The organism is Sphingomonas sp. IC081, from assembly GCF_006874585.1.
Lineage (GTDB): Bacteria > Pseudomonadota > Alphaproteobacteria > Sphingomonadales > Sphingomonadaceae > Novosphingobium.
Map to the genome: position 1 here is coordinate 3,418,613 of NZ_CP029761.1, position 52,322 is coordinate 3,470,934.

The 52,322-nt window shown below is 66.7% G+C and carries 64 protein-coding genes (2 of these 64 running past the window's edge); 39 read left to right on the forward strand and 25 right to left on the reverse strand.

Annotated elements, in window-relative coordinates:
• Positions 1–380 carry the 5' portion of a pyridoxamine 5'-phosphate oxidase gene (gene pdxH / locus DM450_RS16070; RefSeq protein WP_142636465.1) on the reverse strand. The gene continues 238 nt to the left of window position 1, outside the view, so 380 of the gene's 618 nt are visible here — the first part of the coding sequence; it begins with the start codon at positions 378–380; its stop codon lies off the left edge, out of view.
• Positions 381–615: 235 nt separating this feature from the next.
• On the opposite strand from pdxH, the gene DM450_RS16075 reads away from it, so the two are divergent.
• The 4 genes from DM450_RS16075 to DM450_RS16090 all read left to right on the forward strand — a co-directional run bounded on the left by DM450_RS16075 (position 616) and on the right by DM450_RS16090 (position 5,558).
• Positions 616–1,587: a DnaJ C-terminal domain-containing protein gene (locus DM450_RS16075; protein ID WP_142636467.1), complete on the forward strand. Its 972-nt coding sequence runs from the start codon at positions 616–618 to the stop codon at positions 1,585–1,587.
• Positions 1,588–1,724: 137 nt separating this feature from the next.
• A complete protein-coding gene (gene ileS, locus DM450_RS16080; protein ID WP_142636469.1) occupies positions 1,725–4,604 on the forward strand; it encodes an isoleucine--tRNA ligase in 2,880 nt (959 codons plus the stop codon).
• On the forward strand, positions 4,601–5,137 hold the full coding sequence (gene lspA / locus DM450_RS16085; protein WP_142636471.1) for a signal peptidase II: 537 nt from the start codon (positions 4,601–4,603) through the stop codon (positions 5,135–5,137). Before ileS ends, lspA begins: the two co-directional genes overlap by 4 nt.
• 4 nt (positions 5,138–5,141) lie before the next feature.
• Positions 5,142–5,558: a DUF3035 domain-containing protein gene (locus DM450_RS16090; protein WP_142636473.1), complete on the forward strand. Its 417-nt coding sequence runs from the start codon at positions 5,142–5,144 to the stop codon at positions 5,556–5,558.
• A 105-nt stretch (positions 5,559–5,663) separates the two neighbouring features.
• On the opposite strand, the gene DM450_RS16095 is transcribed toward DM450_RS16090, so the two are convergent.
• On the reverse strand, positions 5,664–6,998 hold the full coding sequence (locus DM450_RS16095) for a hemolysin family protein (protein ID WP_142636474.1): 1,335 nt from the start codon (positions 6,996–6,998) through the stop codon (positions 5,664–5,666).
• 230 nt (positions 6,999–7,228) lie between these two features.
• On the opposite strand from DM450_RS16095, the gene DM450_RS16100 reads away from it, so the two are divergent.
• Both DM450_RS16100 and nadC read left to right on the forward strand, forming a co-directional pair.
• Entirely contained in the window at positions 7,229–7,903 is a 675-nt protein-coding gene (locus DM450_RS16100; RefSeq protein ID WP_142636476.1) for an OmpA family protein, read from the forward strand.
• A 156-nt stretch (positions 7,904–8,059) separates the two neighbouring features.
• Positions 8,060–8,920, forward strand: a complete 861-nt coding sequence (gene nadC / locus DM450_RS16105) for a carboxylating nicotinate-nucleotide diphosphorylase (protein WP_142636478.1) — start codon at positions 8,060–8,062, stop codon at positions 8,918–8,920.
• Between the two features lie 7 nt (positions 8,921–8,927).
• Here the strand turns inward: nadC and DM450_RS16110 are convergent, their stop codons facing one another.
• A complete protein-coding gene (locus DM450_RS16110; RefSeq protein ID WP_142636480.1) occupies positions 8,928–9,383 on the reverse strand; it encodes a nucleoside deaminase in 456 nt (151 codons plus the stop codon).
• 116 nt (positions 9,384–9,499) lie between these two features.
• On the opposite strand from DM450_RS16110, the gene rpmB reads away from it, so the two are divergent.
• Positions 9,500–9,784, forward strand: a complete 285-nt coding sequence (rpmB, locus tag DM450_RS16115) for a 50S ribosomal protein L28 (protein WP_142636482.1) — start codon at positions 9,500–9,502, stop codon at positions 9,782–9,784.
• Between the two features lie 134 nt (positions 9,785–9,918).
• On the opposite strand, the gene DM450_RS16120 is transcribed toward rpmB, so the two are convergent.
• Genes DM450_RS16120 through xseA form a run of 4 tightly spaced genes read right to left on the reverse strand, consistent with a single transcriptional unit; the run spans position 9,919 to position 13,606 of the window.
• Entirely contained in the window at positions 9,919–10,932 is a 1,014-nt protein-coding gene (locus DM450_RS16120; protein WP_260609927.1) for an esterase-like activity of phytase family protein, read from the reverse strand.
• A gap of 45 nt (positions 10,933–10,977) precedes the next feature.
• Complete coding sequence (locus DM450_RS16125; protein WP_142636484.1) at positions 10,978–11,850, reverse strand: peptidoglycan DD-metalloendopeptidase family protein; 873 nt, start codon at positions 11,848–11,850, stop codon at positions 10,978–10,980.
• On the reverse strand, positions 11,847–12,050 hold the full coding sequence (locus DM450_RS16130; protein WP_142636486.1) for a DUF2093 domain-containing protein: 204 nt from the start codon (positions 12,048–12,050) through the stop codon (positions 11,847–11,849). Before DM450_RS16130 ends, DM450_RS16125 begins: the two co-directional genes overlap by 4 nt.
• A gap of 26 nt (positions 12,051–12,076) precedes the next feature.
• Positions 12,077–13,606, reverse strand: coding sequence for an exodeoxyribonuclease VII large subunit (xseA, locus tag DM450_RS16135; RefSeq protein WP_142636488.1), 1,530 nt, complete (start codon positions 13,604–13,606; stop codon positions 12,077–12,079).
• 5 nt (positions 13,607–13,611) lie between these two features.
• Between xseA and purD the strand changes: the two genes are divergently transcribed.
• Together purD and DM450_RS16145 are read left to right on the forward strand one after the other, a co-directional pair.
• Positions 13,612–14,898 carry a phosphoribosylamine--glycine ligase gene (gene purD / locus DM450_RS16140; RefSeq protein ID WP_142636490.1) on the forward strand — a complete coding sequence of 429 codons (1,287 nt, stop codon included), beginning with the start codon at positions 13,612–13,614 and terminating at the stop codon, positions 14,896–14,898.
• Positions 14,899–14,902: 4 nt separating this feature from the next.
• The gene (locus DM450_RS16145) at positions 14,903–15,454 is read left to right on the forward strand and encodes a hypothetical protein (RefSeq protein WP_142636492.1); all 552 of its coding nucleotides are present in this window, start codon (positions 14,903–14,905) and stop codon (positions 15,452–15,454) included.
• Positions 15,455–15,478: 24 nt separating this feature from the next.
• Here the strand turns inward: DM450_RS16145 and DM450_RS16150 are convergent, their stop codons facing one another.
• The 3 genes from DM450_RS16150 to DM450_RS16160 form a co-directional block, all read right to left on the reverse strand.
• Positions 15,479–15,907: a hypothetical protein gene (locus DM450_RS16150; RefSeq protein WP_185928636.1), complete on the reverse strand. Its 429-nt coding sequence runs from the start codon at positions 15,905–15,907 to the stop codon at positions 15,479–15,481.
• A complete protein-coding gene (locus tag DM450_RS16155; RefSeq protein WP_142636494.1) occupies positions 15,904–16,428 on the reverse strand; it encodes a hypothetical protein in 525 nt (174 codons plus the stop codon). The genes DM450_RS16150 and DM450_RS16155 overlap by 4 nt, the downstream gene beginning before the upstream one ends.
• A gap of 73 nt (positions 16,429–16,501) precedes the next feature.
• Entirely contained in the window at positions 16,502–17,509 is a 1,008-nt protein-coding gene (locus tag DM450_RS16160) for an adenosine kinase (protein WP_142636496.1), read from the reverse strand.
• A gap of 128 nt (positions 17,510–17,637) precedes the next feature.
• Between DM450_RS16160 and DM450_RS16165 the strand changes: the two genes are divergently transcribed.
• The 3 genes from DM450_RS16165 to DM450_RS16175 all read left to right on the forward strand — a co-directional run bounded on the left by DM450_RS16165 (position 17,638) and on the right by DM450_RS16175 (position 20,422).
• On the forward strand, positions 17,638–18,126 hold the full coding sequence (locus DM450_RS16165; RefSeq protein WP_312846150.1) for a hypothetical protein: 489 nt from the start codon (positions 17,638–17,640) through the stop codon (positions 18,124–18,126).
• Between the two features lie 213 nt (positions 18,127–18,339).
• Complete coding sequence (locus tag DM450_RS16170; RefSeq protein ID WP_142636497.1) at positions 18,340–19,680, forward strand: sensor histidine kinase; 1,341 nt, start codon at positions 18,340–18,342, stop codon at positions 19,678–19,680.
• Complete coding sequence (locus DM450_RS16175) at positions 19,673–20,422, forward strand: LytTR family DNA-binding domain-containing protein (RefSeq protein ID WP_255535876.1); 750 nt, start codon at positions 19,673–19,675, stop codon at positions 20,420–20,422. The genes DM450_RS16170 and DM450_RS16175 overlap by 8 nt, the downstream gene beginning before the upstream one ends.
• Before the next feature lie 206 nt (positions 20,423–20,628).
• Here DM450_RS16175 and DM450_RS16180 read toward each other — a convergent pair whose 3' ends face one another.
• A complete protein-coding gene (locus DM450_RS16180; RefSeq protein WP_142636501.1) occupies positions 20,629–20,958 on the reverse strand; it encodes a UrcA family protein in 330 nt (109 codons plus the stop codon).
• A 284-nt stretch (positions 20,959–21,242) separates the two neighbouring features.
• Here DM450_RS16180 and DM450_RS16185 point away from each other — a divergent pair, with 284 nt between their 5' ends.
• From DM450_RS16185 to DM450_RS16195, 3 genes are read left to right on the forward strand one after another with little or no spacing between them, the layout of a single operon-like run.
• Entirely contained in the window at positions 21,243–21,509 is a 267-nt protein-coding gene (locus DM450_RS16185; protein ID WP_142636503.1) for a hypothetical protein, read from the forward strand.
• 46 nt (positions 21,510–21,555) lie between these two features.
• Positions 21,556–22,440 (forward strand): diacylglycerol kinase family protein, encoded by an 885-nt coding sequence (locus DM450_RS16190; RefSeq protein ID WP_142636505.1) that lies wholly within the window; start codon positions 21,556–21,558, stop codon positions 22,438–22,440.
• Positions 22,430–23,314, forward strand: a complete 885-nt coding sequence (locus DM450_RS16195) for a metallophosphoesterase family protein (RefSeq protein WP_142636507.1) — start codon at positions 22,430–22,432, stop codon at positions 23,312–23,314. The genes DM450_RS16190 and DM450_RS16195 overlap by 11 nt, the downstream gene beginning before the upstream one ends.
• 153 nt (positions 23,315–23,467) lie before the next feature.
• Here the strand turns inward: DM450_RS16195 and DM450_RS16200 are convergent, their stop codons facing one another.
• Genes DM450_RS16200 through DM450_RS16210 form a run of 3 tightly spaced genes read right to left on the reverse strand, consistent with a single transcriptional unit; the run spans position 23,468 to position 25,151 of the window.
• Positions 23,468–24,184, reverse strand: coding sequence for a GIN domain-containing protein (locus tag DM450_RS16200; protein ID WP_142636509.1), 717 nt, complete (start codon positions 24,182–24,184; stop codon positions 23,468–23,470).
• A gap of 30 nt (positions 24,185–24,214) precedes the next feature.
• Positions 24,215–24,781, reverse strand: a complete 567-nt coding sequence (locus tag DM450_RS16205) for a DUF1700 domain-containing protein (protein ID WP_142636511.1) — start codon at positions 24,779–24,781, stop codon at positions 24,215–24,217.
• Positions 24,771–25,151, reverse strand: a complete 381-nt coding sequence (locus DM450_RS16210) for a PadR family transcriptional regulator (RefSeq protein WP_142636513.1) — start codon at positions 25,149–25,151, stop codon at positions 24,771–24,773. The genes DM450_RS16205 and DM450_RS16210 overlap by 11 nt, the downstream gene beginning before the upstream one ends.
• A 226-nt stretch (positions 25,152–25,377) precedes the next feature.
• On the opposite strand from DM450_RS16210, the gene DM450_RS26275 reads away from it, so the two are divergent.
• A complete protein-coding gene (locus tag DM450_RS26275) occupies positions 25,378–26,088 on the forward strand; it encodes a thermonuclease family protein (RefSeq protein ID WP_142636515.1) in 711 nt (236 codons plus the stop codon).
• A 100-nt stretch (positions 26,089–26,188) separates the two neighbouring features.
• Here DM450_RS26275 and rpsI read toward each other — a convergent pair whose 3' ends face one another.
• The 4 genes from rpsI to DM450_RS16235 form a co-directional block, all read right to left on the reverse strand.
• Positions 26,189–26,707 carry a 30S ribosomal protein S9 gene (rpsI, locus tag DM450_RS16220; RefSeq protein WP_142636517.1) on the reverse strand — a complete coding sequence of 173 codons (519 nt, stop codon included), beginning with the start codon at positions 26,705–26,707 and terminating at the stop codon, positions 26,189–26,191.
• Positions 26,707–27,186: a 50S ribosomal protein L13 gene (gene rplM, locus DM450_RS16225; protein ID WP_142636519.1), complete on the reverse strand. Its 480-nt coding sequence runs from the start codon at positions 27,184–27,186 to the stop codon at positions 26,707–26,709. Before rplM ends, rpsI begins: the two co-directional genes overlap by 1 nt.
• Positions 27,187–27,333: 147 nt before the next feature.
• Positions 27,334–27,702 (reverse strand): divalent-cation tolerance protein CutA, encoded by a 369-nt coding sequence (gene cutA, locus DM450_RS16230; RefSeq protein ID WP_142636521.1) that lies wholly within the window; start codon positions 27,700–27,702, stop codon positions 27,334–27,336.
• On the reverse strand, positions 27,699–28,787 hold the full coding sequence (locus tag DM450_RS16235) for a COX15/CtaA family protein (RefSeq protein WP_142636522.1): 1,089 nt from the start codon (positions 28,785–28,787) through the stop codon (positions 27,699–27,701). Before DM450_RS16235 ends, cutA begins: the two co-directional genes overlap by 4 nt.
• Before the next feature lie 168 nt (positions 28,788–28,955).
• Between DM450_RS16235 and DM450_RS16240 the strand changes: the two genes are divergently transcribed.
• The 4 genes from DM450_RS16240 (at position 28,956) to DM450_RS16255 (ending at position 31,239) form a co-directional block, all read left to right on the forward strand.
• Positions 28,956–29,342 (forward strand): MerC domain-containing protein, encoded by a 387-nt coding sequence (locus DM450_RS16240; protein ID WP_142636524.1) that lies wholly within the window; start codon positions 28,956–28,958, stop codon positions 29,340–29,342.
• A gap of 147 nt (positions 29,343–29,489) precedes the next feature.
• Positions 29,490–29,702: a sulfur carrier protein ThiS gene (thiS, locus tag DM450_RS16245; RefSeq protein WP_142636526.1), complete on the forward strand. Its 213-nt coding sequence runs from the start codon at positions 29,490–29,492 to the stop codon at positions 29,700–29,702.
• Positions 29,703–29,773: 71 nt separating this feature from the next.
• Positions 29,774–30,568, forward strand: a complete 795-nt coding sequence (locus DM450_RS16250; RefSeq protein ID WP_409529343.1) for a thiazole synthase — start codon at positions 29,774–29,776, stop codon at positions 30,566–30,568.
• Between the two features lie 143 nt (positions 30,569–30,711).
• Positions 30,712–31,239 carry a hypothetical protein gene (locus tag DM450_RS16255; protein WP_142636530.1) on the forward strand — a complete coding sequence of 176 codons (528 nt, stop codon included), beginning with the start codon at positions 30,712–30,714 and terminating at the stop codon, positions 31,237–31,239.
• A gap of 379 nt (positions 31,240–31,618) precedes the next feature.
• Here DM450_RS16255 and DM450_RS16260 read toward each other — a convergent pair whose 3' ends face one another.
• A complete protein-coding gene (locus DM450_RS16260; RefSeq protein WP_142636532.1) occupies positions 31,619–31,834 on the reverse strand; it encodes a hypothetical protein in 216 nt (71 codons plus the stop codon).
• A 287-nt stretch (positions 31,835–32,121) separates the two neighbouring features.
• Here DM450_RS16260 and DM450_RS16265 point away from each other — a divergent pair, with 287 nt between their 5' ends.
• Positions 32,122–33,219, forward strand: a complete 1,098-nt coding sequence (locus tag DM450_RS16265) for a calcium:proton antiporter (protein WP_142636534.1) — start codon at positions 32,122–32,124, stop codon at positions 33,217–33,219.
• A 163-nt stretch (positions 33,220–33,382) separates the two neighbouring features.
• Here DM450_RS16265 and DM450_RS16270 read toward each other — a convergent pair whose 3' ends face one another.
• Positions 33,383–35,188 carry an AMP-dependent synthetase/ligase gene (locus tag DM450_RS16270; protein WP_142636536.1) on the reverse strand — a complete coding sequence of 602 codons (1,806 nt, stop codon included), beginning with the start codon at positions 35,186–35,188 and terminating at the stop codon, positions 33,383–33,385.
• 154 nt (positions 35,189–35,342) lie between these two features.
• The gene (locus DM450_RS16275) at positions 35,343–36,437 is read right to left on the reverse strand and encodes a quinone-dependent dihydroorotate dehydrogenase (RefSeq protein ID WP_142636538.1); all 1,095 of its coding nucleotides are present in this window, start codon (positions 36,435–36,437) and stop codon (positions 35,343–35,345) included.
• A gap of 384 nt (positions 36,438–36,821) precedes the next feature.
• On the opposite strand from DM450_RS16275, the gene DM450_RS16280 reads away from it, so the two are divergent.
• From DM450_RS16280 to DM450_RS16325, 10 genes are all read left to right on the forward strand, one after another.
• Entirely contained in the window at positions 36,822–37,283 is a 462-nt protein-coding gene (locus DM450_RS16280) for an RrF2 family transcriptional regulator (RefSeq protein ID WP_142636540.1), read from the forward strand.
• A complete protein-coding gene (sufB, locus tag DM450_RS16285; RefSeq protein WP_142636542.1) occupies positions 37,284–38,792 on the forward strand; it encodes a Fe-S cluster assembly protein SufB in 1,509 nt (502 codons plus the stop codon).
• Positions 38,793–38,900: 108 nt separating this feature from the next.
• Positions 38,901–39,395, forward strand: coding sequence for an endonuclease domain-containing protein (locus DM450_RS16290; RefSeq protein WP_142636544.1), 495 nt, complete (start codon positions 38,901–38,903; stop codon positions 39,393–39,395).
• Positions 39,396–39,397: 2 nt separating this feature from the next.
• Positions 39,398–40,141, forward strand: a complete 744-nt coding sequence (sufC, locus tag DM450_RS16295; protein WP_142638026.1) for a Fe-S cluster assembly ATPase SufC — start codon at positions 39,398–39,400, stop codon at positions 40,139–40,141.
• A complete protein-coding gene (locus tag DM450_RS16300; RefSeq protein WP_142636546.1) occupies positions 40,138–40,341 on the forward strand; it encodes a hypothetical protein in 204 nt (67 codons plus the stop codon). The genes sufC and DM450_RS16300 overlap by 4 nt, the downstream gene beginning before the upstream one ends.
• A complete protein-coding gene (locus DM450_RS16305; RefSeq protein ID WP_142636549.1) occupies positions 40,334–41,083 on the forward strand; it encodes a SufD family Fe-S cluster assembly protein in 750 nt (249 codons plus the stop codon). The genes DM450_RS16300 and DM450_RS16305 overlap by 8 nt, the downstream gene beginning before the upstream one ends.
• Positions 41,080–42,279 carry an aminotransferase class V-fold PLP-dependent enzyme gene (locus DM450_RS16310; protein ID WP_142636551.1) on the forward strand — a complete coding sequence of 400 codons (1,200 nt, stop codon included), beginning with the start codon at positions 41,080–41,082 and terminating at the stop codon, positions 42,277–42,279. The genes DM450_RS16305 and DM450_RS16310 overlap by 4 nt, the downstream gene beginning before the upstream one ends.
• Positions 42,276–42,746, forward strand: coding sequence for an SUF system Fe-S cluster assembly protein (locus DM450_RS16315; protein ID WP_142636553.1), 471 nt, complete (start codon positions 42,276–42,278; stop codon positions 42,744–42,746). The genes DM450_RS16310 and DM450_RS16315 overlap by 4 nt, the downstream gene beginning before the upstream one ends.
• On the forward strand, positions 42,746–43,255 hold the full coding sequence (locus DM450_RS16320) for a GNAT family N-acetyltransferase (RefSeq protein ID WP_207079608.1): 510 nt from the start codon (positions 42,746–42,748) through the stop codon (positions 43,253–43,255). The genes DM450_RS16315 and DM450_RS16320 overlap by 1 nt, the downstream gene beginning before the upstream one ends.
• On the forward strand, positions 43,252–43,620 hold the full coding sequence (locus DM450_RS16325) for an iron-sulfur cluster assembly accessory protein (RefSeq protein WP_142636555.1): 369 nt from the start codon (positions 43,252–43,254) through the stop codon (positions 43,618–43,620). The genes DM450_RS16320 and DM450_RS16325 overlap by 4 nt, the downstream gene beginning before the upstream one ends.
• A gap of 90 nt (positions 43,621–43,710) precedes the next feature.
• On the opposite strand, the gene DM450_RS16330 is transcribed toward DM450_RS16325, so the two are convergent.
• Positions 43,711–45,234 (reverse strand): fumarate hydratase, encoded by a 1,524-nt coding sequence (locus tag DM450_RS16330; RefSeq protein WP_142636557.1) that lies wholly within the window; start codon positions 45,232–45,234, stop codon positions 43,711–43,713.
• A gap of 345 nt (positions 45,235–45,579) precedes the next feature.
• Here DM450_RS16330 and DM450_RS16335 point away from each other — a divergent pair, with 345 nt between their 5' ends.
• From DM450_RS16335 to DM450_RS16355, 5 genes are all read left to right on the forward strand, one after another.
• Positions 45,580–46,173 (forward strand): protein-L-isoaspartate O-methyltransferase family protein, encoded by a 594-nt coding sequence (locus DM450_RS16335; protein ID WP_142636559.1) that lies wholly within the window; start codon positions 45,580–45,582, stop codon positions 46,171–46,173.
• Between the two features lie 2 nt (positions 46,174–46,175).
• Positions 46,176–47,630 carry a TolC family outer membrane protein gene (locus DM450_RS16340; RefSeq protein WP_142636561.1) on the forward strand — a complete coding sequence of 485 codons (1,455 nt, stop codon included), beginning with the start codon at positions 46,176–46,178 and terminating at the stop codon, positions 47,628–47,630.
• Positions 47,631–47,725: 95 nt separating this feature from the next.
• Entirely contained in the window at positions 47,726–48,193 is a 468-nt protein-coding gene (locus DM450_RS16345; protein ID WP_142636563.1) for a DUF2497 domain-containing protein, read from the forward strand.
• Positions 48,194–48,261: 68 nt separating this feature from the next.
• Positions 48,262–48,693 carry an acyl-CoA thioesterase gene (locus tag DM450_RS16350; protein WP_142636565.1) on the forward strand — a complete coding sequence of 144 codons (432 nt, stop codon included), beginning with the start codon at positions 48,262–48,264 and terminating at the stop codon, positions 48,691–48,693.
• Positions 48,675–49,064 carry a (2Fe-2S) ferredoxin domain-containing protein gene (locus tag DM450_RS16355; protein WP_409529344.1) on the forward strand — a complete coding sequence of 130 codons (390 nt, stop codon included), beginning with the start codon at positions 48,675–48,677 and terminating at the stop codon, positions 49,062–49,064. Before DM450_RS16350 ends, DM450_RS16355 begins: the two co-directional genes overlap by 19 nt.
• Positions 49,065–49,079: 15 nt before the next feature.
• On the opposite strand, the gene DM450_RS16360 is transcribed toward DM450_RS16355, so the two are convergent.
• A complete protein-coding gene (locus DM450_RS16360) occupies positions 49,080–49,376 on the reverse strand; it encodes a hypothetical protein (protein WP_142638032.1) in 297 nt (98 codons plus the stop codon).
• A gap of 175 nt (positions 49,377–49,551) precedes the next feature.
• Between DM450_RS16360 and DM450_RS16365 the strand changes: the two genes are divergently transcribed.
• The 3 genes from DM450_RS16365 to xth all read left to right on the forward strand — a co-directional run bounded on the left by DM450_RS16365 (position 49,552) and on the right by xth (position 51,178).
• On the forward strand, positions 49,552–49,977 hold the full coding sequence (locus tag DM450_RS16365) for a CBS domain-containing protein (RefSeq protein WP_142636567.1): 426 nt from the start codon (positions 49,552–49,554) through the stop codon (positions 49,975–49,977).
• A 98-nt stretch (positions 49,978–50,075) separates the two neighbouring features.
• The gene (locus DM450_RS16370) at positions 50,076–50,405 is read left to right on the forward strand and encodes a HesB/IscA family protein (RefSeq protein WP_142636569.1); all 330 of its coding nucleotides are present in this window, start codon (positions 50,076–50,078) and stop codon (positions 50,403–50,405) included.
• Complete coding sequence (gene xth, locus DM450_RS16375; RefSeq protein ID WP_142636571.1) at positions 50,402–51,178, forward strand: exodeoxyribonuclease III; 777 nt, start codon at positions 50,402–50,404, stop codon at positions 51,176–51,178. The genes DM450_RS16370 and xth overlap by 4 nt, the downstream gene beginning before the upstream one ends.
• Positions 51,179–51,409: 231 nt before the next feature.
• On the opposite strand, the gene DM450_RS16380 is transcribed toward xth, so the two are convergent.
• Both DM450_RS16380 and DM450_RS16385 read right to left on the reverse strand, forming a co-directional pair.
• The gene (locus DM450_RS16380; RefSeq protein ID WP_370584556.1) at positions 51,410–52,006 is read right to left on the reverse strand and encodes a cell wall hydrolase; all 597 of its coding nucleotides are present in this window, start codon (positions 52,004–52,006) and stop codon (positions 51,410–51,412) included.
• 241 nt (positions 52,007–52,247) lie between these two features.
• A protein-coding gene (locus tag DM450_RS16385; protein ID WP_142636575.1) for a DUF1491 family protein crosses the window boundary here: on the reverse strand, positions 52,248–52,322 show its final stretch. It continues 258 nt past the right edge of the window; 75 of the gene's 333 nt are visible here — the last part of the coding sequence; its start codon lies off the right edge, out of view; its stop codon occupies positions 52,248–52,250.

Sequence of the window (52,322 nt, forward strand, 5' to 3'; positions counted from 1 at the left end):
GCGACCGCGCCGAGCTGCGAATCGCGGGCACGCGAGTGGAAATAGGCATCCGCCTCGGCATCGCTCACCGGCGAGAGCACCCCCTCGATGCGGATCTGGCGGCGCAGGCTCTTCCAGTGGAACAGCAGCGCGACATGGGGGTTCTGCGCGATCTCGCGGCCCTTGCGGCTATGGCCATTGGTGTAGAACACGAAGCCGTCCGGGCCGTGGCCCTTGAGCAGCACCATGCGCACCGAGGGCAGTCCGTCCGCCGTCGCCGTTGCCAGCGCCATCGCGTTCGAATCGTTGGGTTCGCTCGCCCGTGCCTCGTCGTACCAGGTCTGGAACAGCGCAAAGGGATCGCCGTGGGGAATGACCTCGTGCGCCTGCTGGGAGTCCATCTGCAATTCCTGAATTGGTGCGGGCCGCTCCACACGGGAACGGCAGGCACGGTCTACACGTTTCGGCCGGAGAAATCCCGCGAGCCGCAACACTCCTGCCCGCCCTCGCCCGGACCTGCCTTGATCCTCGGCAAATCCCGTGCGGGGGGAAGCACATGCGCCTCGCCATAGCTGCGGTGAAAGAACTAGGAAAGCATCGCTTGCCGAGCGGCGCGCACGATCCTAGCTAGGGCCCATGGCAGCAGACCCTTATTCCACCCTTGGCGTATCGCGCACGGCCAGCGAGAAGGACATCAAGTCGGCTTATCGCAAGCTGGCCAAGGAACTCCATCCCGATACCAACAAGGACAACCCGAAGGCGGCCGAGCGCTTCTCCGAAGTGACCGCCGCCTACGACCTGCTTTCCGACAAGGACAAGCGGGCCAAGTTCGATCGCGGCGAGATCGATGCCGATGGCAACCCGATGGGCTTTGGCGGATTCGGCGGCGGCGGCGGTCAGGGCGGTTTTGGCGGCGCGGGCTTCGGCGGCGGCGGGCAGCGCGGCTTTTCGGGCGGCTTCGGCGGCAATGACGGGATCGACCTCGAAGACCTGTTCGGCGGCATCTTCGGCGGCGCGGGACAGCGCGGCGGCGGCGGCGGGTTCGGCGGTATGGGCGGCGGCGGTGCGGGCCGCGGCCGCGCCGCGCCGCGCGGCGCCAACGTGACCTACCGGCTCTCGGTTCCCCTGCTCGACGCGGCGGAACTCAAGCCGCAGCGCATCACCCTGTCGGACGGCAAGACCATCGACCTCAAGCTGCCGCTCGGGCTCGAGGACGGCACCCAGATGCGGCTTGCCGGCAAGGGCGAGCACGGCCCCGGCGGCGCCGGCGATGCCATCATCACCCTGCAAATCCAGCCGCACAGCCATTTCCATCAGGACGGCGACGACTTGCGGCTCGACCTGCCGGTCACGCTCGACGAGGCGCTTCACGGCGCCAAGGTGAAGACCCCGACGCCTTCGGGCGCGGTGATGCTCTCGGTCCCGGCGGGCGCCAGCTCGGGCAAGGTCATGCGCCTCAAGGGGCGCGGCATGACCCGCAAGGACGGCTCTCGCGGGGACCTGCTGATCAGCCTCCAGATCACCCTGCCCGAAGGCGATGCAGACCTGCTGAAGCGCCTCGAGGGCTGGAAGGATGCGCGCGACGTGCGCGCCAAGCTGGGGGTCTGAGGGGCCCGTCTGGAATCCGGCGAAAGCCGGATCTGACACGAAAATGCCCTTCAGGCATTTTCCAGGGATGCGCGGTTTGCAAACCGCGCATCCGCACCCTTCCAACGGGCCCGCAATTGCTCTAGTGCGCAGCGGTTATGACCGAACAGCGTGACTATCGCAGCACCGTCTTCCTGCCGAAGACCGATTTCCCCATGAAGGCCGGGCTCCCCCAGAAGGAGCCGGGTATTCTTGCGCGCTGGCAGGAACAGGACATTTACGCACAGACCCGCGAAGCCCGCGCCGGCCGCGAGAAGTTCGTGCTGCATGACGGCCCGCCCTATGCCAACGGCGACATGCACATCGGCCATGCGCTGAACCACATCCTCAAGGACATGGTCGTGCGCACCCAGACCCTGCTGGGCAAGAACGCACCCTACGTCCCCGGCTGGGACTGCCACGGCCTGCCCATCGAGTGGAAGGTCGAGGAAGAGTACCGCAAGAAGAAGAAGAACAAGGACGAGGTTCCCGCCGAGGAATTCCGCGCCGAATGCCGTGCCTATGCCCAGAACTGGGTGAACGTGCAGCGCGAGCAGCTGAAGCGCCTCGGCGTCAACGGTGACTGGGACAAGCCCTACCTCACCATGGACTTCCAGGCCGAAGCCACCATCGTCACCGAACTCTTGAAGTTCGCCGAGCACGACATGCTCTACCGCGGCGCCAAGCCGGTGATGTGGAGCCCGGTCGAGAAGACGGCGCTGGCCGAAGCCGAAGTCGAGTACGAGGACATCGTCTCGACCCAGATCGACGTGGCTTTCGAAATCACCGAATCGCCGAATGTGCCGGAACTGGTCGGCGCCTATGCGGTGATCTGGACAACCACCCCGTGGACGATCCCGACCAACCAGGCGCTCGCCTACGGGCCTGAGGTAAGCTACGAGATCGTCGAATTTGACGGCCGTCGTTTTGTTGTTGCCTCCGATCTCCAAGCCGCATCCATGCGCCGTTGGGGTTATGATCCTGAAAGCGGTAATGGCCGTTCGCTGGGTCAATATCTCGGCAAGGATCTCTTCGCAGGAACTCTCGCCCGTCACCCGATGCACGCGCTGGGCGGCTTCTTCGCCGAGCCGCGTCCGCTGCTCGCGGGCGATTTCGTCACCACCGAGAGCGGCACCGGCCTCGTCCACATGGCGCCCGACCATGGCGAGGACGACTTCCTGCTCTGCAAGGCCAACGGCATCGGCCCCAAGTTCGTGGTCGAGGCCGACGGCAAGTACCGCGAGGACTGGGGCTGGCTGGGCGGTCAAGGCTCGGTCATCAATCCCAAGTTCAATGCCCCCGACGGCCCGATCTGTGCGGACCTCAAGGAAGCAGGCGCACTGCTGGCGGCTTCGGCCGACTACAAGCACTCCTACCCGCACTCGTGGCGCTCCAAGGCCAAGGTGATCTTCCGCTGCACCCCGCAGTGGTTCGTGCCCATGGACAAGGTGCTCGGCCACCTGCCCTCGACCACCCGCGCCGAACGCCGCTGGGAAGGCGAGGGCGGCGCCATCGATCCGCAGGACGAAACCGCCGAAGCCTCGCCGACGCTGCGCCAGGCCGCGCTGGACGCCATCGCCGAGACGCGCTTCGTCCCCGAAAAGGGCCGCAACCGCATCGGCGCCATGGTCGAAGGCCGCCCGGACTGGGTGCTCTCACGCCAGCGCGCCTGGGGCGTGCCGATCACCCTGTTCGTGAACCGCAAGAGCGGCGAATACCTCGTCGATGCCGAAGTGAACGCGCGCATCATCGCCGCCATCCGCGAGATCGGCGTCGATGCCTGGTCGGACGCGCGCGCGCAGGAATACCTCGGCGACACCTATAGCGCCGATGACTACGAGCGCGTGGTCGACATTCTCGACGTCTGGTTCGATTCCGGCTCGACCCACGCCTTCGTGCTCGAATCCGGCCGCTGGCCCGAACTGGTGCCCGCCGAGGATCACGTCGGCCCGACTGCCGACCTCTACCTCGAAGGCAGCGACCAGCATCGCGGCTGGTTCCAGTCCTCGCTGCTCGAAAGCTGTGCCACGCGCGGCCATGCGCCCTACAAGGCGGTGCTGACCCACGGCTTCACGATGGACGCCAAGGGCTTCAAGATGTCGAAGTCGCTCGGCAACACCATCAGCCCGATCAAGGTGATGGAAACCAACGGCGCCGACATCATCCGTCTCTGGGCGCTCTCGGTCGACTATACCGAGGATCACCGCATCGGTGACGAGATCCTGAAGGGCGTGGCCGACCAGTACCGCAAGCTGCGCAACACCATGCGTTACCTGCTGGGCGCGCTCGACGGCTTCTCGGACGACGAGAAGCTGCCGGTCGAAGAGATGCCCGAGCTGGAGCGCTACGTGCTCTCGCTGCTGGCGGGCGTCGATGCCACGCTGCGCCAGGCGGTCGCGGACTTCGACTTCAATACCTACGTGCGCACCCTGCTGGACTTCTGCAACGAAGACCTCTCGGCCTTCTTCTTCGACATCCGCAAGGACTGCCTCTACTGCGACGCGCCGTCGGACCCGAAGCGCCGCGCCTATCGCACCGTGCTGGACACGCTGTTCCACGCGCTGGTGCGTTATGCCGCGCCGGTCACCGTCTTCACCGCCGAGGAAGTCTGGCAGAGCCGCTTCCCGGGCAGCGACAGCGTGCACCTGCTCGAATGGCCGGAAGTTCCCGCCGTGGAAGCGGACGCCGCCCGCTGGGCAGACCTGCGCGCCCTGCGCGTGAAGGTGACGGAAGCCATCGAACCGCTGCGCCGCGAGAAGATCGTCGGCTCCAGCCTTGCCGCGACCGTGACTGTTCCCGCGAATGCTCCGGAAGGCGACCTCGCCGAACTGTTCATCACCGCGAAAGTCGAGCGCGGGCAGGGCGATGAGGTGACTGTCTCGCCCTCCACCGACCACAAGTGCGGCCGCTGCTGGCGCCACCTTCCCGAGGTTTCGGAAGACGGCGCCCTGTGCGGGCGCTGCGACGACGTGGTCGGCGCGCTGGAGACGCCCGCATGAACCTGTGGCGCAACCGCCTGATCGGGCTGCTGGTCGCGGCTGCGGTCTTTGTGGTCGACCAGGCGGTGAAGCTGTGGATGATCGGCAACCTCAAGACCCTGCCCACGGTGGAACGGGTGATCGAGATCCTGCCGATCTTCAACTTCCGCTGGACCGAGAACTACGGCGTCTCGCTCGGCCTGTTCACCGCCGGCTCGCCCGAGGGCCGCTGGGCGCTTGTCGCCATGACCGGCCTGATCGCCATCTTTGTGCTGGTCTGGCTGCTGCGCGAACGCAAGATGGCGGAAATCGCCGCACTTTCGCTGGTTCTGGGCGGCGCGCTGGGCAATATCCGCGACCGTTTCAGCTACGGTTATGTCGTCGACTATGCCGACCTGCACTTCGGCGAGTTCCGTCCTTTCCTCGTTTTCAACATCGCGGATGCCGCCATCACCATCGGCGTCCTGATTATCCTTGCCCGTTCACTGCTTTCGCGCGACAAGCCGGACACGAACGGCGGTCACGACACGGCTGATGCCGCCCCGGAGATTTGAGTTGATGCCCATGAAGAAGACCGGAGCCCTGATCCTCGTCGCCGCCGGTGCGGCGCTCGTGTCCGGCTGCGGAACCACCAGCATGTTCAATCACGCCGGTCCCGACGAATTCGCCGTCCAGCGCCAGACGCCGCTGGTCGTGCCGCCCGATTTCGCGCTGACCCCGCCCAAGGAAGGCCAGCCGCGCCCGAGCGACGACACCATCCAGCAGCAGACGCTCGATGCCCTGTTCGGCGGTCCGCAGGCCCGCAGCGATGTCGAGAAGACGACGCTGAACCTTGCCGGCCCCGCCGATCCCGCGATCCGCTCGACCGTGGGCGATCCGGGCACCTACACCGTCGCCAAGGGCCAGGTGACCCGCGCGATCCTCGCCGCCCCCGAAGGCGACGGCCAGAGCGCGCAGACCGCCATCGGCGGCTGAGGTTCTCGAACCCCGATACGAAAAGAGCCGGAAAGCGAACCCCGCTTTCCGGCTCTTTTCGTATCGGGGTGCGCGGCTTCCAACCCTGCGGATCCCCCGCTCGGATCAGCCTTCGCCGGCCACTCCGTCCTCTCCCGCCTCGTCGTCGATCCGCTCCACCAACAGCTTGTCGATCTTGAGGCCGTCCATGTCGACCACCTCGAAGCGCCAGCCCTGCTCGGTGAAGTGCTCGCCCTCCTTGGGCACTTTCTTGAGCACCGCCAGCACGAAACCCGCCGCCGTCGCAAATTCGCGGTCGTCGGGCAGGGTGACGCCGAGCCGGTCGGCCAGCCCGTCGGCCGGCATCAGGCCCGAGACCAGCAGCGAACCATCCTCGCGCGCGACCAGCAGCGGGCCATCGCCTTCGTCCTGGTGGCTCACGAAGCTGCCCGCCAGGGCCTCCAGCATGTCGGAAGTGGTGACGATGCCTTCGAGGTGGCCGTACTCGTCGTGGACCACCGCCATCGGAACTTCGGACTGCTGCAGCTTGCGCAGCGCATCCATCGCATCGAGCTGGTCCGGGATCACCTCGACCTTCTTCATCAAGGCCGCGATCTCGACCGGGCGCCCTGCCACCAGCGCGGCAAGCACTTCGCGCAGCTTGAGGATGCCGAGAACCGTATCGGGCGCGCTTTCCCGCGCGACCGGCAGCAGCGAGTGCGGCGAGGATTCGATCTTGGCGCGCAGAGTCTCGATGTCGGCATCGATGTCGATCCAGTCGACCTGGTTGCGCGGGGTCATCACCTCGCGCACCGGGCGGTCGGCCAGACGCATCACGCCGGTCATGATCGCGCGGTCTTCCTCCTCGATCACCCCGGAACGGGTGGCCTCGGCAAAGATCATCTGGAGTTCTTCCGCGGTGATCTGCTCGTCACCGCCGCGGCGCACGCCGATCAGGCGCAGGATCAGGCCCGAGGAGCGATCCAGCAACCAGACGAACGGCGCCATCGCCTTGGACAGCCAGATCATCGGCTGCGCCATGACCAGCGCCACCGCTTCCGCCGAACGCAGCGCCAGTTGCTTGGGCACCAGTTCGCCGACAACGAGGCTGGCGTACGTCGTCACGATGATGACCAGCGTGAAGGCGCTCTCGTGCGAGAAGCGCGCGGGCACGCCCCAGGCTTCGAGCCGCTCGGACACCGGCTGCTCCATGCTGGCACCCGAATAGGCGCCGGCGATGATGCCGATCAGGGTAATGCCGATCTGCACGGTGCTGAGGAACTTGCCGGGGTCCGCCGCCAGGTCGAGCGCGGTCTTCGCGGCCCGGCTACCCTTGTCGGCGGATATCTTCAGACGCGCCGCGCGCGCCGAGACAATGGCCAGTTCGGACATGGAGAACAGGCCATTGATCAGGATCAGGCCGGCGATGATGAGGAGGTCAGTCCAGGGAAAGGGCGTCACAATGAAACCGCGCTAGCAGAAATAGCGGCCGGTGCGAAGAGCATGTTGCAAATGCAGCATTCCGTCACACACCGGAAACACCAACGGGCAATGCAGCCAAGATGCTGATTACAACGGCTTGCACGGGAACTCGCGGGCATCCCACTCGTTCCTGCGGGATTATCCATATGCTATTCATGTGCACGACTGCACATAGTCGCCGGAAGAACTCGCTGAGGAAGGGCAAGAATATGATGAAATCCCGCCTGCTGACGTCGGCTGTCGCCGCGATCTCGCTCGTGGCCGTCTCGGGCTGCGTCACCGATCCCAATACCGGCGAAAAGAAGGCCTCGCGCACCGCGATCGGCGCGGGCGCGGGCGCGGGCCTGGGCTATCTGCTGGGCAGCGTGATCGGCGGCCGCAGCGCCCGCATCGTCGGCGCCGGCATCGGCGGCGTGGCCGGTGCGGTGGTCGGCAACCAGATGGACAAGCAGATCAAGGAACTGAAGGAACAGACCGCCGGTTCAGGCATCGACGTGACCCAGGAAGGCGACGGCATCCTCGTCAACCTGCCGGACGTGACCTTCGGCTTCAACTCCACCGAGATCACCCCCTCGTTCCAGCAGGCGCTGAACAAGGTGGCGGATTCGATGAAGCAGTATCCGAACAGCCTGATCGACGTCTACGGCCATACCGATTCGGTGGGCTCGGACGCCTACAACCTCGACCTCTCGAAGCGCCGCGCCGATTCGGTGGCCCGCTACCTGATCATGCAGGGCGTCTCCTCGGCCCGCATCCAGACGCAGGGCATGGGCAAGAACTACCCGGTCGCCGACAACGGCACCGAGGAAGGCCGCGCCAAGAACCGCCGCGTCGAGATCAAGATCACCCCGGTCACCACCGACCAGGCCCAGGCCGCGCACTGACGGCGCACTGGCCGCGCACTGGCCGCGAAAAAGCAACATCGGGAAGGGGCCGGACACGCAGTCCGGCCCCTTTTTCCTGTGTCGGGCGGGCAAAGCATCCCGGCAGCGCCCGAGCAATCTCGACATTGCGCTCCGAACGCGCGAAAGACCGGCGCCATGACCAGCTTCGCGATCCCCGGTTTCGACCTCGCCGCCTTTGTCGATGCAACCCTGGCCGAGGATCTCGGCATGGGCTTTCCCGGCGGCGGCCACGATGTCACCAGCGAAAGCGTGATCGCGGCCGAGACCCGGTTTTCCGGGGTGATGGATTCGCGCGATGCGATCACCGTTGCCGGCCTGCCGATCGCCGCCGCCTTCTTCCGCAGCCTCGATCCGGTGATGGAGATCGAGATCCTGGTCGAGGAAGGCGCAAGCGTCGCCCCCGGCACCAAGCTGATGCGCCTCACCGGCAATGCCCGCGCCATGCTCACGGGCGAGCGCTCCGCGCTCAATACCGTGCAGCACCTCTCCGGCATCGCCACGATGACACGGGCCTACGTCGATGCGATGGAGGGCCGCGCCACCCTGCTGGATACCCGCAAGACCATTCCCGGCCTGCGCCACCTCGAAAAGTACGCGACCCGCATGGGCGGGGCCAAGAATCACCGGATGGGCCTGTGGGATGCGGCCATGATCAAGGACAACCACGTTCTTGTCGCCGGCGGCGTCGGCCCGGCCGTGGCGCGCGCCAGGGCGGCGGGCGTTGCCCAGATCATCTGCGAAGTCGATCACCTCGACCAGATCGAACCCGCCATCGCGGCGGGCGCACATCACCTGCTGCTCGACAACATGGGGCCGGACATGCTGCGCGAGGCGGTGGCGCTGGTGAATGGCCGGGTGCCCACCGAAGCCTCGGGCGGCGTCCATCTCGCCACCATCGGCGCCATCGCCGCTTCGGGGGTGACCTTCGTCTCGGTCGGCCGCCTCACCCAGAGCGCCCCGGCGGCGGACATCGGGCTGGACTTCACCCCGCTCTAAGCCGGCCTCAGCGCCGCGCCCTGAAGAAGCTGCGGAGCATCTGCGCGGCTTCGCTTTCGCCGATCCCGGCGTAGACCTCGGGCCGGTGCAGGCACTGGTCATGCTCGAACACCCGCGCGCCATGCTCGACCGCGCCGCCCTTGGGGTCCGATGCGCCGTAATAGAGCCGCGCGATGCGCGCGTGGGAGATCGCGCCCGCACACATCGCGCAAGGTTCCAGCGTCACCCAGAGCTCGCAGCCTTCGAGTCGCTCATTGCCGAGAATCGCCGCCGCCGCGCGAATCGCCTCGATCTCGGCATGGCTGGTGGGGTCGTGCCGCTCGCGTGGGCCGTTGCGCGCAGCGGCGATCACCGTGCCGTCCTTCACCACCACGGCACCGATAGGCACTTCGCCGCAGTCCGCGGCTTCCCGCGCTTGCGCGAGGGCGAGTTGCATGTATGGGGGGAGCGGCCATCGGGTCATTCCCAAGCGCTAGCGGCTGAAAAAGCTGTGTGCAACTTGACCATCGCGGGGGGAATCGCTAAGGGCGCGCCTTCCCGTACTTAACGGCAACAGATTTTTTCGAGCGAGAGTTAGACATGTCCCGCATCTGCGAACTGACCGGCAAGGGCCGCCAGGTCGGCTGCAACGTCAGCCACGCCAACAACAAGACCAAGCGCGTCTTCCTTCCCAACCTGCAGAACGTCACGCTTCTGTCGGACGGCCTGGAGCGCAGCTTCAAGTTCCGCGTTTCGACCCACGGCCTGCGCTCGGTCGAGCACAACGGTGGCCTCGACAACTGGCTGCTCAAGGCTGCCGACGCCAAGCTCAGCACGCGCGCCCTCAAGGTGAAGCGCGAGCTCAAGAAGAAGCTGGCCGCCTGATTCTCGCACGCTTCCTTCGGGAAGCGTGATTTTCAGGACATGCAACAAGGGCGTGCAGGCATTAGGCCATGCGCGCCTTTTTGCATGTCCTGATTCCGGACAGTGCCCTTCCGAGCAGCTTCAACCTGCTGGCCCTAAGGCAAATCCGCCGGATCGACACGCATCTTCCAGAGCAGCGTGCGCTGGAGCGGTGAATAGTTGTCATCGGAGATCACCCAGACGGTCAACTGGCCATCGGCGCGCGGCACCACCGCCAGCCCCTCGAAATTGTCGACCGGGAGGTCCGAGGACAGCTGCGCCACTTCCGTGACCCGCCAGGGTTGGCCGGCACGAATCGCCTTGGGATCGCCAATGGCGATGCGTCCGGAAAAGCGCTGGGGCATAGGCCATATCAGCCGCCGCATCAGCACGAGCAGACGCCCGTCGGGCAGTTGCACCATGTCGGTGGGGCTGAAGCCAGCCGGTCCGTCGAACGTGAATTGCTGCACGCGCGCGTTTTCAGTGGGATCTCCGGCAAAAACGACGGCGGGGTGGAGCCGGTCACTCCAGCCCGCAAATCCCTCACGCAGCAGGACGAATCGACCGTCAGCCAGACGGGTCATCGCCTCCGGCCCGGTGTTCACGCCCCAATCACGCATCGATGGAGGGCTGACCCGCCGTTCGACGTGCAGGTCCGCCACATCGAGTCCGGGAGTCATCCGGAAGATCGCATTGCGCCCTTCGAGCCCCAGCCAGATCGTGCCGGAAGCATCCTGCGTGGCCGACTCGACGTCGCGCGACGATTTCGAATCGTCATCGGAAAGCGGCAATTCCCCGATTCCGCTGTTCACTTGCGGTTCGCCGGGCGCCCGAAAACGCAGGTAATTGCCCGAATCGCTGAGTGCCAGAAACTCTCCGCCCGGGCGGATCAGCAGAGCCGAATAGCTGCCGAAACGACGGGTTCGACTGCGCAATTCCCAGATTCGTTCGAGATGGAACGGCCCCAGATGCGCCGCCATCCGATCGGGCGAGGGAAGGGCAACGGGTGCGAACCCGAGTTCGAACGTGTCCCTCAGGGCCGGGATCGGCGTACGCGCCCAGGTCAGCGGCAGAAGCGCCAGCACGGCGGAGAGGGCGATGACGCGGCGCACAAGAAACGGGATAGGCAATCGTGCCCGGGCCGCAAGCAGCTTTGTGCAATTATCCCGCGCAAATCATGGCATTGGCCCCGTGAACAGGATCGGATCGAGCCGCGCATCGTTCCACTTGATCGACCAGTGCAGATGCGGTCCGGTCGCCCGGCCTGTCATGCCGATCCGCCCGATCACCTGCCCCTGCTTCACATGATCGCCTTCTTTCACGAGAATCTGCGAACTGTGCAGGAAAGCGCTGTTGAGACCCATACCGTGGTCGATCATCAGGAGGTTGCCCTCCAGCGAGAACGGCCGTTCGGCGGCAAGGATCACCACCCCGTCGGCCGGAGCGACATAGGGCGTGCCGCTGGTGCCGGTCGCCATGTCGAGGCCCGAATGATAAGCGCCCGGCTCCCCCTGATAGACGCGCTGGGAGCCGAATCGGCCGGAAATGCGCCCCTTCACCGGCCAGATGAAATGCTGCCGCCAACCTTGCGCATCGGTCACGCGCGCGCGGGCGGCATTGATCCGGTCCAGTTCTGGCTGGCGGATCTTCATGAAAGCCTCGCTGGGCCCCCCAGGCTTGCGGGGAATGTTGATGTTCTCGATCCGCCAGGCGCGCGGGGCGACGGGGATCGTCCGCGACACCGTGCGACCATCGGCGAGCGTGGCGACCAGGATCGCGCTGGACCTGGCGTCCCGATCGAATGCCGCGAACCAGGCGCCGTCCGGAGCAATCTTCACCGCTTCGCCATCGAGGGTCAGCGAACGGGTGCCTTGCGGCACCTTGCCGCGAATCCAGCCGCCCTGCGTCACTTCGCCGGAATAGGTCATGCCCGAAGGGCTGGTCACGGCGCCCGTCACGCTGCTTGTCGCGGCCGGCGACGCGCCGCCCAGCACGCAAGCAGCGAGAGCGGCGCCGCCCAGCAGCGCGCCCCTGAATTTGCGGGTCATGCCTTTCCGAGCAGGCGCTTGGTCGCGATCTCGGCGGTAGCGTAAGGTTCCTGAAGCTCGACGCTCCAGTAGCGCAGTTCCTCGAGCGGGATTTTCTCACCGGTTACGGCGCAGAGCACAAAATGGCCGCCGCTCAGCACGCGGAAACCATTGGGGCCGTATTGAAGCTTGGCGGGACGATCGGCGGAAGACATCAGCATGGGCAAATCCTAGCAGGTCGCGCTGGTCAAAACAAATCACCCTGCCTGGGTTCTTCAGGTTTCTGGCGCACCGGGCGCCTGACAACCGCACCCTCGACCGGACCTGATGACACGGCCGCAGCCGCTGCAGGCGGGGTCGGATCAATAGAGCCCGCGCTACCTGAACCGGGCGTGACTTCCAGCGTACCGTCGCGGAATCGCAGCAGAAGTGCGGCCTCCTGCGCGGCCTTTTCGCGCGTGGTCAGGGTGCGGCCGTCGAGCGCGGTGACGCGGGCGAACCCCCGGTCCAGCGGCTTGTCGGGATCGAGCTGCGGCAGCACGCGGGCCATCGGCGCCAGCGAATCGCGTGCCATGGCCCAGCGGCGCTGGAGCAGGCGCGGATGCAGGCCCGCGCGCTCGATCCGCTCGCCGGAAACCTGCACGCGGTGGCGCAGCAGCGGGAGCGAGAGCTTTCCGGCAACGCGACCAAGCTGTTCGCGCTTGGCCCCTGCTTCATCGCGCAGGCCCCGGCGCAGGCGTTCGGAGAGTTCGTCCAGCTTCTGCGCCTTGGCCGCGAGAATCGCCTCGGGCCGGGGCAGGCGCTGTACGCGCGCTTCCAGCCGCTCGCGCCCCAGAGTGACCGGGCGCAGCGCGCAGCGACGCATGCGATAGGCCAGTTCGTCCAGCGTCGCGGCCAGTTCCGCGCGCACCGGCACCGCCATTTCGGCAGCGGCGGTCGGCGTCGGCGCGCGGCGATCGGCGGCATAGTCGCAGAGCGTCGTGTCGGTCTCGTGGCCCACCGCCGAGATCACCGGGATCGCCGATTCGGCCACCGCGCGCACGACCACTTCCTCGTTGAACGACCACAAGTCCTCGATCGAGCCGCCGCCGCGCGCCACGATCACCAGATCGGGGCGCGGCACCGCTCCGCCGGGCGGGATCGCCGAGAATCCCCGCACGGCATTGGCAATCTGCTGCGCGGCGCCTTCGCCCTGCACCAGCACCGGCCAGACCAGCACGCGGCTCGGGAAACGGTCGGCCAGACGGTGCAGGATGTCGCGGATCACCGCGCCGGTGGGTGAGGTCACGACGCCGATCACGCGCGGCAGGAAGGGCAGGGGCCGCTTGCGCTCGGGCGCGAACAGGCCCTCTGCCGCCAGCCGCGCGCGCAGCTTTTCCAGCAGCGCCAGCAGAGCGCCTTCGCCGGCGATCTCCATCGTCTCGATGACGATCTGGTATTTCGAGCGGCCGGGATAGGTCGTCAGCTTGCCGGTGGCGATCACTTCCACGCCGTCTTCCGGCCGGAACGCCAGCCGCTGGGCGCCGCCGCGCCACATGACGCCGTCGATCACCGCCTTGTCGTCCTTCAGCGCGCAGTAGAGGTGGCCCGATGCGGCCCGCTTCACGCCCGAAAGCTCGCCCCGCAGGCGCACGAAACCGAATCGATCCTCCACCGTGCGCTTCAGCAGATTCGAAATCTCGCTGATCGAGAGCGGCGCGGCGTTGTCCCCGGGCGCTTGCTTCGCTACCAGCCCACCGGAACGACCATCATCGAATTCGTCGTCATCGAAAGGCACGGGCAATGAATATCCTTCTTCTGGGCTCTGGCGGCCGCGAACATGCGCTGGCCTGGAAGCTGGCGCAATCCCCGCTCTGCGAGACGCTCTGGGCTGCCCCCGGTAATCCCGGGATCGCCGAAGTGGCAAGCTGCATCGACCTCGATGTCACCGACCACGGTGCGGTCATCGCCTTCTGCGAGGCGAATGTCGTCGGGCTGGTCGTGATCGGCCCCGAAGCGCCGCTGGTCGACGGCCTCGGCGATGCGCTGCGTGCCGAGGGCTTTTCGGTGTTCGGCCCGAACCGGAAGCCCGCCCAGCTGGAAGGCTCCAAGGGCTTCACCAAGGACCTGTGCGAACGCGCGGGCATCCCCACCGCCGGGTACGAGCGCGTTTCCAGCGAGGCCGCCGCGATGGCAGCGCTCGCCAGGTTCGGCGCGCCGGTGGTCATCAAGGCCGACGGGCTTGCCGCCGGCAAGGGCGTGACCGTGGCCATGACCATGGACGAGGCCGAGGACGCCGTGCGCGAGATCTTCTCCGGCCGCTTCGGCGAGGCCGGTGCCGAGGCCGTGATCGAGGAATTCATGGAAGGCGAGGAAGCCAGCTTCTTCGCGCTGACCGATGGCTCCACCATCGTCCCCTTCGCTTCCGCGCAGGACCACAAGCGCGTGGGCGACGGCGACACCGGCCCCAACACCGGCGGCATGGGCGCCTACAGCCCTGCCCCGGTGCTGACGCCCGCGCTCGAAGCCGAAGTGCTGGAACGCATCATCGCCCCGACCGTGCGCACGCTGGAGAACGAGGGCATTCCCTATTCGGGCGTGCTGTTCCTGGGGGTGATGCTCACCGCGCAGGGCCCCAAGCTCATCGAATACAACTGCCGCTTCGGTGATCCGGAGTGCCAGGTGATGATGATGCGCCTTGAATCGGACCTCGTCGAACTGCTCCACGCCTGTGCCGACAATCGCCTTGCCGCGATCCAGCCGCCCAAGTTCAGCGCGGATACCGCGCTGACCGTGGTGATGGCCGCGGACGGCTATCCGGGCACGCCCGCCAAGGACGGCGCCATCCACGGCATCGACAAGGCCGATGCGCAGGGCGCCAAGGTCTTCCACGCCGGTACCGCGCTGAAGGACGGCACGCTGGTCGCGAGCGGTGGCCGCGTGCTGAACGTCACCGCACGCGGCGCTTCGGTGACGGAAGCACAGGCCGGGGCCTATGCCGCCGTCGACGCCATCGATTTCCCCACCGGCTTCTGCCGCCGCGACATCGGCTGGCGCGAAGTGGCGCGCGAGAAGGCAGCCGGCGAGTAAGGCGATGGCAAGCAAGGCCGACACGGTTCTCAAACTCTCGCTGGCGGCAGCCGTGCTGATCGCGGGAACCGGCGTGGGCTGGTACTACGGGGTCGTCCTGCCCGGCCAGGCCGCGCGCGAGGAAGCCCGGGTGGAGGCCCGCGAAGCGGCCGAGCGCGAGGCCGAACAGGCGCGCCGGAAGGCCGCCCAGCGGGCCGAGGCGGAAGCCCGGCAGCGGCAGGAATCGGCGCAGCTGGAATACCAGGACTGCCTCAACTTCGCGGAACTCTCCTACAAGGAGCGCTGGACCGCCAGTTGCCGGGCGCAGCACGATGCCGACGTTGCCGCCTTCGAGGATTGCGCCGACGGCCTGTTCGCCACCGAGGAAGGCTGCCGCGCCCGCCATCCCATCCGCCCGGACCGCGACTGTGCACTGCCCGGCCAGACCGCGCAGAGCTATTCGGACGCGCGGGCGCAGCGCAAGAACGAGTGCGCGGCCCGCTTGCAGGCGGCGCAGGGCGGGCAAGGACAGGCGGCGGCGCAGCAGGCTCCGCCGGCCCAGTCCACCGGATTCTGAGCGGCCTCTCGGCCTTCCTGGCCTTCAGCGCACCGGCATCCGCACTGGCATCCGCACGGGCATCCGCACCGGCACGATCTCGATGACCGGCACTTCCCAGGGGTGAATCGCGAGAATCCGGTCCAGTGCGGCTGCAAGGGCCGCATCCTCCGGCGGGCAGGGCGCATGAACGGCCAGGATCGCCGTGGGCGAAAGCGTCGTGCGCCCCGCTTCGCCCAGAGTCGGCCGGGCATCGGCATCCGGCTGAAAGCTCTCCCAACCCGGACTGAGTTCGAACACGCCTTTGTAAAGACCGAAGTCACCCAGCGGATTGTCCTCCCGGATCACCGCAAGAACCGCGGCCAGCACAGGATCACGCTCGGCAGCAGCGCCATCGCCCGCGAGCATCGCGGCCAGCGTTTCGGCAGCGACCGGCACATGGATGCGCACCAGGGTCGCGTCACGGGTCTTCATGCAGTTTCGCTTTCCATCAGCAGGCGCACGACCATGGCCAGCCGCTTGGCGTCCTCGCGCGCCAGATGTTCCTTGGGCAGCCGGGCCTTGGCTTCTTCCAGTGCGGCGACGACTTGCGGGCGGGTGAACCCGTGCTCGACCATCCATTCGCCGAGATAACGGATCGGGAAGGGCAGGGCGACGGCGAGCCCCTGGCACAGCACTTCCAGCCAGTATTCGTCGAGCTCGGCATCGGAATAGACCGCGCAGTCCCCCACGAATTCGATGATTTCCGCAAGGACCTGCGATGCCGGCAGGCCGTCGCAGTCCAGCATCGCGCGGCTGATGCCGTGGAGCGCCTCGGCCTCCTGCGACCAGTCCCAGTGTTCCCAGGCCCGCAGCGGACGGATCAGCCAGGCACGGTTCTCGCCGTCGATCCGGGCGACCGCCACTTCGATGGGATAGGACTGCCCATGTTCGGGCAGACAACTCGCCTCGAAATCGATGACGGCCAGCGCTCCGGCCGGATTCCCATTCGCCATGCTACCTCCGGGAGACCTAGGGTAATGTACCAAGGTCTCCCGGAGCGCATGGCGCGTCAATGGTGCGGGAGAATTATCCCAGAACCGGCGCGGTGAGCGCCTTGAGGTCCGCTTCGGGGCGGGCGCCGTAGTGCGAGATGATCTCGCAGGCACAGATCGCGCCGAGCTTGAGGCACTGCTCGAGGCTCTTGCCGCGCACGTGGCCGAACAGGAAGCCGGCAGCGAACAGATCGCCCGCGCCGGTGGTGTCGACCACGCGGTCGATCGCCTCGGCGCCGATCTCGACGCGCTGGCCTTGCGACAGGGCAACGGCGCCTTCGGCACCGCGCGTGACGACCAGCACCGGGATTTTCGGCGCCAGTTCGGCCACGCCCTTCTCGAAATCGTCATGGCCGACGAGCGCCGCCATCTCGTGCTCGTTGCAGAACAGCACGTCGATCTTGCCGGTCTCGATCAGGTCGAGGAAGTCGGCGCGGTGACGGTCGATCACGAAGCATTCCGAAGGCGTGAAGGCGATCTTGCGACCGGCCGAGCGGGCCGCGTCGATTGCCTTGCGCATCGCCGCACGCGGCTCTTCCGGATCCCAGAGGTAACCTTCGAGGTAAAGCACGGCGGCACTGGCGATCGCGCTTTCGTCGAGCGCTTCGGCCGGCAGGTAGTGCGAGGCGCCGAGGAAGGTGTTCATCGTGCGCTGGCCGTCGGGAGTCACGAAGATCAGGCAGCGCGCGGTCGGCGGGTTGCCGGGGCGGGCGGGCACGTCGAAGGCGATGCCGCCGGCGCGGATGTCGTGGGTGAAGACTTCGCCGAGCTGGTCTTCGGCCACCTGGCCGATGAACGCGCACCGGGCGCCCAGCGCGGCAAGCCCCGCCAGCGTGTTGGCGGCCGAACCGCCCGAGATCTCGCGGGCGGGGCCCATGGCTTCGTAGAGGCTCTTGGCCTGGTCGGCATCGATCAGCATCATGCCGCCGCGCGACAGGCCGAGTTCCTCGATCAGCGCGTCGTTGCAGTTGGCGATCACGTCGATGATGGCATTGCCGATGGCGATGACATCAAGAGTGGGCGGCACGGTGGGCTGGGCCATGCGGAGAGAGTCCTTAAAATGATCTGGAAATGTTCGGGAGTTGCCACCGCGAGTAGCGCGCGGCCGGCCGCTTCGCAAGCGCGGCGCGGTTGACAGCCGTTTTCCCGCGCGCGATGCGGGGGGCAATCATGATCCAGACGCGCAAGAACCCGGCCATCCTTCCCGAAAATTGCCGAAACGGCCAGAACCGGCGCCTGATCGGGGCGCTGTCGGCCGCCGCGCTGGCCTTGATGGTCTCCGCCTGCGGCGGCGGCACGGTGCAGAGCACGCCCCATCCCACCCGCACGCCGCATCGCACTCCGGGCCGCGTCCCCGACGTGCGCCAGCCCAGCCACGTCAACCGCGCGCCCACACTCCAGGCGATTCCCGGTGTAGCGGGCGTGATCGGTGCCGACCGGGCGCAACTGGTTCGCCAGTTCGGCGAGCCCCGTCTCGACGTGTGGGAAGGCGATGCCCGCAAGCTGCAGTTCACCGGCACCGCCTGCCTGCTCGACGTCTATCTCTATCCCCCCGCCGGATCGAAGGAGCCGGTGGCGACCTATGTGGACGCCCGGCGCGGCTCCGATGGCCAGGACGTCGACCGCGCCGCCTGCATCGCCGCCTTGCGCAAGCGCTGACAGTCCGTTTGCAAATTCGCCGCAGGCGAATTTTGCGGCACCGGCCCTCTCCCCCGCCCTCTCACCCATCGATATATCCTGCAGGTGGTAGGGTGGGGGAGAGGGCCGGTGCCGCTAACCTCTTCGGACGCCCGTAATCTTTCGACAAAGGTCGATTCCCGTCCGATTTGCGAACTGGCGCCTTGGGGAACTTTCGCGCTATTCCGGTAGACCATGTCGGATGTCGCCAATCAGCCGCGCGTGCCTGCGCGGGTCGTTCTGCTCTCGCTTGCCGCGCTCTGGGCCTGTTATTTCCTCGTCGCGACCCTGCGCGGGGCGATCATGGGCTACGAGTTCGTCTGGGCCATCTTCTCGCGCCGGCTGACGATCTGCATTCTCTCGATGCTGGTCATGGCCGCCGTCTGGCCGCTCTTGCAGATGCTGGAGCGCAAGTCGGGCGGAATCAGGCTGGCGATCGTGCTGATCGGCGCCCTGCCGCTGGCGTTCCTGCTCAGCGTCATCAACCAGACGGTGTTTTCCGACATCGAGATGAGCCCCGCCTACGGCAGCGAGGAAGAGGCCGAGGCCGTCAAATCGGGCAATGTCCGGATCAGCCGCGACGATGCCGGCAACATTCTCCTCGATCTGCCCACCTCGGTCACCCAGCCCGCCCCGCGGCTGCCCGGCACGCCGACCGACGATGCCAGCGCCCCTTCGGCTCCAACTCCGCCCGAGCCGACCACCACCAGCGACAACAAGGCCCACTCCATCACCATCCACACCAACAAGAGCCTGGGTGAGGAATATGGCCGCTGGGCCACGGTGACGGACTATGCCTTCACCCGCTACTTCCTCGTGCTGGCCTGGGCGGCGCTCTATTTTGCGCTGGCCAAGGCGGAAGAAGCCCGCGTGGCGGAGCGCCGCGAGGGCGAGCACCGCCGTGCCGCAGCAGCGGCAGAGCTGCGTTCGCTGCGCTACCAGGTCAATCCGCACTTCCTGTTCAATACGCTGAACTCGCTTTCGGCGCTGGTCATGACCGGCAAGCAGGACGATGCAGAAACGATGATCCAGACGCTCTCGACGTTCTATCGCCGGACGCTCTCCGGGGATCCGACAAGCGACCTCAAGCTTGTCGATGAGATCGAACTTCAGAAACTCTATTTCGACATCGAGGCGGTTCGTTTCCCAAATCGCCTGGTGACGACGATAGATATTGACGATGCCGTTTCCGATGCGATGGTGCCGGGCATGATCCTGCAGCCGCTTGTCGAGAATTCGGTAAAGTACGCCGTTGCCGCCACCCAGCGCCCGGTGACGATCGCCATCCGCGCGCAAGCGGAGGGCGACACACTGGTAATCTCCGTCAGCGACGATGGCCCCGGCGGCAAGGTCAAGGGCGTGCAGGGCTTCGGCATCGGCCTTGGCAATGTCCGCGACCGGTTGCGGGCCCGCTACGGCAATGCCGCACAGATCACGTTCGGCCGGCGCGAGGAAGGCGGTTTTGCCACGGTCCTGCACCTGCCGCTGAACTATGGGTCCCCCTCTGCGGGCCCGCTGGAGCATTCTCGTGCCTGAACCCGTACAAAGTCTGGACACCGCGCCGCTGCGCGCGCTGATCGTCGACGACGAGCCGCTGGCGGTGGAGCGCATGCAGGTGATCTGCGCGCGTATCGACACGATCTCGGTGATCGGCACCGCGAGCGACGGCGAGGCGGCCTTGCGGCTGATCGAGGCGCTCTCGCCCGACCTGGTGCTGCTGGACCTGACGATGCCGGAAACCGACGGTCTCACCGTCGCCCGGCGCCTTGGCGGCCTGCCCGAGGCACCGGCGGTGATTTTCGTGACCGCGCATGACGAATTCGCGGTGGAAGCCTTCGATCTCGATGCGGTCGACTACGTGCTGAAACCGGTCGCCCCGGAACGGCTGGAACGCGCGATCTCGCGCGTCGGCGCCCGGCGCGGCGAACGCACCGTGCCCACCGGCAAGTGGCTGGAGGAATTCTGGGTGCCGCACCGCTCCGAACTGGTGCGTGTGCCCGCCGGCGATGTCGAGCGGATCGATGCCGAGCGCGACTATGTGCGCCTCCATGTACGGGGCGCCAGCTATCTGCTGCTGCAGACCATCACCAGCCTCGAACAGCGCCTCGATCCCGAACAGTTCATCCGCATCCACCGCAGTTGCATCCTGCGGCGCGATCATGTGACCGGCCTGCGGCACGAGGGCCTGGGCGTCTGGTCGGTCGAGACCGCCGATGGCGAAGCCTTGCGGATCGGCCGGACTTACCTGCCTTCGGTCAAGAAAATGGCGGGCCGCTAGGGCCCGCCAGTCTGCATCCGATTATTTTTTAGGGACTTCGTTGGGAGCCTTCTGGAAAATCCACGGCCGGTGATCCTGCCGGGCTTTTCCGGCACCGGCGTCCTCCCCCACCCGACCATGCAGAGTTCTGCCGCCGGGTGATCGAGTCAGGGAGAAGGCCGGTGCCGCTCATGCGGCGCGCTGGCTGCGCATTCCCGGCCGCAGCCTCAGTTGGCGACGGCGACGCGGGCGCGGTTGGCACGTTCGACAGCCATCGCCATGTGGTCGTGCGACTGGGCGCGGGCCTTCTTGTAGCAGGCGACGGCCTGGGGATCGCGGATGCGCGTGCCGGTCGAGAGCTGATCGTAGGTGCAGGCGTTGCGGGCGGCGGCATCGAGGCGGCGGGCGAGCGTCTTCTGGCCTTCGAGGCTCGTCAGGTTGAGGTCCGCGTAGCTGACCGTGATGTCCTTGGCCTGGGCCGGTGCGGCAACCGAAAAGGTCAGGCCGGTCAGTACGAGCGCTGCCGCGGCGGCGGCGATGGAAGTGGTCTTGATCATCGTGTTTTCCTCCTGGTGGTGGGCTATTTGCGGGAAGTCCCCGTTTCGGCCCGGTGAGTTTCTTCTGCCCCGGCCGGCCCCGCGATTCACGCGGACCTCGACCGCAGCGGCCCGCCTGTCGACGAAAGGGCAATGCGAAGGACGAACGACATGGGCACTCGACGAAGGACGTCTGCTCAAGTCCTTCCCGTTATTGGACGATGCTGGAAATGCGCCCCGAATCGCCGGCGATTCGCCGCCGAGCTGGCAAGAACTGCCCCGTCCATGTACAGTCGCCGGCAGCCATGGGACTTGTCGTCATCTTCTGTCTTGGCGTGCTCAACTTCGCAGCGCACAAGGCGGTGCTCGAATCGGGGCATTCCTTGCTTGGCCAGGTCCCCTGGCTGATCCAGCCGCTCGGCGGGCGGCTGAGCCTGCTGGTCGAATTCGCCATGCTGCTCGGCGCCATGATCATGGTCGCCGCCGGATCGACCGGATGGGCCTGGCTCTACACCCTCTATTCGATCGTCAACGGCATCGCCGCCTGGCTGATCTTCTCCGGCCGGGCGTGACGCAAGCGACCGGGAACCGCTTGCGGTTCTGGCCGGTTGTGAGGCCATGACGAGCCAAACCTCCCCATCCGCCCCGCGCTGCTGGCTGGTGTGCAACGCCGCCAGCGGCAGCAACGACGATGCCGCCGTCGCCGAAGTCGAGGCCGCACTGACGGCAGCCGGATTCGTGCTCGAACGCCGCATCGGCTTTCCCGGCGAATCCGCCCCCGAGGCCCCGGAACTGGCGAAGAGCGGGATTGCCCTGCTGGCCATATTCGGCGGCGACGGGACGACCCATTCCGCGGTGGCCGCCGCACGCGGCTGGGACGGCCCGGTGCTGGTGCTGCCCGGCGGCACCATGAACATGCTGGCCAAGCGCCTCCACGGCGACGTGCCTGCCGGCGAGATCATCGCCCGGCTCGCCCCGGACCGGCTGCCGACGAGTCGGCCCACGGTCATTTCCACCCGCCACGGCATCGCGCTGACCGGGATCCTGGCAGGTCCCGGAACGGTATGGAACGAAGTGCGCGAAGCGATGCGCGCGGGCAATGTGCTCGATTTCGTGGCCGCCACCCGCGATGCCATCGCCTGGTCGGTCAATGGTCCCAAGGTCGTTTGTGATGGAGTCGACAGCGCCAAGGTCGACGGAACGCGCGAGGACGGCTATGCCGCCATCACCGTGACTCCCGCCGCCAATGGACTTGAAGCGAAAGGCTACTACGCCGAGACGCCCGGCGATTTTGCCGGACAGGGCATCGCCCTGCTCAACCGCGATTTTCGCGACGGCCCGCACGACCGCCTCGGCCGGCACGAACAGCTCCGGCTGGTCTGCCCCGAAGGCGAACCGATGGGCCTGCTGATCGACGGCGAACCATTCGACGGGGGAACGCAAGAGCATTTCCTTCCCACGACCAGCGAGGTCGATCTGGTGACGACGATCGATGAATCCTGAGGTTTCCGACCATTCCCGCCCCTTGCGGCTGTTCCATCTGAGCGACGTGCATTTCGGGCTGGAAGATCCCGCAGCCATCGCCTGGGCCGAGCAGGCCATCGCCCGCGAAAGGCCCGATGCCGTCGCCATTACCGGCGACCTGACGATGCGCGCGCGGCATCACGAATTCGATGCCGCCTGCGCGTGGATCAAGGGGCTGAAAGCGCCGGTTACCGTGGAAATCGGCAACCACGACATTCCCTATTTCAACCTCTACCAGCGCTTCTTCGATCCCTATCGCCGGTTCCGCGCGATCGAGCGCCAGGTCGAGGCGCAGCTCGATCTTCCGGGCCTTGCCATCGTCCCCTTGCGGACCACGACGCGCGCCCAGTGGCAGCGGTTTCCCTGGTCCAACGGCTGGGTGACCGACGCCGCGCTGCGCGAGACCCTCGCCGCCATCGATGCGCTGCCGAAGGGCACCCGGGTGCTGGTGGCGGCGCATCATCCGCTGCTGGAACGGCGGGCGCGCGACAACAAGCTGCTGACCATCAACGGCAGCAGCACGATGGAGGTTCTGGCCGGCCGCAAGGTCATGGCGGTGCTTTCCGGCCATATCCACGATGCCTTTGATCTTACGGCAGAAACACCCGCAGGACCGCTGCGGATGATCGGCGCCGGAACACTGTCGCGGCGCATCCGCTCGACCCCGCCGAGCTTCAACGAGATCACCATCACCGGCGAGGAGATCCATGTCGTCGCACGCAATCTCGAGCATGTGCCGACCGCCGCGATGCAGATCGACGAAGTGCCCGAAAACGCCCTGCCGCCGCGCCAGCCGGGCGAGCCGGTGGCCCCGGTCGGCGCGGTTCCGCCGGTCGATCCGCCGGTGCATTGAGAGGCGGCACTGAAACCGCACTGAACGGGTACAGAACGACACCTAGGCGGCACTGAACCCAACCAGAAAGGGCCGCAGCATCCCTGGTGGATGCTGCGGCCCTGTTCTTTCCGGCTACCGCGGGGCCATGTGTCCCGCCGCAGCCCATTCCCGTCACTGATAGTCGCGGTCGACCTTGCCGAGACCGTTGATGTCGGTCTGCAGGTGGGCGGGCTTGCGCACCAGCCTGACCGAGCCGATGCCGTTGATCGAGACCGAGACGTCACCCGTCGCGCCGATCGTCACGTTGCCGACCCCGTCGACGCCGACCTTGGCGTCCTGGACCTGCAGCTTGGCGAGATCGAGGTTGCTGGCGCCTTCGGTCTGGACGTCGAGCTTGCGGACCTTGCCCGCGGCATCGAGGTTGATCGCGCCGTCGGCCTTCAGCGTCAGGCTGTCCTGGTCGAGGCCGGTCAGCGTCACGTCGCCGGGGGCATCGAAGTCGAAGCTTTCGATCTCGGGAGCGGTGATGCGCACCTTGAGGCCCTTGCGCATGTGCATGTCGCCGTCGATGTCGAGCTTGCCGTCCACGAAGGTCAGCCTGTCGATCACCTTCTGCGGGCCGCTGACGACCATCTCGGCCTTGTCCCCCCTGGTGAAGACCAGCTGCACCGGAACGTTCATCGCCAGGTGGCTGCCGGGCTGGAGCGCGAACGTGCGGGTCTTGTCGGGGCCGTGGTCCTTCTCGTCGTCGCCGAACTCGAAGTTCCAGCCGCCGTTTTCGTGGATTTCCTGGCGGAACGTGTCCCCGCCGATGACCCAGGCCGCGCCGAAGGCGACGATCGAGAGGATCACGCCGCTGGCGAATACGATGAGCAGCTTCCTGAACATCTCTTGGTTCCTTTCTCTCTCTCGTGCCGATCAGTCTTCGGGGTGGATGGCGGGTTCGATCACGCGGTAGTGCAGGCGGCCGAACCACATGAGGGCATTGATGATCCAGATGCTGACCAGCGTCAGCAGCGCACCGACCGCGACCGAGGCGCTCATCGTCCCGAGACCGCCGAGGATGGCGACCAGGGCACCGCCCGGAAAGCCGCTGAACGGCCCGGCGATGAGCACGAAGCCGCCGACGAAGAACATCACCAGCGTCGCCACGAAGAGGCCGAACATCACCCCCAGCACCGGCAGCACGACCGGCAGCAGGATCAGGATGTCGATGGTGGCCAGGCCCATGAAGGCCAGGATCGCGCCCCAGGCCGACGAGGGCGAACGGTCGCTCTCCCAGTTCTTGAAGCCTGCCTCGAAGCGCAGTTCGCGCGCCAGCCTGGCCGGGTTTCCGAGGGCTGCGGCGACTTCTTCCTCGCTGCGGCCTTCGGCGGCGCCGGCTTCGAAGTGCTCCTCGTAGTCGGCGACGATGTCGGCGATGACGTCCTGCGGCACACCCTTGAGGCCGGCCTTCAGGCGCCGGATGAATTCGTTACGCGTCATGGCTCTGCTCCCCTTCTGCAACGGGCGCCGAAGCCGTCTCGACCGGCTCTGCCGCGCCTGCGATCAGGCCGTCGACGGCAGCGGTGAAGCCGCGCCATTCGGCAACCTGTTCGGCCAGCCGCGAACGGCCGGTCTCGGTGATGCGGTAATATTTGCGGGGGGGACCGGAGGGCGATTCCTCGAGGTAGGTCACCACGAGGCCATCGCTCTGCATCCGGCGCATCAGCGGGTAGATCGTGCCTTCGCCCATGTCGACCGCGTCGGCCATGCGGCTGGCGATCTCGTAAGCGTAGCTGTCACCCCGCGAAAGCAGCGCCAGGACACAGAGCCCCAGCACCCCCTTCTTCAACTGGATCTCGATTTCGGACATCGAATCATCTCCTGCGGATGAGGAGTGTATATAACCAGCTACTGTGCGACGCAAGATACCTTGCATGAGAAAATACAGGGCACGGCAAGATACCTTGCTATGACGAGGTATCTTGCCATGCGATGGGTTTCCCGATCGCGCCGGGCAAGGGAAGGAATTGGCAGGAAATCGGGGGTATGACAGGTGTTCCGCAAGATCGCCGCCCGCCGAAAGACCCCGCCGCCCCATGCGCAAGACCCTTCCCGCCGCCCTGCTGCTCACCTCCGCCAGCCTCGCCCTGTCGGCGCAGATGCCGGCGCAGGCGCAAGTCTATTCCGGCCGGGTCGTGGCGGTGGACGGCGATTCGCTGGACATGACCGGAGCGCGGATCCGCCTGTTCGGCATCGATGCGGTGGAGAAGGACCAGACCTGCCAGCGGGGCGGGACCAGCTGGTCCTGCGGTCTCGATGCGCGGCAGGCCCTGTCGGGGCTGGTCGCGGGCCGCGAGGCGGTTTGCACGCAGCAGGATACCGACGACTATGGCCGGGTCGTGGCGATCTGCCGGGTGGGCGACATCGATCTGTCGGACGCGGTGGTGCGCATGGGCTATGCCGCCGCGCTGCCGCACTTCACGCCGGCCTATGTGCCCGCCGAAGCCGATGCCCGGGCGCGCAAGGCCGGGATCTGGGCCGGGACGTTCGAGCAGCCGGCAGACTACCGCAAGGCCCATCCGCGCGCGCCAGAAGGTCCCCGGACAGGGTCTCGGCCAGCATCTCGGCCGGCGCCCCAGCATGCTCCTGCGCGCGCCGCCAGCCGCTCCGCCGCCGTCTTCTTCCGCAATTGCCGGGACGCCTGGGCGGCCGGGCTGGCCCCGATGCGCATCGGCGAGCCCGGCTATCGTCCGGGCCTGGACGGCGATAGCGACGGTGTCGCCTGCGAACCGCTCCCCCGCCGCTGAAGCGCGATCGCGCGCGGACGATACCAGCAGCGGACAACAAAAAAGGGCCGCGGTTTCCCGCGACCCCTTTTTGTAAAGCCTTGGCTCTCGAAAAAGCGGATCAGCGCTTCGAGAACTGGAAGCTGCGGCGTGCCTTGGCGCGGCCGTACTTCTTACGCTCGACCACGCGGCTGTCGCGGGTGAGGAAGCCGGCTGCCTTGACGGCGGCGCGCAGGGCGGGCTCGTACTTCGACAGGGCCTGGGCAATGCCGTGCTTCACAGCGCCGGCCTGACCCGAGAGACCGCCGCCCTTGACGGTGGCGATCACGTCGTACTGGCCGTCACGACCAGCAACCTGGAAGGTCTGGTTGATCACGAGGCGCAGGGTCGGACGTGCAAAGTACACTTCCTGGTCGCGGCCGTTGATGATCACCTTGCCGGTGCCGGGCTTGACCCACACGCGGGCCACGGCGTCCTTGCGGCGGCCGGTGGCGTAGGCACGGCCCTGGGCGTCGATTTCCTGGGCGCGGAGCGGGGCGTTCGAGACGACCGGAGCGATCGTTTCAGCCGAATCGGCCACGGCGACTTCGCCGAGGTCCTTGAGGTCGGCCAGGCTCTGAACGGTTTCGGTATCAGACATTACGCGCCAACCTTGTTCTTGCGGTTCATGGAAGCAACGTCGAGTGCTTCGGGCTGGGTGCCACCGTGCGGGTGCTCGGTGCCGGCGTAGAGGTGCAGGGCACGCATCTGGTCACGGCCGAGCGGGCCGCGCGGGATCATGCGCTCAACAGCCTTTTCGAGCACGCGCTCGGGGAAACGACCGGCGAGAACCTTGTCCGCGGTCACTTCCTTGATGCCGCCGGCGTAGCCGGTGTGCTTGTAGTAGGTCTGCTGCTTGAGCTTGTTGCCGGTGAACTTCACCTTCTCGGCGTTGATCACGACGACGTGGTCGCCGCAATCGACGTGCGGGGTGAAGCTCGGCTTGTGCTTGCCGCGCAGGAGGTCGGCGATGACGACCGCGAGACGGCCAACCACCAGACCCTCGGCATCGATCAGATGCCACTTCTTTTCCACCTCGGCCGGCTTGATCGACCGGGTGACCTTCGTAAGCGCCTTCATGGCTGGTCTATCCCTAATGTTCAGGTCGCGGAGGCCGAATCGATCGCTTGCACGAATCTTCACCCTCTGCGGGAAGGCGGCCAAATCGTCGAAATGGCCCTGCAAGTCAAGCAGACCGGGGCTTTTCAGAGAGGTAAAATAATACCGTCAGGTTTCCGGGGCGCCGGAAGCCCCCTCTGAAGGCGCTATCGACGCCAGCCAGGCCAGCGTGCCCGGCGCCCCGGTCTCGCAGCGCCAGCCGAGCACCGCCGGCTGCTCGTAAGGATGCAGCTCGGTGAGCCGGGCGACGGCGGCATCGAGCAGCTCGGCATTGGTCTTCACCATCAGGCCGAGTTCGTGCGCGCTGTCCTTCTCGCCGTTCCAGACAAACACCGAGGTCATGCCCGGCATCAGGTTGCCGCAGGCGGCCAGGCCTTCGTCGAGCAGCGCGTGGATCACGGCCAGCGCGCTCTCCTGATCGGGAAACGGGCTCCAGATCAGCGCGGCAACCGGCTCGCGCGGCGTGGCCTCGCTCACATGCCGATCCCGACCTGGTCGCGGCGGCCGAGGCCATGCGCGCCCCAGGCCGTCGCCGCCACCAGCAGCGCGCCGCACAGCTGGTGGGCGACCGCCAGCCACAAGGCCACGCCCGACCACACGGTGCAGATGCCGAGGATCACCTGGATCCCGAAGGCACAGTGGATGGCGATGGAAACCTTGCGCAGGCGCAGCGCCTTGAGGCGGCGGGCCATGACCACCAGCACCGCGACCACCGCCCAGGCCCACCAGCGGTGGACGAAGTGGGTCAGGAACGGATCGTTGACGAGCGCGTGAAGCGCGCCTTGCGCCCATTCGACACCCTCGGGGAAGAACGTGCCCTGCATCAGCGGCCAGGCGTCCATGCTGAACCAGCCGGCACCGGCGACATAGCCCGCACGCAGGCCCGCCACCATCGCGCCCATGAACAGCTGGAAGAACAGCATCGCCAGCGCCAGCGCGCCAAGCCGGGTCATGCGGGCCGGGGCCTGTCCGCGCGCCAGTTCGCGCAAGTCGAGCGCGGTCCAGACAAGGCCGCCCAGCGTCGTCAGCGCCACCAGCAAGTGCGCGGCGAGGCGGAAGTGACTCACCCGGTCGGCCGCTTCGGCGGTGAGGCCGGAGGAGACCATCCACCAGCCGACCACGCCCTGCAGCCCGCCCAGCGCCAGCAGCGCCACGAGGCGCGGCTTGTAGCCCAGCGGGATCGTGCGCTTGAACCAGAACCACGCCAGCGGCAGCGCGAAGGCCATGCCGATCAGCCGCGCCAGCAGGCGGTGGACCCATTCCCAGAAGTAGATGAACTTGTACTGCGCCAGCGTCATGCCCGCCGGGCCGTTGACGTCGATATACTGCGGGATCTGCTTGTAGTGGTCGAACTCGGCCTGCCACTGCGCCTGCGTGAGCGGCGGGATGGCGCCGGTGAGCGGCTTCCACTCGGTGATCGACAGGCCCGACTCGGTGAGCCGGGTGATGCCCCCCACCGCCACGATCATCACCACCAGCGCGGCGACAAAAAACAGCCAGCGGACCATAGGGACGATATCGTCGGAAGTTCCGAGCAGCGGGCGACCGTCAGTATTTCTCATGGCCGACGTCCCTGCGATCTTGCGCGGATTTTCGCAAGGTTAACCTTTGCGCCGGAACCGAAACTTTTGCGTCGGATCGTTCGGCGCCGCATGACGCGGAACCACCGGGAGGACATTTATTCCGGGCCGCCCCTTGAATGATGATACAACATCACATAGATGGTGGCCATGCGCAGCACCCTGACAGCGATTCGCAACCGGATGGACCGGGCCGGTATCCTTCTCAGCGGGCTTTGCGCGGTCCACTGCGTCCTCGGCGTCGTGCTGGTCGGCTTCCTCGGCCTGGGCGGCGATGTCATCGGCGGGCAGGTCCTGCTCTCGCCCGAGATCCACCGCGTCGGCCTGATGCTGGCGGTGGTGGTCGGCGTCATCTCGCTCGGTTTCGGGGTTGCCCGGCACGGACGGATCGCGCCGCTGGTGATCGGCGGCCTCGGCCTCGCGCTGATGGCGGCGGCGATTCTGGTCGGCCACGGCACCGCCGAGTCGGTGCTCACCATCATCGGCGTCTCGCTGGTTGCCTTCGCGCATATCCGGAACATGCGCCACTCGCATTGAGCTAGGCGGCGTGGACAGATTCCGCGTTGCCACGGCTTTGGCCTCCAGCCCCGTAGGGGTTGCCCTGCAAGCTGCGCCAGCAGCGTTGCTCCGCCTAGGGTAACGATCGGCCCTTTCCAAATCCGCTCCCGGCGCTATCTGCGGCGCATGGCTGCAGACATCTCCCTCACCGTCAACGGCGAGCCGCGCCGCACCGCGTCCGGCTCCAGCATTGCCGACCTTGTCGCCGAGATCGGCCTCGACCCCAGGAAGGTCGCGGTGGAGCATAACGGCGAGATCGCCCCGCGCTCGACGCTCGGCGACGTCATGCTGTCGGACGGCGACGTGCTGGAGATCGTCCACTTCGTCGGCGGCGGCTGACACCCTGCCTTTCCTTCCGCCCCCCGCTTTTCCGCCCTCCTGACTCCCGCTCCCCCGAAAGGATGCGCACCTTGACCGATATTTCTGCTGACACGTCGCTCGACTCCTGGACCGTCGCCGGCCGCACGTTCACCTCGCGCCTGATCGTGGGCACCGGCAAGTACAAGGACTTCGAGCAGAACGCGGCGGCGGTGGCGGCCTCGGGCGCGGAAATCGTCACGGTCGCGGTGCGCCGCGTCAATGTGTCGGACCCCAAGGCGCCGATGCTGACCGACTATATCGACCCGAAAAAGATCACCTACCTTCCCAACACCGCCGGCTGCTTCACCGCCGACGACGCCATCCGCACCTTGCGCCTGGCCCGCGAGGCGGGCGGCTGGGACCTCGTCAAGCTCGAGGTGCTGGGCGAGGCGCGCACGCTCTACCCCGACATGCGCGAGACGCTGAAGGCCACCGAGATCCTCGCCAGGGAAGGCTTCCTGCCGATGGTCTACTGCGTCGACGATCCGATCGCCGCCAAGCAGCTCGAGGACTGCGGCGCGGTCGCGGTGATGCCGCTCGGCGCGCCGATCGGCTCCGGCCTCGGCATCCAGAACAAGGTGACGGTGCGCCTGATCGTCGAGGGCGCCAAAGTGCCGGTGCTGGTCGACGCCGGGGTGGGCACCGCCTCCGAAGCGGCCGTGGCGATGGAGCTGGGCTGCGACGGCGTGCTGATGAACACCGCCATTGCCGAGGCGAAGGATCCGGTGCGCATGGCCCGCGCGATGAAGTACGCGGTCATGGCCGGACGCGACGCATACCTTTCCGGACGCATGGCGCAAAGGCGCTACGCGGACCCTTCGAGCCCGCTTGCCGGCCTGATCTGATGGTTAACGGAATTCTTTAGATCTGCTTCCGCGACTGGTCGTAAGCAAACGATTGCATCGTTAAGCCGTCTGAAAGCAGGCCTGCGCAAAAGTGATTCTCGTGAGGAAGGCGTGAACCTTCCGCGAATCACGGGAGCCAGGACATGAGCACCATCGGTACGGCCACTGTCACGATCAGCGAGCTGCGCGAATTCGCCAGCTTCACGGCGTGCGAGCAGCGCTACATCCGGCGCAGCCTCGATGTCGGGCTTGGCCGGCAGGACGCCTTCAAGCTCTGGGCGCGCGACGCGGCCGAGGCGGGCTCGATCCGCCAGCAGTACGCCGCCTATGGTGCGCTCAAGGCGCTGCGCAAGCTGCGCCCGGACGACAGCGGTTTCGACGATCTCGAAAGCGTGATGGGCAAGCTGATGTCCATGGCCGCCTTCGATCTGGCGCAGGACAGCATCGGCTCGTTCTCGGCGTTCCGTTTCCTCTACGAACGCCTGCTCGGCGCCTGGGTCCGCCCCTGGCTGCCGGGCGCCTTCTGCGGCGCCGCGGCGCTGCCGCAGATCCACCCGGAACGCCGCAAGCTGCTGCTCCACTCGATCAGCGAAGCCGCCGCCACCGCCCAGGGCTGGTCGGAGCGCGAGCCCAGCTTCTACCCCGAGTGGATCGAGAAAGAGGCCGCCTGAGCCGGACAAGAGATTCCTTCCCCCATTCCTTCCGGAGAGCCTTCCGGGTCGCAAGGAAACGGCAGCGAACGACTGTCAGTAAAAAACCAGTTGCCTGCTGGAGGACGCGCCGGGTGGAAACATCCGGCGCGTTTCCTTTTGGCGCAGCCTCGCCATCCCGGCGACGGCTGGGCTTGGCGAAGCCCCCGGCAGCAGTGCGCTGCACGAAGGCCGACCAGCGGATGGTCACGCGCCGCGTGCGGGCTTCGACAAGCTCAGCCTGAGCGGGGGTGGGTTCAAATGCGGAACGGCTGGATTCGCCCCGTTGCGGACAAAGGCTGCAAGTCAACGCCTCCCCCCCATTGAGGTCATTCTGAAAACCTGCAACATTGCGCAGAATTCAGCCTTTTTGGGCATCACTCGCAGGGACTACAATGCCGTTAATATCAATATCGATATTGATAGCAATATTTTCGGCCTTCAATCTGTGGTCAGGACTGGCACGAGGAACCGTTTTTCTAAGGACAGAGTATGTACAGCGGGAGGAAAATACTTTTTCATTCTGCATGATGCTTGCAACATACCTCGCCATGCTGCTACTATCGGTAATCGTCATCACAATAATGCTGTGAAGTTAACCGCATTTTGATGGTCCTTAGCCTCGCGCTATGAATGTCCGCATCCCACCCAAATCAAACCTCCCCGCCCGCTCAGGCTGAGCCTGTCGAAGCCCCCGGCGGGCGGGGCGCTGCGGTTCCCCATCCTGCGACAGGCTCAGGATGCGCGGGGCAGCGCTGGCAACCGGCAGAGCCAGTCCAGCCGCGCGTGCATGTCCCGCCCGGTGACGGCCCCCGAAACCCTATCCAACTGGCCGACACGGCAATTTTGCCTATAGTGGCCGCCATGAGCGCCGCCAAATCCGCCGCCCCCCGGTTCCCCACCTTCGGGCTTTCGCCCTGGTCGATCGTGGTGCCGCTACTGGCGCTCGCCGCGATCCTCATCGGCAAGCCCGGCGGCATCGTGCTGACCGCGACGGTCGCGGTGGCGCTGGGCGGGGCAGTGATGGCGGCGGTCTATCATGCCGAAGTCATCGCCCACCGCGTCGGCGAGCCGTTCGGCACGCTGATCCTCGCCTTTGCAGTGACGGTGATCGAGACCTCGCTGATCGTCTCGATCATGCTGAGCGAGGGGCACGGCGCCCAGTCGCTCGCCCGCGATACGGTGATCGCGGCGGTGATGATCACCATCAACGGCATCGTCGGCGTCTGCCTGCTGCTGGGCGGCGGGCGCCATCACGAACAGGGCTATACCCAGTCCGGGGTCAACCACGGCCTCGCGATTCTCGCCACGCTCTCGGTGCTGACGCTGGTCATGCCCAACTACACCACCAGCAGCGCCGGGCCGTTCTACAACGACAACCAGCTGATCTTTGTCGCCTGCGATGCGCTGGTGCTCTACGGCACCTTCGTCGTTGCCCAGACCATCTGGCACCGCGACCACTTCCTCTATCCGGACAAGGACGAAGCCCCCCACGAAACGGTACCCACCGCCAAGGCCATCGCCGCGGCGGCGATGCTGCCGCTGGCCCTCGTCGCGGTGGTGATGCTGGCCAAGGCGCTGTCCCCCTCGATCGAGGCCGGGGTGGCGGCGATGGGCGCGCCGCCGGCGCTGGTGGGCATCATCATTGCCGCGCTGGTGCTGGCGCCCGAGAGTCTGGCCGCGCTCTCCGCCGCGCGCGCCAACCGGGTGCAGACCAGCCTCAACCTCGCCATCGGCTCGGCGCTGGCCACGATCGGCCTCACCATCCCGGCGGTCGCCATCGCCGCGATGGCGATGGGGCTGGACCTTGAACTGGGGCTCTCGGCCAAGTCGACCGTGCTGCTGGGTCTCACCCTGCTGGTGGCGACGATGACGCTCAGCACCGGCCGCACCACGATGGTGCAGGGCATGGTGCACCTGGTGATCTTCGCGAGCTACCTGTTCACCACGCTGGTGCCGTGACGCGCAGGGGCGCAGCGCCCCTCGTTTGGAACGCTTCGCTGCCACCAACCCTTGTCGTCATCCCCGCGAAGGCGAGGATCCCGCTTTTCCTTGCAGGCGTGGCGAGCAGGAAGCGGGGCCCCCGCCTTCGCGGGGGCGACGAGCAAGTTCAGTATATCTCCCCTCAGCTGCGGTAGAGCGCGTCCAGCCGCTCGCCATACCGCTCCTTCAGCTTGTGACGGCGGATCTTGAGGCTGGGGGTCATTTCCTCGTTCTCGATTCCGAAGGGCTCGTCGGCGAACGTGTACTGGCGCACTTTCTCGATCACCGAGAGGTCGGTGTTCACCCGGTCGACCGCCGCGCGGATCGCGGTGCGGAAGGCGGGCAGGCTCTGCAGCGCCTTGAAGTCGAACTTCTCGTCGTTGGCCTTGGCCCATTCGAGCGCCCAGTCGGCATCGGGCACGACCAGCCCGACGACATAAGGCCGCCGGTCGCCATGGACCATGGCCTGCGCGATCTCGGGCTGGAGGGTGAGCATCGATTCGATCTTCTGGGGCGAGACGTTGTCGCCCTTGTCGTTGACGATCATGTCCTTCTTGCGGTCGGTGATCCTGATCCGCCCGCGTTCGTCGACATGGCCGATGTCGCCGGTGTGCAGCCAGTCATCGATCAGCACCGCACGGGTCGCCGCATCGTTCTGCCAGTAGCCCTGCATGACCAGTTCGCCGCGCACGAGGATCTCGCCGTCCCCGGCGATCCTGAGGTCGACCCCGCGCAGCGGCGGACCGACGGTGGCATGGTCGATCCCGGCGGAGGGGCGGTTGCAGCTGATGATCGGCCCGGCCTCGGTCTGGCCGTAGCCTTGCAGCAGGGTCAGCCCCATCGAATCGAAGAACACCCCGATCTCGGGATTGAGCGGCGCCCCGCCCGACACCAGCGCCTTGATCCGGCCGCCGAACCTGGCGCGGACCTTGGGTCGCAGGGTATGTTCGAGCACCAGGTTCATCGCCCTGTCGCCAAAGCGCCAGCGGCCGTGCTGGCGCCGGTCGCCGAGGCCCATCGCCAGTTCCATCAGCTTGGCGGCGACCGCGCCCTGCTTCTCGATCTGCTTCATGATGCGCGTGCGCAGCACTTCGAACAGGCGGGGCACCACGACCATGATCGTCGGGCGCACTTCCTCGATGTTCGAGGCCAGCTTGTCGAGCCCTTCGGCATAGTAGATCTGCCCGCCGACGCCGATCGGCAGGAACTGGCCGCCGGTATGCTCGTAGGCATGGCTGAGCGGCAGGAACGAGAGGAAGGTCTCGCTGCGGTCGAGCCCGAAGTCCTCCATGACGATCTGCGCCGCGCCCGCGACATTGGTCAGCAGCATGCCGTGGTGCTGGCGCACCCCGCGCGGGGCGCCGCCGGTGCCGCTGGTGTAAATGATGCAGGCCAGGTCCTCGCGGCCGATGCCGACCAGCTGCGCCTCCACTTCGGCGCGCGCGGCGACCGGATCGCCGGTGAAGAGGCCGTCCCAGTCATGCGTCTCGAAGGTGCCGCCCTGCAGCGCCGGCAGCGTCTCCATGCCGATGACGTGGCGGCACAAGTCGGTCTGGACGATGGCCGGCAGCAGCGCCTTGCCGAGCTTGGCCGAGGAGACGATCGCCGCGCTGGCGCCCGAATTCTCCAGGATATGGATGTGATCGCGGGTGGTGTTGGTGGTGTAGGTCGGCACCGTCACGCAGCCCGCCGCCATGATCGCGAGATCGGCGATGCACCATTCCGGCCGGTTTTCCGAGACGATCAGCACCCGGTCGCCCGCGCGCAGGCCCATGCGCCGCAGCCCGGCCGCCATCAGGCAGACCCGCCGCGCCACTTGCGCCCAGGTGATCGGCTGCCAGGCACCGCCCTGCTTGGACCACAGCATCGGGGTTTCGCCGAGGGCGTCCGCGCGCTTCAGGAACAGCGAGACGACGTTGGGGCTGCTGTCGAAGTCAACAAGATCCATGTTGACCGGTATCCTCTCGTAAAATGGCGGCACTTGCGTGAATGCCTAAGGGCCGTCCGCGTGACGACGTTAGGGAAACGTTTAGGCGCGGGCACAGGTTGCGACAAGCGCGCCGCACACCGTGCACGGGAACGTCAGGCGATGAAGAACGAGGCTATTCGCGGCCCACGGCATCGGCGATGGAGGCGAATCCATCACGCTTCATGAGCGATGTCAGACCCTTGCAGATCCTGCGGGCGATGTTCGGGCCCTCGTAGACCATGGCGCTGTAGACCTGCACGAGGCTGGCACCGGCACGGATGCGGGCCCAGGCGTCCTCGGCCGTGGCGATACCGCCGACACCGACGAGCGGAATCGCCCCGCCGGTCGCCTTGCGGAAATCGCGCAGGCGCTGAAGCGCCAGGTCGCGCAGCGGCGCGCCGGACAGCCCGCCGGTCTCGCCCGCATGGGGCGAGGCAAGAGCAGGACGCGAGATCGTGGTGTTGGAGACGATCAGCGCGCCGAGCTTGCGGTCGATGGCGATGCGGGCGATCGCGTCGATGTCGGCCGCTTCGAGATCGGGCGCGACTTTCAGGAACACCGGCGGACGGCGCCCTGACCCATTGGCTGTCCCATCGGCTGTCCCATTGGCGGAACCGCAGGCCTCGTCGCGCGCGGCGATCACCGCGTCGAGCAGGCCGGTCAGCGCCGATTCGTCCTGCAGCGCCCGCAGGCCCGGGGTGTTGGGGCTGGAGATGTTGACCGCAAGGTAAGTGGCATGCGGCGCCATCATCCGCGCCATCGTCGCATAATCGGCAACCCGGTCGTCCGAATCCTTGTTGGCGCCGATATTGATGCCGACCACGCCCGGCCGCTCGCGCCGGGCCGAAAGACGGGCCAGCGCCGCCTCGCCGCCCTTGTTGTTGAAGCCCATGCGGTTGATCACCGCGCGGTCCTCGACCAGCCGGAACAGGCGCGGCTTGGGATTGCCGGCCTGGGGCAGGGGGGTGATCGAACCGACTTCGGCAAACCCGAATCCGAGCGCCAGCAGCGCATCGGGCACTTCGCCGTCCTTGTCGAAGCCCGCGGCCATGCCGACCGGATTGGGGAAGGCGATTCCCGCCACTTCGCTGGCCAGCGCAGCCGGACAGGCAGGGGCACGGCCCGGGCCGGCCAGCTTGAGCCCGGCAAGGGCAAGACCATGGGCAGACTCGGCATCGAGTCGGAACAGAGCGGGGCGGATCAGGGAATAGAGCACGACCGCGCGCATAAACCGGACCGCCGTCCGGCTCAAACCCTTCTTGCGCGCCGTCGCCGCGTGCCGGGAATGGCGAAATTCCGCCATCGTGGTGGGATTCGAGCCACGCCGTGTCGCAATTATACAATAAATCGGCGGTGCCCTTGCATACAGGGGAGATGCGACCCGAAGGGCTCGTAGCGGGATGCGCACGAGTTCTTTATTACCTAAGGGCGGTTTCCGGCTAGCTGGAAACCGCCTTTTTTTCGGCCTTTCGCGAAAGACTTACCGAGGAACAGTGGTATTTTCGCAACAATGCGCGTGCGAATGTCCATTGAATCCCGGGGGTTCCTGCACTAGGTGCAAATCGGAAGAAATCGATCCACTTTGCCCGCGGGTCCCGAAAGCTCCGAATCGATGCGTTTATCGAGCATGGCGGATTATGCCGTCGTCATCATGTCTGCTGCCGCCCGGCATTGCGGCGGGTGTCCGCTCGTCGCGGGCGATTCGAAGCATGGGCGAGTCTCGGCCGCGCAGCTGGCCGAGGAAACCCGGCTTCCCGCACCCACCGTGCAGAAGCTGGTGAGCAAGCTGACCGCAGCGGGCCTGCTGATCTCGTCGCGCGGGGTGGGTGGCGGCCTCAAGCTGGCCCGCTCGCCCGAGTCGATTTCGGTTGCGGATATCGTCGAGGCAGTCGAAGGGCCCATCGCGCTCACGGCCTGCCTCGAAAAGGGCAAGCCCGGCGGGAATTCCGCCGAGCAGCCGGATTGCCAGATCGAGGGTGGCTGCCATGTGCGCCCGCATTGGCCGCAAGTGAATGCGGCGCTGCGCGGTGCCCTGGCGCAAGTGGCCCTGACCCAGCTCGTCGAGGAAGTTTGAATGACCGAAGAAACCGCTCCCGCCTTAGGCACTGACGCGCCCGAACTGCGCGACCAGGCCGCGCGTGAGGCTGCGGCCCGCGTGGCGGAGTACGAGCACGGCTGGGTCGCCGACATCGAGCAGGAATATGGCCCCAAGGGCCTGTCCGAAGACACCGTCCGCTTCATCTCGGCCAAGAAGGACGAGCCGGAGTGGATGCTCGAATGGCGCCTCAAGGCCTATCGCCGCTGGCTGGACATGCCGATGCCGGACTGGGCCAAGCTCAACGTGCCGCCGATCGACTATCAGGACGCCTACTATTGGGCCGCGCCCAAGAAGAAGCCGACCCTGAACAGCCTGGACGAGGTCGATCCCGAGATCCTGCGCGTCTACGAGAAGCTGGGCATTCCGCTGGAGGAGCAGAAAGTGCTCGCCGGCGTCGAGGGCTCGCGCAAGATCGCGGTCGACGCGGTGTTCGATTCGGTTTCGGTCGCCACCACCTTCCGCAAGGAGCTGGAGCAGGCGGGCGTGATCTTCCGCTCGATCTCCGAGGCGATCCGCGAATATCCCGAGCTGGTGAAGAAGTGGCTCGGCAAGGTCGTGCCGGTCCAGGACAACTACTTCGCGGCGCTCAACTGCGCGGTCTTTTCGGACGGCACCTTTGTCTACATCCCCGAGGGCGTGCGCTGCCCCATGGAGCTCTCCACCTATTTCCGCATCAACGCGGAGAATACCGGGCAGTTCGAACGCACCCTGATCGTGGCCGAGAAGGGCAGCTACGTCTCCTACCTCGAAGGCTGCACCGCGCCGATGCGCGACGAGAACCAGCTTCACGCCGCCGTGGTCGAACTGGTCGCGCTGGACGATGCCGAGATCAAGTACTCGACCGTGCAGAACTGGTATCCCGGCGATGCGAACGGCAAGGGCGGCATCTACAACTTCGTGACCAAGCGCGGCCTGTGCCAGGGCGCGCGCTCGAAGATCTCGTGGACCCAGGTGGAAACCGGCTCCGCCATCACCTGGAAGTATCCCAGCTGCGTCCTCAACGGCGAGGATTCGGTGGGCGAGTTCTACTCGGTGGCGGTCACCAACAATTACCAGCAGGCCGATACCGGCACCAAGATGATCCACAACGGCAAGGGCAGCCGCTCGACGATCATCTCCAAGGGCATCTCGGCCGGCAAGAGCAACAACACTTATCGCGGCCTCGTCCGCGTGGCTGCGAATGCCGAGGGCGTGCGCAACTTCACCCAGTGCGATTCGCTGCTGCTGGGCAAGGAATGCGGCGCCCACACCGTGCCCTATATCGAAGTGCGCAACCCCAGCGCCCAGATCGAGCACGAGGCGACCACCAGCAAGATCAGCGACGACCAGATGTTCTACGCGCAGCAGCGCGGGCTCGATACCGAGCAGGCGGTGGCGCTGATCGTCAACGGCTTCGCCAAGGAAGTGCTGCAGCAGCTGCCGATGGAGTTCGCCGTCGAAGCGCAGAAGCTGCTGGGCATCAGCCTTGAAGGCAGCGTGGGGTGACTTCCCCCATTCCCGCTCCCCTCTCCCCTGTGAGTGCGGCGGCCAAGGCCAGTTGGCCGCTGGATCGCGCCCATGGGAACAAAGACCAAAGACACGAAGGACCAATCCATGACCGCCGCCCGTAAGACCCTCGGCATCAGCAAGGACGCCGCGCCGAAGGCGGACGCCAAGGCCAGTTTCAACGTCACCGGCGCGCGCCTCGAAACGCTGAAAGAGCGGGCCAAGGAAATGCGCCGCAACCCCAGCGAGGCGCAGAAGGCGCTCTGGGCGGAACTGTCCGGTTCGAAGCTGGGCGGCGTGAAGTTCACCCGCCAGTCGGTGGTCGGCTCGACCATCGTCGATTTCGCCTGCCCCTCGCGCTGGATCGTCGTGCAGCTCAGCCCCGAGGATTCGAACCCCGACGTCAACGAGCTGCAGGACCGCAAGCTGATCGAAGTGGGCATCCGCGTGCTGCGCTTCTCCGAGGACGAAGTGCTGGACCGCATCGAGGGGGTCGTGCGCGAGATCACCACCGAACTCAACGTGCCGTTCGACAAGCGCTCCGCGCGCCGGAAGGCCGGGACCACTGCCGCCCCCCGTTTCGACGAGGGAGCCGAAGGATGACCATGCTCAAGATCGATAACCTTCAGGCCAATGTTGCCGAAAAGCCTATCCTCAAGGGTCTCTCGCTGACGATCAATCCGGGCGAGATTCACGCAATCATGGGGCCGAACGGCGCCGGCAAGTCGACGCTGGGCTACACGCTGGGCGGCCGTCCCGGCTATGACGTGACCGGCGGTTCGGTGGATTTCCTCGGTCAGGACCTGCTCGAACTGGAACCGCATGAGCGCGCCGCCGCCGGCCTGTTCCTCGGCTTCCAGTACCCGGTCGAGATTCCCGGCGTCTCCTTTGTCCAGTTCCTGCGCGAAGCGGCCAATGCCCAGCGCAAGGGCCGCGGCGAGGAACCGCTTTCGGGCGGCGAATTCCTGAAGCTCGCCCGCGAAAAGGCGGGCCTGGTGCGCATGGACATGGACATGCTGAAGCGCCCGGTGAACGTCGGCTTCTCCGGCGGCGAGAAGAAGCGCGCCGAGATGGTGCAGATGGGCATCCTCGATCCCAAGCTGGCGATTCTCGACGAGACCGACTCCGGCCTCGACATCGACGCGCTGCGCATCTGCGGCGAGGGCATCAACGCGATCATGCGCAGCGCGGACAAGGCGGTGCTGCTGATCACCCACTACCAGCGCCTGCTGGACTATGTGAAGCCGGACTTCGTGCACGTCCTGGCCGCCGGCCGGATCGTCAAGTCGGGCGGCCCCGAACTCGCGCTCCAGCTGGAGGAAGAGGGCTACGAGGCCGTCGTCGCATGACCATGGTCTACCTCCTCTGGCACGACAACGATCCGGCGATGGAAGAGGGCGAACTGGTGGGCGTCTATGGCTCGCAGGCGGAAGCCGCCTCGGCCATCGCCCGTTCGGCCCGCCATCCGCAGGGTTTCTCGATCGACGCCCATGTGCTGAGCGGCCGCGCCGCCGCCGTCGCCTTTGCCGGGAGCGCGGCCAATGACTGACGCCCTGACGCTGCCCACCCGCAAGGACGAGGACTTCCGCTACTCCGACCTCACCGCGCTGGCGGGCCTCTGGCCGATCGAGCGCGAAGAGATCGTGGTGCCGGCGGATGCCGAGCAATCGCTGCAGATCGTCGAGGACGGCGCTGCCGCCGTCGCCCGCCATCTGGTGATTTCGCTGGGCGCCCGCGCGAAGTTCGACCTTCGCGTGCTGGCCGCAGGGCCGGCCTATGGCCGCGTGGCGGTGGATGTGCGGCTGGCCGAAGGCGCCGACTTCACGCTGGGCGCGGCGCAGCTCGCGACCGGCAGCGAGACGCTGGAAGTGGTGACCAAGGTGGTCCACGCCGGGAAGGACGCGACCTCCAGCCAGATCGTGCGCACGGTGCTGGCCGGCCATGCGGTCGGCTCCTACCTCGGCTGCATCGGCGTCGAGCGCGGCGCGGACGGCACCGATGCCGAACAGTCGGTCCGCGCCATGCTGCTGGACCGCACGGCGACCGCCAATGCCCGGCCGGAGCTGGAAATCTACGCCGATGACGTCAAGGCGGCACACGGCTGCGCGGTCGGCGAACTCGACGCCAATGGCCTGTTCTACCTGATGAGCCGCGGCCTCACCCCGCCCGAGGCCAAGCGCCTGATGCTGCAGGCCTTCGTCGCCGAAGCCTTCACCGGCGCGCCGGACGAAGACGCGCTGAACGCGGCCGCGATTGCCCGTCTGGAGACGTTGGTGAGGGCTGGCCTGTGACCACTGGCACGCTCGTCCTCAAGGACCAGTTCCCCGGGCTTGCCTGCAACTGGCACTACCTCGACACCGGCGCCACCGCGCAGAAGCCGCAGGCGGTGATCGACGCCACCCTGAATGCGCTGGGCCGCGACTATGCGACCGTGCATCGCGGCGTCTATGCCCGCTCTGCCGAGATGACGCTGGCCTTCGAGGCGGCGCGCCGCAAGGTCGCCGCGTTCCTCGGCGGACATGAGGACGAGGTGGTCTTCACCCGCGGCGCGACCGAGGCGATCAACCTCGTCGCGCAGACCTGGGGCGTGCAGAACCTCAAGGCGGGCGACCGAATCCTGCTTTCGGTGCTGGAGCATCACTCCAACATCGTGCCCTGGCAGCTCTTGCGGGACCGTACCGGCGTCGAGATCGACGTCTGCCCGCTGACCGAGGACGGCCGGATCGACCTCGATGCGGCCGAGCGCATGCTCACCCCCGCGCACAAGCTGGTGGCCTTTGCGCATGTTTCCAACGTGCTCGGCTCAGTGCTCCACGTGGAACATGCGGCCAGGCTGGCCCATGCCGTTGGCGCAAAACTGCTGATCGACGGCTGCCAGGCGGCGCCGCGCATCGCCCTCGACGTGGCGGCGATGCAATGCGATTTCTACGTCTTTTCCGCGCACAAGCTCTACGGACCCACCGGGATCGGCGCGCTCTGGGCCAGGAAGGACCTGCTCGATGCGATGCCGCCCTGGCAGGGCGGCGGGTCGATGATCGACCGCGTCACCTTCGGGAAGACCACCTACGCCCCGGCGCCGCAGCGCTTCGAGGCGGGCACGCCGATGATCGTCGAGGCGCTTGGCCTTGCCGCCGCCATCGACTGGCTGACCGCGCAGGGCCTCGACCGCGCCGAGCGCCACGAACGCGATCTGGCCGCGCACCTGCGCGCCGAACTGGGCAAGCGCAACGACATTACCCTGTTCGGCCCGGCGGATTCGGTCGGCATCGTCTCTTTCGCCATGGACGGGGTGCATCCGCACGACCTCGGCACCATATTGGATGAAGAGGGCGTTGCGATCCGTGCCGGCCACCACTGTGCACAGCCGCTGATGGACCACCTTGGCGTTCCCGCCACGGCCCGCGCCAGCTTCGGCATCTACAGCGACGACAGCGACATCGAGGCGCTCATGAAGGGTATCGAGCGCACCCGGAGAATTTTTGGATGAGTGACGAGAAGCCCACATTCACCGTCGAGGAAGTCGATTCGGTTGCCCCCGCGCCCCGCGCGCGGGTCGAGGACGTGCCTGTCCCCCCGGCCGAGCGCAAGCGCGACTATCTGGACGGATTCCTGGCCGAAAAGCCGCAGGGGATCGACCCCGGCCAGCCCGGCGGATCGATCTACGACGGCGTGATCGACGCGCTGAAGGAAATCTTCGACCCCGAGATTCCGGTGAACATCTACGACCTCGGCCTGATCTACGGCGTCGAAGTCTCGCCCGAGGCTTCGGTCGCGGTGACGATGACGCTGACCACGCCGCATTGCCCGGTGGCCGAATCGATGCCCGGCGAAGTCGAGATGCGTGTCTCGGCCGTGCCCGGCGTGCGCGATGCCGAAGTCCATCTCGTCTGGGATCCGCCATGGGACATGGCCAAGATGTCCGACGAGGCGAAGCTCGAACTGGGCATGCTCTGATGGCGACGCTTGCCCCTGCCATGACCGCCAAGATCGCTGTACGCCTGGCCGACTATGCCGACGCGGCCGATGCCGCGCGCGTGGTCGCGCTGCTCGACAGCTATGCGCGCGATCCGATGGGTGGGGGCAAGCCGCTGTCGGACGATGTGCGCGCGCGGCTGGTGAGCGGCCTTGCCGCGCACCCCGGCGCCTTCTCGCTGCTGGCCTTTGCCGGTGACGAGGCGCTCGGATTGGCCAACTGCATCACCGGATTCTCGACGTTTGCCGCGCGCCCGCTGGTGAACATCCACGACATGGCCGTGCTGCCCGAGGCACGCGGCAAAGGCGTGGGCCGGGCGCTGATGCTGGCGGTCGAGGCAGAGGCCCGCACGCGCGGCGCCTGCAAGATCACGCTCGAAGTGCTGAGCGGCAATAGCGCCGCCAAGGGCCTCTACGCCGCGCTCGGCTACGGCGACTATGCGCTGGACCCGCAAGCGGGCACCGCGCTGTTCTGGGAAAAGAAGCTATGACCACGACCACCGACACGAAGCCCGCACGCCAGCGTCCGGCGGCGGTCATCCTCACGCCCAATGCCGAGGCACGCATCGCCAAGCTGATGGGCGAGGCGCCCGAAGGCACCATCGGCGTGCGCCTCTCCACCCCGCGCCGGGGCTGTTCGGGGCTGGCCTATTCGGTCGACTACGTCAGCGAGGAAAAGGCCTTCGACGAGAAGATCGAGACTCCCGGCGGCCTGTTCTACATCGACGGCGCCTCGGTGCTCTATCTGATCGGCAGCACGATGGACTGGGTGGAAGACGACTTCACCGCCGGATTCGTGTTCGCCAACCCCAACGCCAAGGGTTCGTGCGGCTGCGGCGAGAGCTTCACCGTCTGAGTTTTTCCGAAACGGAACGGCTCGGCACAGAAAAGGGGCCGATCCCAAGGCGGGATCGGCCCCTTTGCCGTTTTCAGGTCCTGCGAAGGATCACGCCGGCAGCAGGTGCTCCTTGGCGATCTTTTCCTTCCACACCAGCGGGGCGAGCTGGTGGACGTTCTTGCCCTCGGAATCGACCGCCACGGTCACCGGCATGTCCTTGACGGTGAATTCGTAGATCGCCTCCATGCCGAGGTCCGCAAAACCGACGACCTTGGCTTCCTTGATCGCGCGGGCGACGAGGTAGGCGGCACCGCCCACGGCCATCAGATAGGCCGACTTGTGCTTGGCGATGGACTCGGTGGCGGCGGGACCGCGTTCCGACTTGCCGATGCTGGCGAGCAGGCCCTGGCCCAGCATCATGTCCATGAACTTGTCCATGCGCGTCGCGGTGGTCGGACCGGCGGGGCCGACAACTTCCTCGCGCACCGGATCGACCGGGCCGACGTAGTAGATCACCCGGCCCTTGAACTCGACCGGCAGTTCCTCGCCCTTGGCGAGCATGTCGGCAATGCGCTTGTGCGCGGCGTCGCGGCCGGTCAGCATCTTGCCGTTGAGCAGCAGGCGGTCGCCCTGCTTCCAGCCCTGGACGATCTCGGGGGTGAGGGTGTCGAGGTCGACGCGCTTGGCGCCGGCATCGGGGGCCCATTCCACCTTCGGCCAGTCGTCGAGGTTCGGCGTTTCGAGGAAGCTCGGGCCCGAACCGTCGAGCGTGAAGTGCGCGTGGCGGGTGGCGGCGCAGTTGGGGATCATGGCCACGGGCTTGCCGGCCGCATGGCACGGCCAGTCCAGGATCTTGACGTCGAGGATGGTGGCCAGGCCGCCAAGGCCCTGCGCGCCGATGCCGAGCGCGTTGACCTTGTCGAAGATCTCGATGCGCAGCGCCTCGATATCGTTCTGGGGGCCGCGTGCCTTAAGCTGGGCCATGTCGATCGGCTCCATCAGGCTCTGCTTGGCGAGCTTGACGCAGTGCTCGGCGGTGCCGCCGATGCCGATGCCCAGCATGCCCGGCGGGCACCAGCCGGCACCCATCTGGGGCAGCATCTCGATCACCCAGTCGACGATGGAATCGCTGGGATTCATCATCTTGAACTTCGACTTGTTTTCCGAGCCGCCGCCCTTGGCGGCAACGTCCACCGAGACCTTGGAGCCCGGGACCATGCTGACCGAAAGCACCGAAGGCGTATTGTCCTTGGTGTTGCGGCGGGTGAAGGCGGGGTCCGCCAAGACCGAGGCGCGCAGCTTGTTCTCGGCGTTGTTGTAGGCGCGGCGCACGCCTTCATCGACCACTTCCTGCAGCGACTTCTCGGATTCGAGGCGGCAGTTCTGGCCCCATTCGATGAAGACGTTGACGATGCCGGTATCCTGGCAGATCGGCCGGTGGCCTTCCGCGCACATGCGGCTGTTGGTCAGGATCTGGGCGATGGCATCCTTGGCGGCGGGGCCTTGCTCCGCCTCGTAGGCGTCGCCCAGCGCGCGGATGTAGTCCATCGGGTGGAAGTAGCTGATGTACTGGAGGGCGTCGGCAACACTCTCGATGAGGTCGTCTTCGCGGATCGTCACCATTTCGGTCATGGAAAGAGTGCTCCCGGTTTCCTGTCGGTTCACGTGATTTTGCGGGCTCCTTGAGCCTCTTTGAAAATACGCGCAAGCGCGCAATTTAAGCGGCATGGGCTTACGGCCCGTTCGCATGCCAAGGAAGCGCATTTTCGGCGCCTTTCACGTCAAAATTCGCAAGTGCCCTTTGCAAGTACCTGTGCCATCGTCCAAACGTCGCGATAGATCGACCAAGGACTTGCAAATGGCTTGGCCTCATTCGCGGCTTGGCCTAGTAAGGCCGCCATCACGTCCGTCTTTGCGGGGGCTGGAGGCGCATATCGCCCCGGACCTGCTCGCAACAGCATGAGGAATGGGACCCAAATGACCTTGACCGAGGATCGGTCCGCCAGCGCGGTTGCCCGCCAGGCCATGATCGTCAGCCAGCTGCGCACCAGCGGCGTCAACGAGCACTGGGTGCTCGAAGCCATGGCCGGCGTTGCCCGTGAGGACTTTGTCCCCGCCGGCATGCGCGATGCCGCCTATATCGACCGCGCGATCACGCTCGAAAACGGCCGCCAGCTCGCCGCCCCGCTGTTCTACGGCCGCCTGCTGGCCGAAGCCGCCCCGACCCGGGACGACAAGGTCCTGCTGGTGGGTGAGGCCGAGGGTTACCTCGCCGCCCTGCTGCGCCCGCTGGTCGGCACGCTCGACGTGGTCGCCCCGGCTGCCGCCAAGGACGTGACCAGCACCGGCCACACCCTGCTGGTGGTCGACGGCGCCGCCGAGGAACTGCCCGAAGCGCTGACCGCCTCGCTCGCCGAAGGTGGCCGCGTGGTCACCGGCCTTGTCGTGCGCAAGGTTCCGCGCCTTGCCACCGGCACCAAGACCGGCGGCACGCTGGCGCTGCTGCCGCTGGCCGAAATGGGAATTCCGGTACTGCCGGAGCTTGCCGCTCCCAAACGCTGGAACTTCTGAGCATGGCCCGGTTCGCGCTGCGTGCCGGGCTACTCACGGGGGGATGTCTGATACTGGCAACGGCCAGCGCACCGGCGCTGGCCGATACCCTCCGCGACGCGCTTGTCCTGGCCTATCAGACCAACCCCACCCTCGAAGCCGCCCGCGCCCAGCAGCGCGCGACCGACGAGGGTGTTCCCATCGCCAAGGCCGCGGGACGCCCCTCGCTGAGCGCGACCGGGACCTACACCGAATTTGTCCAGCAGAGCAGCAACGCCTATACCGCGCCTGACCGCGTGTTTACCGGGGCTGCCGATCTTGGCGTGCCGATCTATTCGGGCGGCGCCGTGCGCAGCCGCGTCGCGGCCGCCAGGATCCGCGTCGCCGCCGGGCAGGCGGACCTCAGAGGATCGGAAAGCGCGCTGTTCTCCTCGGTGGTCGCCGCCTACATGGACGTGATGCGGACCGAGGCGATCGTCGGCCTCAACCGCAAGAACGTGAACGTGCTGCAGGTCAACCTGCAGGCCACCAGCGACCGTTTCGAGATCGGCGAACTGACCCGCACCGACGTCGCCCAGTCGCAGTCCCGCCTCGCGACCGCGCGCAGCGACTTGCGCACCGCCGAGGCCAACCTCGCCGCCGCGCGCGAGACCTATATCCGCCTGATCGGCAAGGCGCCCGAGACGCTCGACACCCCGCCGCCGCTGCCCAACCTGCCGGCCAGTGCCGAAGAGGCGGTGCAGAGCGCGCTCGATGCCAATCCCGACATCCTCGCCTCGCGCGAGCGCAGCAAGGCGGCGGAAAAGGACATCGACGTTGCCGGTGCCGGCCGCCTGCCGACCGTCTCGCTCTACACCTCGGGCACCTACAACAACTATCTCGGCACGCTGGGCGGCATCAACCATGCCGCGACCCCGCAGACCGACCGTTCGGCCACCGCCGGTGCCCGGATCTCGATCCCGATCTTCCAGGGCGGCCTTCCCGCCGCCCAGCGCCGCCAGGCCCAGGCCACCGCCTCGGCCACGCTGGAACAGGAAATCGCCACCGAGCGCGACGTGATCGCCCAGGTGCGCTCCGCCTATACCGCGTGGATCGCGTCGAAGGACCTGATCGTCTCGACCCAGACCGCCGTCGATGCCGCCGCGCTCAGCCTCGAGGGCGTGCGCGCGGAGAACTCGGTGGGCAACCGCACGATCCTCGACATTCTCAACGCCGAGCAGGAACTGCTCAATTCGCAGGTCCAGCTCGTCACCGCCCAGCGCAACGCCTATGTCGCCGGATTCAGCCTGCTCGCCGCGATGGGCCGGGCCGAGGCCCGCGACCTCAACCTCGACGGCGGCACGCTCTACGACCCGGCGGTCAACTACGACCGCGTGAAGGGCAAGTTCCTCGACTGGCAGAGCGACCCGGCGCCGGTGGCCAAGTCCACCCGCACCGTTGACACGCCGGTGCAGGACGGCGAAATTCGCGGGGAGTAACTCTCTCTTAACCGTGATTCGCGGACAAGCATGGGGTGCGCGCCGCAGGGATGGTCCCGGCGGCGCGAAACGGGGCGCAAGGTGGGGCCTGGGCAATGCGGCAGAATGGTGAACCCTCGGTCGAGGAGATCCTCCAGTCGATCAAGCAGGTGATCGCGCGCGACAACCGGGCGATGGCCCGTAGCGAACGCCAGCGCCGCGCCGGCGAACCCGCGCGCCCGCACACGCATGCCGCCACCGGCGCCGCCACTTACGAGGACGATGTCTTCGAACTGCCCGAGGCCGCCGAACTCGATCCCGCCGATGACATGCTCGCCGAGGAGCCGGCGCTGCTCGACGACGATGCCCGCGTGTCGATGCGCGAATCGCTGGCAGCCCTCGCCATGCTGTCGGAGCCCGGGGTGCCGCCGCAGATCGTCCGCTCGGGCGAAACCTCGCTCGAAGGGCTGACCCGCGAACTGCTGCGCCCGGCGCTGGCCGAATGGCTCGACAAGAACCTGCCGCCGATGGTCGAACGCCTCGTCGCCGCCGAAATCGCCCGCATCGTCGGCAAGAAGCTCTGACAGGCTGGAGAATGGGGACTGGGGACTGGGGACTGGACCTCGGCGCCCCGGCTTCCTAACTCGGTCCCATGGCAAGACCCGATCCAGCGCTGCTCGACACCGCGCGTTACCCGTTTTCGTGCGCGATCGAGCCGCGCTTCAGCGATCTCGATCTCAATCACCACATCAACAACGTCGCCATGGCCGGCATGCTCGAGGACGGGCGCGTGCGCTTCTACCGCGCCGCCAGCGGTCAGGACGACTTCGCGGGACTGGCGACGATGGTCGCCAGCATCGCCATCGAATACCTCGGCGAGACCCACTATCCGGAAACGCTGACCATTCACGGCGCCATCGAGAAGCTGGGGCAAAGCAGCCAGCAGGTCGTCCAGATCGTCACCCAGGGCGGCAAGCCGGTGGTCTTTGCCCGCACGGTGATCGTCATGGTCGGCCCGCAAGGCCCGGCGCCGCTGCCGGAGGCCTATCGCGCCCGCGCCGCCGGGTGGTCGCTGCGCCCGTGACGGCCTCGCAGCACGAGATCGCCAAGGCGCAGGAAGCCCTCGCCAAGGCCGGCGGCGACCAGATTCGGCGCCACATCTTCCTTTGCGCCGAACCGCAGAAAGGCGAATGCTGCTCGCCGGAAAAGGGCGCGGCGGCCTGGAAATACCTCAAGAAGCGGCTGAAGCAGCTTGGCCTCGACGGCAACGGGGGAATCGCGCGCAGCAAGGCAGACTGCCTGCGCATCTGCTTTGCAGGGCCGGTGGCGGTCGTCTGGCCCGACGGCGTCTGGTATCACTCCTGCACCGAAGAGGTGCTGGAACGGATCATCCAGCAGCACCTGATCGGCGGCGAACCGGTCGAGGAATTCCGTCTCCGCACCGCTCCGGCCTGACGCTTGCCCCCCGTGTTACTGGTCCTCTTGCTCGTCCTCGAAAGGGTCGACGATCGATTCGTCGTGCCCGGTCCCGCTCGACAGGAAGGCCAGCCCCATCAGCGCCGAGGCCAGCAGCATCGAGAACCCCACGCCGACCGCGGTGGCGATGTAGAAGTGGACCGAAACCGTTCCGTTCGAACGGTAAAGCAGGATCACCGAGGCCAGCACCAGCCCCACGGTGACGATCATCATGTAGGCCATGATCCGGCGATAGCGCGCCCAGGCATGGGCGGCCTTTTCGGGATCCTCGAGAGGCGAGCGCGGGAACATGCGGCCCATGTGGCGCGTCCCAGGGCCGCTAGCAAGCGAATCCCGCAGGCCATCCCGGCGCGGGTCCTAAGCGCAGCCTAGGCAAACGGACGAAGTGGCGGCGCGCCTGCGGCTGTGATAATCTCGAGTCCGCGAACCGTACAACGGGGGCGTGAGGAGAGGAGAGACGCGAACAATGACGATTGCGCGCATTATCGAGGGCCGGGGGCCCGTCCAGACCTGCCAGATCGATACCGTCGTCAGCGAGGCCGCCGGGATTCTGGCGCAGCGACGCATCGGTGCCCTGCCGATCATGGACGGCGAAACGCTCGTCGGCATCTTTTCCGAACGCGACGTGCTCTACCGCCTGCATGACAGCGGCCCGGACATGCTGCAAAAACCCGTTGCCGAAGTGATGACCTCGCCGCCGGTGACGGTCGAACCTTCCACCCCGGTGCTGAGCGCGCTGGCGCTGATGACCCGGCGCCGCATCCGCCACCTGCCGGTGGTCCAGGACGGGCGCATGGTCGGCTTCGTCTCGATCGGCGACCTGGTGAAATACCGCATCGACAAGGTGGAATCCGAAGCCGCCGCGATGCGCGACTATATCCAGATGGCCTGAGTCCGTCTGAAAATCCGCCTTCGGCGGATTTTGGGGGGAGGGGGCCGGTACCGCCCCCAAACCTTGCCGGAACGCGCCGCGAGGCTTACATCGCGGGCATGGACCAGACCGTAACACTCAGCCCCTCGGCAGCGGCGCGCGTCGCCGCGATCGCCGAAAAGCAGGGCAAGCCCGCGATCCTTCGCCTCTCGGTGGAAGGCGGCGGCTGCTCGGGCTTCCAGTACAAGTTCGGCCTCGCCGAAGCGCCCGAAGCCGACGATGCGGTGGCCGAGACCGATGGCGTGCGCCTCGTTGTCGATTCCGTCAGCCTCGACCTCGTCAGTGGCTGCGTGGTCGATTACGTGGAATCGCTTGGCGGCGCCGCGTTCCGGGTCGAGAATCCCCAGGCCGCCGCCGGCTGCGGCTGCGGGTCCAGCTTCTCCGTATGAAAAAGATCGCCACGTTCAACATCAACGGGGTCAAGGCACGCCTGCCCCGCCTGCTCGAATGGCTGGAAGAGACCCGCCCCTCGGTCGCCTGCCTGCAGGAGATCAAGAGCCAGGACGAGGGCTTCCCGATCGCCGAGTTCGAGAAGATCGGCTATCAGGGCATCTGGCATGGCCAGAAGGGCTTCAACGGCGTCGCCATCCTTGCCGATGGCGAAAAGCCGGTCGAGATCCAGCGCGGGCTGGAGGGTGAGCCCGAGGACGACCATTCGCGCTATCTCGAAGCGGACGTGTTCGGCCTGCGGGTCGTGTGCATCTACCTGCCCAACGGCAACCCGGTGCCCGGCCCCAAGTTCGACTACAAGCTGCGCTGGATGGAGCGCCTGCGCCGCCGCATGGCCGCGATCCGGGCCGAGGAAGTGCCCGCGATCATCACCGGCGACTACAACGTGATCCCGACCGATCAGGACATCTGGTCGCCGTCCGCGATGGCCGCCGACGCGCTGATGCAGCCGGAATCGCGCGACGCCTATTTCCGCCTGCTCGGCGACGGCTGGACCGACGCCGTGGCCACGCACAACCCGCGCGGCGGCATGTGGACCTTCTGGGACTACCAGGCCGGCGCCTGGCAGCGCGACCACGGCTTCCGCATCGACCATGCGCTGCTCTCGCCCGAACTGGCCGACCGGCTGCACGCCTGCGGCATCGACAAGGCCTATCGCGGCCGCGAGAAGGCCAGCGACCATACCCCGGTCTGGGTGCAGCTCCGGGACTGATTGTTTGACAATCCGCCATGGGCGGATCTTGCGGCACCGGCCCTCTCCCCCACCCGACCACCCAAGAGAGTACCCTGTAGGGTGGGGGCGAGGGCCGGGTACCGCACGCAAAATGCCCTCACGGGCATTGTTCAAGCCAGCAAACGAGAACGGGCCCGGAAGCGATGTGCTTCCGGGCCCGTTCTCTCATGTTCGGAACGGAGGCGGGTATAAGCCCGCGATCCGCTATCCTCAGCGATAGAAGATGTGATCGTCGACCTGAGCGATCTTGGTCAGGCGCCACTTGGGCGAGACGCGCTTGGCGTGGAAGAACAGGGCGTCGTCCGCCTCGCTCTTCCAGCTTTCTTCCACCGCGATACGGGCGATGGCCAGCGCTTCGCGCCAGTCGGCCGAAGACTCGCGGATGCTGGGCATGTGCTTGCCCTGCACGAACGAGAACTGGCCCGGCTGATAGACCACGCCGCAGTAGCTGGCGGGGAAACGACCGGATTCGGCGCGGTTGATGACCACGCGGCCCACGGCAAGCTGGCCTTCCAGCGTTTCGCCGCGGGCTTCGAAATAGATGGCGCCGGCAAGGCAGCGCGTCTGGCGATCGACCGAACCGCCGCTGGGCTGCATGGCAACCAGTTCGGCAAGGGATTCGGCGTCCTGCGGATCGCTTTGGCTGGCATCTTCGGCCTGGCTGTCCGTCACGGCTGCCCCGTCGGTGGGGAGGGACTGGACGACCGGCGTCGAAACGAATGCCGTCTGGGTTTCCGATTTAGCCGCAACCAGAACCGGCTGGTTTGCGGCAGCGCCCGAACCCTGTGCGCTGAAGAGGGCGGTCATAACCGTTGCAGCAAGCGCGACCACGCTTGCCCACTGCACTTTGCTTCGCATCAAATCTTGTTCAAAGGCGGTGAACCAGTCCGACGCAGGCGGGAACGAAAGGCTCTTTGGAGCGTTATCGTTCGCAAATCCTGCCGACGATTCCCCGTCTGCGTGCTAGCCAGGCGGACCGAATTGTTGCCCAAGCCGCATTCGCGTCTGGAGGGCCACTTAACTTGCGGGCCGTGCAAGTCAACCTGAATTAGCCGCCGATGCCGATGAGTCGTTCGGGTCTTGCGACATCCAGTTCGACGATCCAGAGGTCCGGGTCCTGCGC

Coding starts and splice junctions, on each gene's coding strand:
- DM450_RS16185 (WP_142636503.1), top strand. CDS start 21,243: ATGGGACTTGTCGTCATCTTCTGTCTTGGCGTGCTCAACTTCGCAGCG.
- DM450_RS16210 (WP_142636513.1), bottom strand. CDS start 25,151: ATGTCCGAAATCGAGATCCAGTTGAAGAAGGGGGTGCTGGGGCTCTGT.
- sufB (WP_142636542.1), top strand. CDS start 37,284: ATGACCGAAGAAACCGCTCCCGCCTTAGGCACTGACGCGCCCGAACTG.
- xth (WP_142636571.1), top strand. CDS start 50,402: ATGAAAAAGATCGCCACGTTCAACATCAACGGGGTCAAGGCACGCCTG.
- DM450_RS16315 (WP_142636553.1), top strand. CDS start 42,276: ATGAGTGACGAGAAGCCCACATTCACCGTCGAGGAAGTCGATTCGGTT.
- DM450_RS16190 (WP_142636505.1), top strand. CDS start 21,556: ATGACGAGCCAAACCTCCCCATCCGCCCCGCGCTGCTGGCTGGTGTGC.
- DM450_RS16255 (WP_142636530.1), top strand. CDS start 30,712: ATGAGCACCATCGGTACGGCCACTGTCACGATCAGCGAGCTGCGCGAA.
- DM450_RS16180 (WP_142636501.1), bottom strand. CDS start 20,958: ATGATCAAGACCACTTCCATCGCCGCCGCCGCGGCAGCGCTCGTACTG.
- DM450_RS16090 (WP_142636473.1), top strand. CDS start 5,142: ATGCCCATGAAGAAGACCGGAGCCCTGATCCTCGTCGCCGCCGGTGCG.
- DM450_RS16275 (WP_142636538.1), bottom strand. CDS start 36,437: ATGCGCGCGGTCGTGCTCTATTCCCTGATCCGCCCCGCTCTGTTCCGA.
- DM450_RS16335 (WP_142636559.1), top strand. CDS start 45,580: ATGACCTTGACCGAGGATCGGTCCGCCAGCGCGGTTGCCCGCCAGGCC.
- rpsI (WP_142636517.1), bottom strand. CDS start 26,707: ATGTCTGATACCGAAACCGTTCAGAGCCTGGCCGACCTCAAGGACCTC.
- DM450_RS16200 (WP_142636509.1), bottom strand. CDS start 24,184: ATGTTCAGGAAGCTGCTCATCGTATTCGCCAGCGGCGTGATCCTCTCG.
- DM450_RS16280 (WP_142636540.1), top strand. CDS start 36,822: ATGCGTTTATCGAGCATGGCGGATTATGCCGTCGTCATCATGTCTGCT.
- DM450_RS16195 (WP_142636507.1), top strand. CDS start 22,430: ATGAATCCTGAGGTTTCCGACCATTCCCGCCCCTTGCGGCTGTTCCAT.
- DM450_RS16270 (WP_142636536.1), bottom strand. CDS start 35,188: ATGGATCTTGTTGACTTCGACAGCAGCCCCAACGTCGTCTCGCTGTTC.
- DM450_RS16305 (WP_142636549.1), top strand. CDS start 40,334: ATGACTGACGCCCTGACGCTGCCCACCCGCAAGGACGAGGACTTCCGC.
- DM450_RS16075 (WP_142636467.1), top strand. CDS start 616: ATGGCAGCAGACCCTTATTCCACCCTTGGCGTATCGCGCACGGCCAGC.
- DM450_RS16165 (WP_312846150.1), top strand. CDS start 17,638: ATGATCCAGACGCGCAAGAACCCGGCCATCCTTCCCGAAAATTGCCGA.
- DM450_RS16130 (WP_142636486.1), bottom strand. CDS start 12,050: ATGCTGATGTCTTCCGCCGATCGTCCCGCCAAGCTTCAATACGGCCCC.
- DM450_RS16170 (WP_142636497.1), top strand. CDS start 18,340: ATGTCGGATGTCGCCAATCAGCCGCGCGTGCCTGCGCGGGTCGTTCTG.
- DM450_RS16240 (WP_142636524.1), top strand. CDS start 28,956: ATGCGCAGCACCCTGACAGCGATTCGCAACCGGATGGACCGGGCCGGT.
- DM450_RS16365 (WP_142636567.1), top strand. CDS start 49,552: ATGACGATTGCGCGCATTATCGAGGGCCGGGGGCCCGTCCAGACCTGC.
- DM450_RS16300 (WP_142636546.1), top strand. CDS start 40,138: ATGACCATGGTCTACCTCCTCTGGCACGACAACGATCCGGCGATGGAA.
- DM450_RS16290 (WP_142636544.1), top strand. CDS start 38,901: ATGACCGCCGCCCGTAAGACCCTCGGCATCAGCAAGGACGCCGCGCCG.
- DM450_RS16380 (WP_370584556.1), bottom strand. CDS start 52,006: ATGACCGCCCTCTTCAGCGCACAGGGTTCGGGCGCTGCCGCAAACCAG.
- DM450_RS16160 (WP_142636496.1), bottom strand. CDS start 17,509: ATGGCCCAGCCCACCGTGCCGCCCACTCTTGATGTCATCGCCATCGGC.
- nadC (WP_142636478.1), top strand. CDS start 8,060: ATGACCAGCTTCGCGATCCCCGGTTTCGACCTCGCCGCCTTTGTCGAT.
- DM450_RS16205 (WP_142636511.1), bottom strand. CDS start 24,781: ATGACGCGTAACGAATTCATCCGGCGCCTGAAGGCCGGCCTCAAGGGT.
- ileS (WP_142636469.1), top strand. CDS start 1,725: ATGACCGAACAGCGTGACTATCGCAGCACCGTCTTCCTGCCGAAGACC.
- rplM (WP_142636519.1), bottom strand. CDS start 27,186: ATGAAGGCGCTTACGAAGGTCACCCGGTCGATCAAGCCGGCCGAGGTG.
- DM450_RS16100 (WP_142636476.1), top strand. CDS start 7,229: ATGATGAAATCCCGCCTGCTGACGTCGGCTGTCGCCGCGATCTCGCTC.
- DM450_RS16350 (WP_142636565.1), top strand. CDS start 48,262: ATGGCAAGACCCGATCCAGCGCTGCTCGACACCGCGCGTTACCCGTTT.
- DM450_RS16145 (WP_142636492.1), top strand. CDS start 14,903: ATGGCAAGCAAGGCCGACACGGTTCTCAAACTCTCGCTGGCGGCAGCC.
- DM450_RS16155 (WP_142636494.1), bottom strand. CDS start 16,428: ATGGCGAATGGGAATCCGGCCGGAGCGCTGGCCGTCATCGATTTCGAG.
- DM450_RS16345 (WP_142636563.1), top strand. CDS start 47,726: ATGCGGCAGAATGGTGAACCCTCGGTCGAGGAGATCCTCCAGTCGATC.
- DM450_RS16360 (WP_142638032.1), bottom strand. CDS start 49,376: ATGTTCCCGCGCTCGCCTCTCGAGGATCCCGAAAAGGCCGCCCATGCC.
- sufC (WP_142638026.1), top strand. CDS start 39,398: ATGCTCAAGATCGATAACCTTCAGGCCAATGTTGCCGAAAAGCCTATC.
- DM450_RS26275 (WP_142636515.1), top strand. CDS start 25,378: ATGCGCAAGACCCTTCCCGCCGCCCTGCTGCTCACCTCCGCCAGCCTC.
- DM450_RS16235 (WP_142636522.1), bottom strand. CDS start 28,787: ATGAGAAATACTGACGGTCGCCCGCTGCTCGGAACTTCCGACGATATC.
- DM450_RS16260 (WP_142636532.1), bottom strand. CDS start 31,834: ATGACGATTACCGATAGTAGCAGCATGGCGAGGTATGTTGCAAGCATC.
- DM450_RS16125 (WP_142636484.1), bottom strand. CDS start 11,850: ATGACCCGCAAATTCAGGGGCGCGCTGCTGGGCGGCGCCGCTCTCGCT.
- DM450_RS16150 (WP_185928636.1), bottom strand. CDS start 15,907: ATGAAGACCCGTGACGCGACCCTGGTGCGCATCCATGTGCCGGTCGCT.
- thiS (WP_142636526.1), top strand. CDS start 29,490: ATGGCTGCAGACATCTCCCTCACCGTCAACGGCGAGCCGCGCCGCACC.
- DM450_RS16330 (WP_142636557.1), bottom strand. CDS start 45,234: ATGACCGAAATGGTGACGATCCGCGAAGACGACCTCATCGAGAGTGTT.
- DM450_RS16265 (WP_142636534.1), top strand. CDS start 32,122: ATGAGCGCCGCCAAATCCGCCGCCCCCCGGTTCCCCACCTTCGGGCTT.
- rpmB (WP_142636482.1), top strand. CDS start 9,500: ATGTCCCGCATCTGCGAACTGACCGGCAAGGGCCGCCAGGTCGGCTGC.
- DM450_RS16110 (WP_142636480.1), bottom strand. CDS start 9,383: ATGACCCGATGGCCGCTCCCCCCATACATGCAACTCGCCCTCGCGCAA.
- DM450_RS16340 (WP_142636561.1), top strand. CDS start 46,176: ATGGCCCGGTTCGCGCTGCGTGCCGGGCTACTCACGGGGGGATGTCTG.
- purD (WP_142636490.1), top strand. CDS start 13,612: ATGAATATCCTTCTTCTGGGCTCTGGCGGCCGCGAACATGCGCTGGCC.
- DM450_RS16370 (WP_142636569.1), top strand. CDS start 50,076: ATGGACCAGACCGTAACACTCAGCCCCTCGGCAGCGGCGCGCGTCGCC.
- lspA (WP_142636471.1), top strand. CDS start 4,601: ATGAACCTGTGGCGCAACCGCCTGATCGGGCTGCTGGTCGCGGCTGCG.
- DM450_RS16320 (WP_207079608.1), top strand. CDS start 42,746: ATGGCGACGCTTGCCCCTGCCATGACCGCCAAGATCGCTGTACGCCTG.
- DM450_RS16325 (WP_142636555.1), top strand. CDS start 43,252: ATGACCACGACCACCGACACGAAGCCCGCACGCCAGCGTCCGGCGGCG.